This is a genomic window from Balneolales bacterium ANBcel1, assembly GCA_029688905.1.
In the GTDB taxonomy this organism is placed as follows: Bacteria; Bacteroidota; Rhodothermia; order Balneolales; family Natronogracilivirgulaceae; genus SLLW01.
Genome location: JARULB010000001.1, coordinates 288,358 through 346,028 on the forward strand (window position 1 = coordinate 288,358; position 57,671 = coordinate 346,028).

A 57,671-nucleotide genomic window follows, 5' to 3' on the forward strand; every position below is an offset into this window, starting at 1 on the left:
CCAGGGCCGTCCGGGTATACCAGTCGCCCAGAAAACCTTTGTCATTGATCAGCTTTCCGTAATTGATGTCGATGGCATCCATGATTAAACGGTTGTGGGCGTCCACTGACTGAACGATAAAACCGGCATACCACGGTTTGGGCCGCCACCAGAACGGCCTCAGCCAACCGAACGTCGGGTCGGCTTCATTGTTCCAAAAACTGACATCACGGAACCCGGGGTGATGTTCACGAATATAGTCGATCGCCTCCATTTCGCTTTCGACCATGTCGTAAGGCAGGTTTTTATTGTGAACCGATATAAAATCCAGTACGGATCCCTGTTCGCCGGTAATCGCGTTGGTCCCACGGTCGGCGTGTTCTATCACGGCTTTGAATTCATCAGAGAGAATCAGGGCGGTTCCGGGCCCGCCGAACAGGTAGTTTTCATTCACCGCCTTAATAGCTTCGCTGGTGGCATCCCAGTAATTCAACAAAGCGGGAATTCCCAGATCCCAGAACCACTCGGGCATGTCCGGCTCGTTGGTGCTTTCAAAATACCAGCTCTCCAGCTCTTCCCTGCCGTAACGATCCTCGAGTTCCGAGATCATTTCAACCACAAAGTCATACCACAGCATAAGCTCGTCCTGCTGCTCAAAATCGGGCACCCACTGATTATCGGCATCTTGCTGACCCTGAGCGAACTCATCGTACTTCATTTCGGCCGTTTCACCCTCGGAGTCGACAATCATGGGAAAGCCCATGATCTCAAATACGGGCTTCATCCCTCTGGAAACAAACTCGTCCAGCGCCTCAAAAAGGCGGTCAAAATGGTATATGGCCTCTTCGGTTCCGGGATTTTGGACCGTCACCAGATTCAGCAGCCAGTGAGGCCTGACATACCTCATCCCCTGGTTTGGCACGGCCGCCTGATAATCGAGCGTGAGCTGCATGTCTTTGCGAAACAGCAGGCTGCCCGGTGTAAAGCCGGTGCCGTTCCAGTAATTGACAAACTCCGTTCCTTCACCAGAAAAATCGATGTGATAATCGTGCGTTTGGTACTGAACCTGCGAAAAGGCAGAACTATTTAACAGCAACAGAAGTTTAAAGATCAGAAAAAGAAATCTACTCATGGACAGGTGATTTAGTCGGTTGGTAGCAGTACCGGTTGTCAGTACTGGTCAGGAAATATTGTGATTTGGAGCCGTTTCGGCCGGTGACTGTACCGGTTTGGAAATATCCTCGAAAATAATATTTGCGGCAACATGTCTTTACAATACAAACTAAAACACTCTTTTTCAAAAATATCGGCAATAAAAACAACAAAATAGCCCATACGAATACGTTACATAGACCGCAGCAGGCAGTTGACGACTCCGGGACTTTCGCAGGTTTAAGTAACCTGCATATACCCGAGGCCGGCGAGCTTGTCAGGGCTGTTGCCGGCGTCCGTTCGATGCAAGACTATGCACCTGCCCGGTGTCCTGTTCACCCGTCTATCCGCAAGCTCATTACGGGCAACATGCACGAACACCTTGCAAACCGTACTTAATAGCGTTTTAATATCGTAAGTGGCTCATAATGCTTGATCACAAATGAACATCAATCCGTTTACCTACTTTGACCACATCGACCGGACCGTCACACGCTGGATGGCGCAAAACGGAATCTTCCTACTGCGCATCAGCATCGGGTTCATCTTTATCTGGTTCGGTGCATTGAAACTTTTCCCGGGCATGAGTCCGGCCGAGGAGATGGCCGGCACAACCATTGAAATTCTCACATTCGGACTGATTGGCGCCGGCACCGGACTGCCGATACTTGCCGTTTGGGAGTGTCTGATCGGGGTGGGAATGTTCGTGCGCCGCTACATGCGATTTACCATCCTGATGTTGTATCTGCAGATGATCGGTACTTTTTCACCCATAGTGCTGCTTCCGGGCATTGTGTTTGAGTCGGCTCCGTTCGCTCTCGCCCTGGAGGGGCAGTACATCTTCAAAAATGTAGTGGTGATTGCGGCGGCGCTGGTGATCGGCGCCACCGTGCGGGGCGGGAGGCTGAAAGCCGAGCCGTGAACTTCCCGCCTTTCGCCCCTTAGTTTTCAGTCCGCTCCATTTTAATTCACTTAAAGTTTGAGACATATGACCATAGGAGGTATTATCCTTGTGTGGTCATATGAAACTATTTTACAAGGGTCATCATCCGTGAGTACGTCGTTCCATCGGCGCGAAGCTGATAGATGTAGACCCCGCTGGAAAGGTGAGCCGCGTCAAACGAAACGGTATGCACCCCCTGGCCGTATCGGCCGCTCGCAAGCTCGGAAACCAGTCTGCCGGTAATATCATATACCCTCAGTGAAACATCTGCTCTCTGATCCAACTCAAATGTAATATTGGTCGCCGGATTGAACGGATTGGGGTAGTTTTGCCGCAAGCCGATTCCCTCAGGAACGGTTCGCTCTTCGACGATTGCCGATGTCGGGATTGATTTTGCATCCGTATTCCGAAGTACGGCTCCATCACGGCCGGCAGCCCAACCTTCGCCGGACTCGGTGATAAACAGAGTGTAGAGCGCACCATCTGACCGGGTTGGCGCCCATCGCCAGCTATCGGCCAGATCATCGGTATAGAGGATACGGCCATCCGCGTCAACGGCCCATGCCCTTTGATCGTCAATCAGCTGCAGGTCATGGAAAATGCGCACATTGGGATTTCTTCGATTGACCCAGCTTGAACCTCCGTCCGATGTTCTGAGAACGATTCCGCTTCTGCCAACAGCCAGGCCATTGCTCTCATCGATGAAATCAACCGCATTCAAATCCAGTCCGGTATCGGAATTTGAAAACTCCCATGTTTCGCCTCCGTCGGTCGTTTTTCTGATAATTCCGTCATCTCCAACCAGCCAACCGGTTTGATCGGAGACAAACGTGATATCGTTCAAATCATCGGTATCTCCGGCCGACTGTTCCTCCCATGTGCCGCCACCATCCCGGGTGTGAAGCACGATGCTGTTATCTCCTACAGCCCAGCCGGTTTGCGTATCATGGAAGTAGATCGCATTCAAATGCTCCTCGGTGCCGCTGTCCTGTTCCTGCCAGGTTTCGCCGCCATCGCCGGTGTGCAAAATGCCTCCGTTCCTGCCGGCGATCCAGCCATAATCAACCGTGGCAAAGCTTATGCTGTTGATCCTGAAATCCAGCTCCAGTTCCAGTTCCTGCCAGGTCTCACCGCCATCGTTTGTTGAAAAAAAATGATGGGACGGGCTCCATGATGATCCACTATCGGAACTCATCCACCCGGTATGTTCACCTGAAAAATGGATCGCGAACACATTGGATGGAGGAATGACATCATAAGACGCATAATTACTCCAGGATTCACCGCCATCTCCCGAGTGCATGAGGTGCCCCAGGCCGCCGCCGGTCCAGACCCGGTCGCTGTCCAGTGCAAAAACAGCACGATTGGTTTCCCGGTTGTCATCCGGTCGTTGATCGGTCCAGGTCTCCCCTCCGTCGGTCGTCTTCATAACGTTTCCACTGGATCCGGTCACCCAGCCGGTCTGTTCATCGATGAAGTGCAAATCCCAAAGTGTCGGTGTCTCTTCCAGACTCCGGGTTGTCCAGTTTTCACCGGCATCGGTCGTTTTACGAACCAGACCGTCAACGCCGGCAATATAGGCGGTTTCTTCAGCTACAAATTGCACACCGTAGTACGTATCTATACTAAAGGAATCCACCCAGGTATCACCACCGTCATGGGTATGGAATATGAGGTTGTTATTTCCACTGATACGTGCAACCATAATGCCGTTGCCGGCTCCGTCAAAACTGACCGAGAGATAGGAAACTCGCGCAAAACCACTCACATCAACATCAATTCCTTCAAAGGCCGTCCATGTCTGGCCCGCGTCGCCGGTGGTATAAATGCTGTTATTGCTTCCCACGGCCCAGCCTGTCTGTTCGTCGATAAAATGGAAGTCTCTCACCCCGCCATTGGCCATGGATGCCTGATGCTCCCATGTGACGCCGCCGTCGGTGGTATGCAGGATTTCTCCGGCAAGGCCACCGGCCCAGCCCGTCTGCTCATCCACAAAAATAATGGCGTTTACCGGGTTGGTCGAACCGGTATGGTATACTTCCCAGGTGGTACCTCCGTCTTCGGTTCTCATGATGATGCCGCCATCGGTGGCGGCCCACCCGAGGTCGTTGTTATAAAAGGTGATGGCGTTGATCTGGTTTCCGTGTGGAGATGGATTCTGCCATTCCCAGGAGCCTGGCAATTGCGCATGGACATCCGGTAATAAGTTGATGAAAAAGAAGATAACGATACCTGTGCATGTGTATTTGTTTTTCATAGCGATAGCTTGGGGTTTGCATTCAGAAAGGTCAGTTGGAGACCATAAGTTGAGCACACTCTGCCACGGTCACAATACTTACAAGTAAGTATATTTTATATACTTGAGGCGAGCCCCGGACTATGCCTGCACGCGGGTTTGAGGATGTACGGGAACGGTAATCATCATTTCGGTGCCGGTTCCCGGAACCGATGTAACCATGATCTCCCCTTTCATGTAGCTGACGCGCTTCCGGATATTATCCAGCCCGATCCCGTTGGTTGATGAGTTTTCGAGGTCAAATCCCTTGCCGTTATCGTCGATGGTGAGGACCAGCTGGTCGCTGTGGCATATCAGCTGGATTTCCGCTTTATCCGCCTGACTGTGCTTTTCTATGTTTTGAAGCCCCTCCTGCACAATACGGAAAAGCTGAATGGTGATATCTTCCGGCAAATCATCCGGCACATCCACGGATTGAAAGGTATAGCTGATCGTGCTGCTTTGGTTGACTTCCAGCACCAACCGCTCGATTTGAGGTGCCAGTCCGACCAGCTTTAGTCCGGGCGGCGCAAGTTTCTGCGAAATAACCCGTACATCCTGAACAATTTCCTGAACATCACGGGTGATTCGCCGCATGTTGTTTTGGCCGGATTCGATCGTTCTGCGCAGCTGTCCGAGTTTGCTTCCGATGTTGTCATGCAGTTCCGCGGCCACCCGGCTGCGCTCTTTCTCCGTCCCCTGGATGTAGGCGCTCAGCTTTTCATTTTCCAGGCGATGGACTTTATCGGCCAGCGCAATTTGCCTTTTTTCAACAAAACGGACCTGCCAGGCCAGTCCGAAACTTAGAAAAACAATTTCCATCACGGATCCGATTTGAATCGGGGTAAAGAGAAGGTCAGGTGTCTGAATCAGTCCGAATTCACTCATGATAAAGATAGTGCCCGCGACAAAAATAAAGGAGAAGGCCAGGATAAAGAGGATTGCCGTGTTTCGTTCGATCGTCAAATATTTGAACGCGACCCAGAGCGCGAGGCTGATGGAAGCAAGGATATCAAAATAGAGCAGGTAGAGGATATAGGTTACATGCTGCTGGGCAAAGCTGGTAAAAAAAGCGTGCGTAAAGGCAATTCCAATAATTATGGCGCATAGTATCCAGAACAGCCGGTGTACAAGCGGATAGTTGTCGCGTGTCCTGAAATAGGACATGGTGAACATGTTGAAAGTAAAAACCAGAAGATAGCTCAGGCCAATGCGCGACGCCCCGCCGATGGTGGATGATTCGGGGTATAAGTATTGATGTGCCAATCCGATATCCACAAATACAAACAGGCCGACGCTCATCACATAGCAAAGGTACCAGAAATAGATACGTTGCAGAGTGAAAAGAAAAGCAACCAGGGTGGTCAGTACCACGATGCCGAAGATGCCGAAATAGAGCCCGAAATATGCGTAGTGGCGTTGCTGAACAGAGTTAAAGTCGGTCATCGTCCACATGCGAACGGGGTAGTTAATGGAAGAGCGCCGTTTGTCGAGCAGCAGCACGAAATCCGAACTGGTTTGCTGCGCAAGGTCCAAATCGAAAACAAAGTTGAAATGGGGCACCGGCCTGGTTGAAAAGGGACTGGTTCGGCCCGTATAAGCAATTTCAAACCAGTCGGACAGGCCGGATGGGGAATGCACGCGGGAGTACAGGCGAATGTGATTGATGTGGTTATTGGCAACTTCCAGATACCAGGTATTCGCATCCGACTTGTTTGCCAGGGTAAAGCCCATCCAGACAAAATGCTGGGCAAATCCGTAATAGTGATCGCCATATGTCTCGCTTTGCTGCAAACGCGCCCAGGCCTCCCCGGGAGTGAGCAGGGTGGCGGAAGTGTCCACTGCCGCATCCCCGGTAATCAGGGACCCGCTTAACGCCCGTTGCAACGGAGTGGCTGGTATCACATTGGCCGACAAAGGCGATGCCGGTTCCCTCCTGCTCATTTCCGAATCCGGCATTGGCAGCCTCTCATGCATATCCGTAGACTCCGAAACAGGTAGCACCTCCCCCGCTCTCATTGACTCAGATGCCGGTATCTCACTCCTCGTGTTAGCCGAAGCGTGATTTTCGGCCACTTCCGGAGTAAGTACGGCAATCGCAGAACAAGGCAAACCATGCATCCAAAAAAGGAGATTGCAGAAGATATATATCGTGTAGCATGCCATGCGTCAGGTCAGGCCATTGGAATGAGCGTAGGTAATCAGCTCCTTGATGTTGGATATTTTGAGTTTTTTGTAAATGTTCCGGCGGTGGGTATTGACCGTATGCGGACTCAGAAATAGTTTTTTTGCTATTTCGGCGGAGGTTTGTCCGGTTACAGTGAGGTGGATGATCTCCTTTTCTCTGGCGGTCAGAAAAAGGGCGTTCGCATCCTGATTACTCTCTTGCTGGAGGTACGGGAGGTTTTTGAACCAGGGCCTGCCGCGATTGATACAATCCATGGCATCCAGAAGCTCTTTCTCGCCAAAATCCTTCAGCAGATATCCGTCGGCGCCCATCTGCCTGACCTTTCTGATGAGGATGGGGTCGCGGTGCATGGTGAGAATAAGAATATATGTATCGGGATAGCGGGAACGGATATCGGGAATCAGATCGATGCCGTTGACATCCGGCAGGTTCAAGTCCAGCAGCAGGATATCCGGAGAGTGGTAACTCAATGCGGCCGTCAGCGCTTTCGCCGACTTGAAGAACTGCACCGGCTCGTATTTGCCGGAATTGGAGAGAATTCGCAGAATGCCATCAATAACGATCTGATGGTCTTCGCATATGTACACGGAGCAGGACATGTCTAGACCGGTGTCTGATTTGGACAAGGGCGATTGAACAGCACGGCTGCAACAAGCGACGGAGTCGGGACTGAAACTCTACCTCTGGATGCCGTGAAACGGGATGTAAGGTGCTGCTAAGCTCAGGATATCAATGCTCTCAATGATCCGTAAATAAATAATAATTAACAAGATAAAAATCACCCGGGGCGGGATCGCAGCTATCCGGATACCCCATGGGTAGACATGTGAGGGTCCGGTATGCTTCCCGGATGTATCCGAAAGAACCCTTTTTGGATTGGCCCGGTTTTATGGGAGGGGCCGGCCAGCATAATGCGTTTGAGTTACGCGGGCAGAACGCCGGGAGCGTGATATCAGTGGTCCGTGCCGGAGTGGGCTTCAAGCAGAGTTGCTGCCAGCCGCGTGCCCAGGTGGGTTTCCATGATCTCTCTGTATAGTCGGGTGGACACGATGCCGCCGTTATGTTCAAAAAACTCGCTGATAACGGGTTGCCAGGTTGTATTTAGTGGCATAATGTAACCGAATTGTTCGGCTGCTTCGTCACCGGACGTATGCCGCTGGAGGGCGGCCCCCTGGTCCACTGCCCGCCAATAGTTGTACAGATCGATATAGGCAAAGTACCGGTCGCCGGAACCGACCAGCTCGATGATTTCATCGTTGGAGCCGGCCATGCGGAATCGCGCGTCGGGATAGTAGCGGGAGGTGAGCGTGCGAAGGCGCTCCTCGTGCAGGGTTCCCTCGAAGGCCAGTGCGGAGCGTCCGCCCAGCACCGATTCAAGATCCTTCAGGCGTGTGAGGGTGGGCGCGTCGCGATGGGTGATGAGCGATGCGATGTTGGTCATGTAAGGCGGACTGAAGGCCAGCTCCTCCCGACGCTCTTCGGTGATGGTTACATTGCCCATGCCGATGACTCCGTCGTCGGCATCAACGATATCGGAATAGAACGTGCGCCAGTCCTCTTCACGGACGAAATCGAGGGTGAGCTCCACATTGTGATAATCCGCGACATACCCGGCGAAAGCGCGCATCAACTCCACGGTGACGCCGGAGAGGTGCCCCTCATCGTCGTGATAGGCAAAACCCGGAGCCGGGACGTAGACGGCCGTCAGGGTGCCGGAGCCGCGTGCTTTGGCCTGCGGCCAGGAGTCGCCCGAGAGGGCGCCATCGTACGAGGCGTAATCATCGCCGGTCCCCCCGATGTCGCCGGAATCGGTATCACCGGTTCCGCTGCAGCTGCTTATGGCCAGTGAAAAAATCAGAATTGCTGTTGCTGCCAGGTTGTGCATGCTTGGATACAGAGGGTGGTTTCACCCAACCCGCGGTTTATGAACAGGGTTCGAGGCATGTCCCCTTCGATCAATGGCATGACCGAAGGGGACCGCTCGGAAAACGATCAATTGGCGATCATATTTCTGAACGCCGATCCAAAGAACAAGTAGCTGGTATTTCCACCAATGGTACCCTCATTTTGTCCCCAGAGGAAAGGCCAGTCATCGTAGTTCTCAAAATGATCCGGCTGACGGAACAGGATACCAGGGGCAAGGTTACCGGGAATAAAGGAGAAATCGGCCCGGTTGTTGCCGTAAAACACCTCCTTCGGACGTGTTGCGCCTACCGTTGCCACCAGTGAGTAGTTGTGGTAAGGATGGCATCCATACAGCCAGTTGGTTGTCTTGAATGCATGGTCGGCATCGATGATATCCGGAAAGTGCTTGTTGGCGAATATGATGGTGGTACCGAAATTCACGATGGTTCCGCTTCCCGCCCAGTTGCCGAGTCCGATGGGCACGCCGTACGGATTATCCTCTTCCAGTGCGAGGATATACTCCCTGTACTGCTCAACATAGGGACGAAGCCTCTCTTTGAATGACGCGTCCATATGCGGAATGCCATGCAGTCCAAGAGAAACGACGAATGTGACATTGCGGTCGAGTGCAGGCCACAGCAGTTCCTCGTACATATCCGCATACTGTTGCTCTCCGGTTGAGATATAGAGCTGAAGATTGGTGGCAATATCGCCGATCCCTCTCCACCATGACCGTTGTTCTCTCTCCTCCTCCGGCTGGTCGGCAAGCAGTTCCGTAGCCTCTGCAAGCAGTCTCTTCGACTGATAGAGGGCTCTGTCGGCAAGGTCGTCATTGTATCCCCTCAGTGCCCGGCTTGCGGAGGCGAACATGGCGGCAGCCCGGAGATCGAGATCCGGATTACGGCTGGTAAAGGCCCACATGTCGTCCATGAGTCCGCTGGAAAGGCCGTCGGGCGCTATTTCATAACGATCCAGTTCCGGGTTGTATGGAAGTCCGTCGGTCAGTGACGCGGCGTCCCCGAGGTGATGGTAGTTCCAGAGAACGGAATTGGATAGCGCCTGTGCCATGTGGCCGATGATCTCTGCCTGGGCGACCAGCTGCAATGTTCCATGCTCGATAAACTGCAATATGTCGGGAACACCGTCCGGGCGGTGAAGCAGCACATAGCGCTGATCCTGATCCACAAACGTCTGGTCACGTTGCGGCTGGAAATACTCCCAAATCTGAACAAAATTTTGCACAACACTGATATTCGAGCCGGTCTCGATATCAAAGTCACCGGCATCAAAAAAGCCGCCTACATTCAGGCCCGGGATATGTTCCAGGGCTTCGTACTCGGTATCGGTTGTGGGCCCCTGCCAGTGGAGATCGAAGTGGTCGGTATCGGGCGGCGCCTGGAGGTATCCCTCTTTAAACGGCTCGCCGTGCCACACCCTGTACGCTTCCTTCACATAGATGTGATTCATATGGATGGGGATCCAGATATCGCTGGTGGCATCGGTGATATTATCATAGACATCGTCGGCGATGAGGAAGTTATTGGTTTTGAAATCACCATACTGGATATAATAGATTCCGGGAGTGTCTACCGAAGAAAAATCAAAGCGCACATAGTGGTACTTGAAATAATCACCCCAGGGCTCGATGTCACCGGTAAACGCTCTGGTTCTGCTTCCATCTTCGTTGATTCTGTAGAGGGATGCTTCGGACAGCGGGGTGTCCTTCTTGTCGAGTTCAATCACGGACACCTTGGGTTGCTCAGGGAGGTATCCCACTTGCGAGAGCCCGATATTGGGTTCGCGGATCCAGCCGTCGATGGCGTTGACATCGATCGTCCAGGTCAGCACTTTCCCGGTTTTCCCGGCCGGGAGCAGGCTCCGGACCACGTACCAACCATTTTGTGCGAGGATCCGGCCGTCAAAGAGCATCAGGTCGGCGTCATGCGAGGTGATTTTGACCATTCGCTCGGGGTCATCGGGGGCAAGAACGATGGTTCCGCCGGTTTCGAGTGGCAACGGATCAATAAAGGTGCCGGTGCCTCTGTCGTCTGCGGTCACATATCCTTTATACTGTTTGATCTTTTCGCTGTTGGGCCGTGTGATGGTTTCGCCAACCGCATAGCGGGGGAAGCGATTAAGGCGCCCATCCATCAGATAGGCTTTTCCCCAGTACTGTGACGGCAGAAATTCGAGATTAAACCCTGCATCCCCTTCAAGCTCTTCGGGGATGGGTTCATCCAGATAGACAGAGATTTCAACACTTTTTCCTTTAGCCGTGGCCACAACCCGCGAGCTGAAATCATAATGGTCGTAGACCAGGTCGGCTTCAATCGTTTTCGAATCCTGATGAACCGTACGGGATGGGATATCGGGAACAAGATCCCACTGTTCGGGGGTATTTGAGAGCCTGACGGCTCCGCCCTGTGCTGTCCGGACGCCGTGGTGGATGATTTCGATGCCGGCGGTTTTCTCATCGTTAAACCCACCGGTGAAAAGATTGCTATAGATAAGAACATTGACCCCCTGCCTTTCAAAATATTCCAGGTCATTCAGGGTCAGGTCCTGGCATGAACCGTCTTTAAATGGCACCGCTAATAACAACGCAAGAAGGGGAATAGAAAGAATTTTTTTCATAGATATAAACATATAGATGTGCACGTGGATGGTATAAACCATTCATACCCTGTCAAATTAAGCGTCAAGACTGCATAACAATCCCTGTACTATGGTCAATATACCCTTTTATCCCTTTTGGCGCGCAACATTATCCTGTTGTAAAAGCCCTTTTCCCGCATAAATTGGCACATGTTGCCTTTGCGGTGCCATACGAAGCACAAAAACGGTCGCACCCTTACATCTTTTAACCTATGTTAATGATGTGGAGTGCAGGATGAGAATTTGTATACCTGGGTATAGAAAAGACCCGCTCAAACTGTTCCTGCCCGGGGCCGAACGCAGGCTGTTTCCAAAATGAAAAGTGGTCTTACCGCACAATTTGCCAATCCTTTCTGGATCAAACTATTGAATCGATTCTTATGTATGGTATTGAAAATTATTTTGGATTTATACTGGCAGGAGTACTTTTGAATCTGACTCCCGGAGCTGACACAATGTATGTTTTGACTCGTTCTGTTTCGCAAGGTCGAAGTGCTGGTGTTTACTCAGTCTTTGGGATTACGACAGGGGGGCTGATTCATACAACATTAGCAGCATTCGGATTGTCAGTGATTTTGGCTTAGTCAGCATTTGCATTCAGTTTGATCAAATACACTGGAGTTGCTTACCTGGTTTACCTGGGTATAAGAATGACAATTGAGAAAAATAATTTTGTTGATAATAAGTCTCAGCGGATTGAGACAACAGGTTTACTCAAAATTTATCAACAAGGATTATTAACAAATCTATTGAACCCCAAAGTCACCTTGTTTTTCATGTCGCTTTTACCTCAATTCATTGATCCTCATTATGCAAATGGGCCAATCCCGTTTTTGATCTTGGGTGTAACTTTCATGACAACAGGAACGATTTGGTGTTTGATTCTCGCGTGTTCCGCATCATTCATGACACAAACGTTGCGAGAAAATGATATGATTGGGAAGTTTTTGCAAAAGATTGGTGGATTAATATTAATTGGACTTGGGATCAAAATATTAACAAATCAATAAGCCAAAAACTGCCCGACTCCAACAAGGGGTACAACCCATCCAGGCTGAGACCGATCGTCCCGACCCTGTCGGAGGCATTAACAGAAGTCAAAAACGATTCGCACGGATGCTTTTTCGGATGAAGGATATCATTACGCAAAACCTGCAGATAATCACAATGTCTGACCAAGTACACTTCTCCCCTACCGAACCATGGCCGCTCCTCCCCGATACGTTCCTGAAGTTGCGCTGCCACCCTATGCCTATGTGCCTTGGCATCGGCCCCATCCAAACCGGGATCCGAACGGGCACGGACAGGGCCGATAAAGATCCTGATATATCAAAATCACATCGTTTCAGTGAACCGGACAGTTTTCCCCGATCATTTTTATTGCACTGGTAACCGAAAGGCGCGCAAAGATGTTATTCTCAGGCTCCCTGTTGATTGGTCTGAAGCAAATGGCAGCTTCGGCCAGAGGAAATAGTCAATGGCAAGCAGATCATAATCATCAATGCGACCATGGTCGAGGGATTTAAAGCTCGTAATTTGATGCCGGATGCGGACGCGGACATTAAAAAGCGAAGTATTTAATGTTTGTTTAATCGGAAAGTCTTATTTTGAGGTCGGATTTGAATTCGGACATTAAAAAAACGGATTTTTAATGCCAAAAGAGCAACAATACACCGTCAACCCGGATCGTACACAGCCGTGGAATTCATTACCTGATTTGCCGGTTGCACCGGATCTCTACAGGGATGTAGATATCTACGAGCAGCTCGGCCGGGCAAAGGAAGCACTGGCGTTGCTGGCAGGGCGAAGTATAGCCATTCCAAATCCAGGGATGCTTATTAACTCCATAACCCTTCAGGAAGCCAGGGTATCAAGCGCCATCGAAAACGTGTTCACCACCGATGACGACCTCTACAGGGCGCTGAGTGATTCGAAAACAGATGGAGAAGCTGCAGGTCCGGCCAAAGAGGTGCTTCGATACCGGGAGGCCCTTTGGGAGGGATATCACTACCTGAAAAAGAAGGGTGCATTCGACCGCGACTATTTTATCAGGCTGTATCAGACCATCAAGGAGAGCGGAGATGGCATTCGTCCGCCGTTTGCCAGGACATTGATCCGGATGGGGGGAAGCGGTCCGAATGCGGGAAAACCCGTCTATACCCCGCCTCGCGGCAAGGGAGTAGTGGAAGCCAAACTCGACAATCTGATTGACTTTCTGAACGATGAGCAGTCGCAACCGGATGATGTACTGCTTAAAATGTGCATTGCCCACTATCAGTTTGAAGTGATCCATCCGTTCCGGGATGGTAATGGACGGGTGGGACGCATCATGAATTTGCACATCATCACACGGAACCATCAGCTGGAACTACCTATTCTTTACCTTAGCCGGTACATTCTTGAGCATAAGCAGGATTATTATGAACACCTCGCGGGCGTATCCCAGCGCGGCGACTGGAAGAGCTGGTTGCTCTACATGCTGAAAGCTGTGGAATGGACCTCACAGCTTACCCTGCGGAAGGTCAATGACATCATTGGAACAAGGGAGGATATACTTGATGTGCTGCGGGAACAGACAGACATTCGCCGGCCCGGGGATCTCGCCGAAGCGATTTTCACCCAACCTTATGTCAAGGTGCAGCATCTGGTGGATCGCGGAATCTATGCCGAAAACACGGCCCGCAACTACCTGAATGAGCTGGCGAAAATACAAATCCTGGAGAAAAGAGAGATCAGGGGCCGGCACTACTACATCAACCCGGCCCTGGTCGAGATTTTGTCGTATTGAACATATGCCGTGCAGAACCGCATTCTATTCGATCCATGATATTGCAGGTGGCGCAGGTACAACTTGCTGCACGACTATGACCATATGATGAACATGACTTAGCGTTCATGTGACAGCCGGAACCGAAAAGGCATCACTCTGATTTCAACTCATCACCGGGAGGTCTTTTCCAGCCGTTCGCGAAAATACTGCTCCAGCGGCTTGTCAGAGATATACACACAGCAACCTTTCATGCCGCGGGTGAGCAGGATGCGGTAGATGTTGCGGATCATCCGGCACATCTCTGCGGGTTGGCCCTTGAGGCCGGACTTGCCCTTGGCATCGCGGTATTCTTTCCAGTTGCTGTAGAATGATCCGCGGCGGGCGGTGTGTGCCTTGTATGATAATCTGTCATCAGAAGCATGAGAGATCTCGTTTAATCCGGCATCCGTCCGCTCAAATACTTCCTCATCAAACAACAGTCCCGACTCCCCGGCCTGCTGCCCGTCCAAAAACCGGAACCGGAGATCACTTCCGATCAGCACGCCGACATAATCAAACTCAAGCCCCTGAGCGGTGTGTACGCATCCCACCTGATCCAGCCCTGCTTCCTTAATCGCCCAGGTCGATCCCAGCTTCCGTGAGTTCCAGGGCATCGCAAAGTCAAATTCCGGGATGGCCACATCCGCCACTTCGGCATCCGGATTCCCGTCCTTCGCGGCGGTCCACTTCCACGCATATCCTGCCAGCATACGTGCACGAAATCCTTCATCGGCGCGCTGCCGGACCCAGTCGCGCACTTCGTTGGGCGATTCCGCAATCCGAAACTCAAAATCGTTCTTGTCCCATCCGTCGAAATTGCCGGTATCCCGGATGTCGAGCACATCATTGACCCAATTGACGTACCCATCCGCCCCGGAACAGCGGAACTGAGTGGCCAGCTCCAGATCGATGATTTCAGCCTGATGTTGTCCCGCGACTCGCCGGACCTCAGAAACGGCACCGATGTCTTCCGGACGAATCACCTGATCGTCATCAATAAAGAAGATGCTGACTTTGGCCGCATTGACTATGTCATCCACCTGATTCTCCCCCTGGTACATGAAGGCCGACTCGTTTTTGAGCCGGTGCGCTTCATCGACTACGATGACATCAAACGTATCCTTTGGTGTGTCCAGATACTTGCCGGATCCCGTAAGCAGATGTTTGGCCCGGGCTCCGTCCCCGCCTGATGCCAGTTTGTCCAGCATCACCTGGCGAAACGCCGCATTCGGCGCGACAAAAAAGACATTTTTCCGCTTTTTCAAGAATCCGCCTAACAAGCTCATCGAGACGACCGACTTGCCGGTGCCGGGTCCGCCGTTGACCAGAATCACCGTCTTGCGGTCGGCGTTGAGTCCGCGCTCCAGCGCCATTTCGTAGGTGACCTTCTGCTCGTCAATCAGGCGGAATTCCCTGTTGCCCCGGAACAGTCCCACGACATGATCCACCAGCTGCTTGCTCGGCCGGATGTTGCCGGATTCGATATCGTACATGATATCCATACCACGGCCGCGGCCCACATGATCGCGGAGGAACTGCTCCAGCTTTTCGTAATCATCCCTGAAATAGATCGGGGCATCGGCGATCGACTCTTCGTAGACCGGATCGGTAAGCGGCTCGGGGTTGCTGCGGCTGTAATTATGCAGATAGGCGCAGGCTACAGGGGTGATTTTTTTCGTGTAGACGTTTTCGTTGAAATCCGACAAAAAGCCTTTGTAGGATGAGGCCTGGTAGGACGGGTGCGTGACGTAGTGTCTGTAATAGGGTGTCTGCACGAGGTCCTTCTGATCGGTACTTTGCGCCTCGGTCCACTGCTTCAGTTCAACAATGACGAACTTTTTGCTGCCGTCCTGGTCGCGACCGGATATGATAAAATCGACCCGTTTGGATGTGGACGGGAGTTTGTACTCGATGAGCACGCCGCAGTCATCGGGGATGCCGGACCGCTGCAGCACCCGGTCCATGTACATCAGTGAATTTTGCCAGGACATGTCCTCGGCGGGATGAAAGCGGACCTTGCCGGTCTTCTCGAAAAACGCCTCCTTGATGCGATCCACGATTCGGAAAGTATCCACATCCTTCCGGAACCCTTCGGCCGAGTTCTTGTAGATTATCATGCTGATGTAATTGGTTGACGTGTTTGGAAGACTCCCGGAATTGCGTGAAAATGGCTTGCTGGTGGTTCGCCCACTTCAGGTACCGGGCCGGTTGATTCAGAGATGCAATGTGCCTTACTGATGTTTTTTTGCAGCCTGGGGACAATAGCTCACCGTACTCTCACAGCTCGGTATACTTTCGCGCTGTGCCCTTCGCCTTATCCACCGGGTACTTCTTGTCGTTGGATTTGATCTTCTCCAGGACGATTTCCTTAACGTCGAAATCGTACTTTTCGGCCAGCAGGAAAGCGTAGGCAAAAATGTCAGCCAGCTCCTCTCTGACCTTTTCCTTGGATGCATCCTCCGGCTGTTTCCACAAAAACTGTTCGAGCAGTTCGCCGGCTTCGACGTTCAGGGCGACTGCGAGGTCCTTGGGATTGTGGAACTGCTCCCAGTCGCGCCGATTCCGGAATGTGATCAGGGCATCGATAATCTCTTGCATGGGCGATGAGTGTGATGGGGGATTACGGATACGGGGAATATCCGATATGTTTTGTTTTTTTACAATTGGTTGATAAGTGAATACCCTGTAATGGTTTATTTATTGACTTCCATATGCTTTTTGATAAATTTCAGCTTCCATTCGATAAATCCTGACATGCAATTCTTCATCGGAGTAACCGACGATACCTGGTACAACTATCTGGCACATCATCAACCAGACGAGGTTAACTTTTGGCGTCCCCGAAGTAAAAGTACGTTCAGGGCGATTCCTGAAGGTGCTCCATTTCTATTCAAGTTGCACAGTCCGAATAACTTCATTACTGGAGGCGGTTTTTTTGTTCGACATTCTTTGCTTCCATTGACCCTGGCCTGGGACGCATTCGGGGAAAAAAATGGGGCGGCCACGTTCGATGAATTTCGTCGCATTTTGATGAAGCATAACCAATCTGGAGAACCGAATCCAACAATTGGCTGTACTATACTCACTGACCCTTATTACGCATGGCACGGCCAACCTCTAACGCAGCTGCCGGAATCTCCTCGGGATCAGCCAGCTGTACCATTTCTAAACTGGCATCAGCAAAATGTGTATAGAGGGTAGCCCATTTTTTAAGGCCATATTAATCCAAACTTTTATATGTACTACGGTCCTTAAGCCGTATCCATATTCATCATGACATTAACCGCCGGACTGTACGAACAACTCATCAGCCAAACTCTACGACGCAAGCTTGAGAGTCAAGATGAACACCGATACCATATCGCAAAGGAGCCTCTCGATCCGGAAGAGGCTGCCCTCTACCTGAGCCATTATCTTTCCCGAGTTATGAAATCGGTCCTGGGCGAGTTTCGGTCCGACCGAGAAGGACTCAAGCGTCAGATCCAATTGTGCAATGATCTCATCGAGCGACTGGAGCAATCCACAAAAGGGCTGGATCTATCCGAAGATCTTATCGAGGCTGGTGGTCAGGTTCTAACGGCAGTTTTTCACCGGAACAATTCGTCGGTTTCGAACCTAAAAGAACATCTGAAACGCATCACTCCGGTTACCCGCCTTACGCAAAGCGAGCTTTTCACTGGTAGTCGCGCAGGAATCACCATGGAGAGCGAGCTCAAAAAGGAGATTCTGTCATCAAACCGTATCGACTTTCTGATTTCGTTTATTAAATGGACCGGTATCCGCATTTTTGAGCAGGAATTGCGAGAGTTTACCAGTCGCGGCGGACGCCTGCGTGTTATTACCACATCATATCTGGGTGCTACAGACGAAAAAGCCATCCGCTTTCTGGATGAACTACCGAATACTGAAATCAGGGTCTCCTACAACACGGGCAGTGAACGGTTGCACGCCAAGTCGTATCTATTTCGGCGCAATACCGGTTTTCATACTGCCTACATCGGCTCATCCAACATCTCGCAATCCGCTCTCACCAGCGGGTTGGAGTGGAACTTGAAGGTCACAAACAGCGAAATCAGCCACATTATTGACAAGTTCATCAAGACTTTCGAAACATACTGGAATGATTACGATTTCGAGCCTTATGAAGCCAAACGGCTTTCCAGTGCACTGCGAGATGCGCGTCGGTCTTATGATGCCACACCATCTGTCGTTTATTTCGATCTGAGACCTTACCCGTTTCAGCAGCGGATTCTGGAAACACTCAGCGCTCGTCGGTCGGTTCATGACAGCTGGCGTAACCTGATTGTTGCTGCAACTGGTACAGGAAAAACGGTGATCTCTGGTTTCGATTATCGCAGGTTTTGCAAAAATCAGGAAGAGGAACAAGAAAATTTGCAAAGGCAAGCGAAAACTACCAAACGTCCAAAGTTGCTATTCATAGCACACCGCGAGGAGATCCTCAAACAGGCAATGGCCACGTTCCGCGGTATTCTCCGTGATCAGAATTTTGGTGAATTATGGACTGGTCGCTACGAACCTGCCCATCTTGATTATGTATTCGCGTCCGTCCAGACTCTCAATAGCCGATGGGATCAACTTTCGCTAAGCGAGGATTATTACGACTACATTGTGGTTGATGAAGTGCATCATATTGCTGCGTCCAGTTACCGTCCCATAATCGACTATTTCAAACCAAAGGTGCTGCTTGGCCTCACGGCCACGCCTGAACGCATGGACGGTGAAGACATCCTGCGTGATTTTGACAATCGGATAGCCGCGGAAATCCGTCTGCCTGAGGCACTCAACCGAAAACTACTTTGTCCATTTCAGTACTTCGGCATCACCGATAGTGTCGATCTTTCAGGCGTGACCTGGCGACGCGGAGGTTACGCGACCGAAGAATTGTCCCATGTCTACACCGCATCTGATGCACGTGTCGGTGAGGTTATTGATAGCATTCGTAAATACACCGTCGATGAGCACAAAGTGCGTGCCTTAGGTTTTTGCGTGGATATGCGACATGCTGAGTTTATGGCGGAACGCTTTGCCTCTGCGGGTTTCCGGGCCGCTGTACTTACCAGCAAGAATGACATCCGGAGAGAAGAGTTGCGTCTGAAGTTGGCACGAGGTGATATAAACTACCTTTTTGTGGTGGATATGTTTAATGAAGGTCTCGACATTCCTGAGGTGGACACGGTGCTGTTTTTACGTCCCACGGAGAGTTTGACCGTCTTTCTGCAGCAACTTGGACGTGGATTGCGCAATGCGGATGGTAAGGAGTGTTTAACAGTGTTGGATTATGTCGCAAATGCCCGCAAGGAGTACGATTACGAACATAAGTTCCGAGCATTGGTAGGCAAGACGGACACATCTACACGACGCGAAATCGAACGTGATTTTCCGAATCTGCCACTGGGGTGTTCCATTACACTTGAGCGAGTGGCCCGAGATCGAATCGTCGATAATATCCGCCGAAACACACGGCGCACCCATGCTCATCTGCGCCATCTGATCCGGCAGTTTCGCCATCAGTCGACACTGCCGCTTGCACTTGAAAACTTTCTGGAGTTTTACCATTTGGATCCGGAAGTAATATACAAGAGGGATACAAATTTTCACCGATTGTGCGCCGATGCCGGCTTGAAACCGGGATTCTCCGAATCTCTCGAAAAGAATGTCACTAAAGCTATTTTCCAGAAATGGTTGCCCAATCGATGTGTGGGATACTTCCGGTTTATAAGGCAGCTGTTGACGAAATTCGCACAAAACAAGGTATCTAGCCTGGACGATTCTGATTTTAAAGAACCAGAACACGCGTTGATGGCTATGATGCTCTGTTACGATATATGGAGCGTCCCGCCGGCTAAAGCAGGATTTAGCTCCTTGACGCGGGCTGTAGAACATATCGGGTCACATCCTGTGATGTGTACTGAAATTGTGCAGGTACTGGATTGGATGATCGCCCGAATCGAATTAGAAGAAAAAATATTTCGACCGGGGTACCCTTGTCCCCTTAGAGTTCATGCGCGTTACCATCGTGATCAGATTTTGACAGCTTTCGGATTCAATGATTTTAGAAAATCAAAGTCAGTTAAAGAGGGGGTAGCACGCATTGGTGAAACCAATACCGAGCTACTTTTTGTCACGCTGGAAAAAAGTGAAAAAGAGTACTCACCAACCACCATGTACCACGATTATGCCATCAACGAAGAACTCTTCCACTGGCAATCACAAAATTCAGCCCGACCCGATCGTGGTCGAGGTCAGGAATATGTACAACAACGTGATAAAGGCAAGAACGTGTTGCTTTTCGTACGTGAGCGGAAAAAGTCGAAATGGGGTAATACTGTGGGGTATGTTTTTCTGGGATCTGTGCGGTATGTGACGCATGAAGGGGCGCAACCAATGAACATAACCTGGCGACTTGAGGAACCGATGCCGGCTTCTTTATTGGAAAGTGGAAGAAAGCTGATTGCGGGATAATTACCTATTGGGATGGCGTTTTGCGACATCACCTGGTGAGTTTTTTCTATCTCTTGGGAAAGAGGCGACTTTCTGGCATAGTGGAGTAAAATTCCCGCATCAAAAATATACTTTTCCATCAATCAAGACCTTTGAGCATCTCCTCAAATTCTTCATCGGTCTCATCACCAGGCCATTTGCCAGAGAGTTCAGACAATCTATGTCAGTTATCCTTCCCTCACAGGTTTCGATCAACGCTTAATCATCACCTCCGGAAAGAATACATGGTGACCAACGATATCCTGCATAGCTGGTTCCCTTGAAAAACGAAAACATTGTCCAATTTAGTAAAATTATTGTGATGTTACTTAACCGCACTAGCACCGATATTCATCATATCTAACCCTCGTATTTTCCCCAGAATGACGTCTTTCGGCCATGGCGCTCCCGTAACTCCCGAACATATGCCTGATGGTCGTGCACTTTCTTCCAGTCATCAACTTCGGTGGCCAGCCGATCCAGCTTTTTGAGATAGCGAACGCCATGATGATAAATGGTGGATTTGCCGCGTCGCAGAATGGAATCGAGCAGTGATCGGTAGACAACTGTGGCCGGAAGCGGATAACCGGCTTGTTCCAGGGCTTTTGCCAACGGTAACAGGTTGGAGTAAAAATCCCCGTTGAGTTGTTCCGCCCGCTCAAGGATATAGTCTCCGGCTTCCTCCATAAGGCCCAGATCAACAAGGAAAGCGGCATGGGTCGGCGACAGTTCGCTATCCGCAAGGATCTTCGGCAACTCTTCCTGCAGGACCGCATCATACTGGTCTTTGCCGATCACCGCCAGTAATTCCTGCAGCCCATCAAATGTACGGGAACTGCGAAAGCGTCTCCAGGCAATATCTTTCTGATTTTGTGACTTTCCGAGCTTACCGTAAACGTCAAGCAGCAACCTGTCCCGCCGGGATACTTGATTGACATCTTCGTCGCTGATCTTTTCCAGCCACCCCAGGGCGCTTTGCGCATCTCCTGATTCCAGATACACTTCGGCGATATCAAGCCAGGCATTGGCGTTCAGTGAATCCCAGGAAGCCTGGCGGGTTTTGAGGAACAGCTCGGGATCCCTGATTTGCCGGGCCAGTGACTCGATAAGAAGCAGCCAATGTCTTTTGTGATATTCGTCCGACTCCGCATCCGCCGTTTGTTGTATCCGGTGGATAAGAGACCGAATAACAGATTCCGGGAGGTATTCCGATGCGCGATGAATCAGAGCGTCACGGACGCCATAGCCGTCATGCTTGTTAAGATCAAATACCAGATCAGCCAGCCACTCTTTGTCCGAACAGCGTTGTGCATACGTCGAAAAAATCTCGGCAGCATCATAGCGGAACACGTCCCCGATATACCCGCTGGAGTCATCGCATCTTCCCAGAGTCGCTTCGTCACATTCATAAAACTTCGCCACCAGTTTCGAGCCGGTAACCGGATCATCCGCTCCCTCTTTAAGCATTTCAAGCAGCTGCTGCAGTTCGAGAGAAAACCCGTATGATTCCCCCCATCGGATGAAACGACGGGAGCGCTTGAGTCCGGCCAGTTTCGCCTTGAATTTTTTTACATTCTCCTCGGGAGTGGCAATCAAACGTTCCACAAGCTCATTAGCAATATCATTTTGTTCGGCAAGTTGCAAAAGCGCGTCCGAAAGGGCATCCGGACCCAGTTCTGCAAGGCGCTTTTTTCGGGAGTCATTCATGCTATTATGTGCTTAATTATGCATTTGTGCTATAGTCTGCAGCTTCCTGTTCCGGTTAATCCTGCCGGGTATTTTCTGATAGCTTGTCCGAAACGGAAACGCGCCAAACCAGCACATGGGTTCCAGAACAACGGTCATGTATCGGCCTCCCACTCACCTCCGACCGAACCAACGATATCTTCTTCGTATAAAACAGAGTCCTTTAGCAAGTTTTTTCCGGTATCTTCTTTTTGAGGCGATTCCATCCGGGCAATCGCTTTATTCTGCCTGGTGACTATGTACCGCCCCTGCTCATCGTGCATTACTCGAAGATTTTTTAGGCACCGGGCTTTGAACTCCGTGACTGATATGGTTGTCTTCTTCATTTATAACCACCTCTTTAATAAAAATAGTCATTAAACATAGTTATTATGCAGCCTCAATAAAAGCGATAGCGCTGAATGATGCTCACCCACATATCCTGAAGTCATTCAACGGCAGCCTCGGTAAACTCAGCTCAACATCCATCAAAAGATGGCTTCACAATCAGGCAAACATGACCTCACACCCCGGATTATCCCTTCTTCACATCCCCCCGAAAAACATCATTCGTTTGACGGATACCTGAGCAGCGGCAGCGATACGTTCCAGTACAGCGCGGCAATGCGGATTATCAGAACAGCCATAACGGCCGGAATCACCGCCCAGACTCCCGGAACCTGGAAGTAGTGGAGCACGGCAAACAGCACGGCGCCGCATAGGCTTGCCGACGCGTAAATTTCCCGGCGCAGAATCAACGGAATTTCACCTGCAAGCACATCCCGGATCATCCCGCCGACAACGCCGGTCATCATCCCCATCACAATGGCAATGCCGTAGGAGCCGGTCACTTCAAACCCGTGCCGAAAGCCGATGATTGTAAATATGGCCAGTCCCCCGGCATCGGCATATAGCAGCGTTTTCATCGGAATCCACCAGTACCGCACCAGCAGAAAGGTGCCAAGTGCGGCAAGCGCGGCAACCGGCAGGTAGACCGGGTCGGAAACCCAGAATACCGGATGATTCCCCAATATCACATCGCGCAGCGTGCCGCCCCCTACAGCGGTTACACAGCCCAGCACCACCACACCGAAAACATCCATCCGTTTCCGGCCGGCGGCAAGCGCGCCGGTCACAGCAAATGTTGCCGTGCCCAGCAGGTCAAGTATGTAGATCAATGGAATCATTCACTGCTCGCGTTCATCACGGTTCAACGTTACGAAAGGCGGAACCCCCGGTCAATTCCAAAATGAACGAACCGCGTGAAGAGCAGCCACCCCGGCAATGGCGCAGGAAGGATGGTGACTGCACGCTGTCGGTCACACCGGGACAAATTGATTCACCACCGGGACTTTTTCGAAGGAATGATGAAATAGATCATTTTTTTATGAATACATTACCGAATCCGGTGTATGATTGGTAAAAACCACAATGACGTGAAAAGCCGAATTGATATAGAACCAGGCCTGGTGCATCGGGTGCGCAGCGGTGATGCACGGGCGTATGGCGAGCTGGTGGATGTGCTGATGAAGCCGGCATATTACCATGCGCTCGCACTCACCGGCCGCCACGATGACGCCGTTGATGTGGTCCAACAGGCGTTCATCCGCGCCTGGGACGCCCGGAGCGTTACGGATCCGGCACGACCGTATTACCCATGGTTCTATACCATCCTCAAACGTTTGTGCCTGAACGTACTGCGCAGCCATAACCGAAGCAGGGAAACGGCACAGAGCATGCTGCCCGCATGGATCGAACCCGCAGGCAGCGAGGATGCCTCCACCGATATTCTGCGAGCAGAACAGAGCCGGTTGCTTCAGGAAGCACTGGCCCGCCTGGATCCCGACCGCCGGCGCGCTGGTACTGCTGCTGTACGGCGCATGGATGGCGCTGTCGGGACTGCTGACCGACCCGGAGATCGCCTGGTGGGTCCGGACAGCCATAGCCGCGGCCGTTGCCGGAACCATCATCCTTATGATCTCACTGATCCGGGAAAGAGTGTATCTCCATAAACGTGAACGCTATAAAGATATCATACGATGAAAATCACAACTTCTTCCGAAATAGCCGGACTAAAAATCGAACAGACACTCGGCCTTGTCCGGGGAAACACCATCCGTGTTCGGCACCTGGGCCGGGATATCGTCGCTGAATTCCGCAAACTGATTGGAGGGGAAATCCAGGGGTATACGAAAATGATGGCCGAAGCCCGGGAACAGGCCGTCGACCGCATGATCGATGACGCGAAATCACTGGGAGCCAACGCAATTGTAGATGTGCGTTTCTCCACGAGCTATGTGATGTCCGGTGCGGCGGAAATCCTTGCTTACGGCACGGCGGTTATCGTTCGCTGAGTTTACGGCGCGAGTCTTGGCAGTGTACCGCATCCTTAGATGTGAAAAGCGTTTCGTCGCGGAATTGATGAAAGGCGGGGTATCAGAACCGTGCGGGAGGCATTAATTCAGGAGACCTGAAAATGGCACTGCGTCAGAAGAAATACGGCAGGAATCGCGCCTGCTTCAGAATTGCTCCGTGGTAACGGTATATACCGCGGAGAATGTACCGTTGTTGTGCTCTCCGGCGTCGAGAGTCCCAAGCAGCTCGATTTCGGCGATGCCCCGATAGCTGCCATTGTCCGATTCGGTAAAGGTAACAGCCGCCGGAGTCCCGTCCGGATTGATGAGCCCCTCTTGCAGTACGTTTCTTCCAATTCTTATTTCGGGCTCGAATGCCAGTCTTCCGCCATTGCCGTCACTGAGTTGCCGGTTTCCCTGGACACTTACCAGCATCTCGCTGTGGGGCGCAGCAGGAATGGATATCCTGCCCGATCCGGGTGTTCCAGCTTCAAGCGTCATACTCCGCTCTCCATTCATTTCCACTTTCATGGGAGCAACGTGGCTGATGTTGGAAGGCTCCACGACCGTGACACTTACATTGAGACTCGCCGATGTTGCTCCGGAAGCGTTTGGCGAGTGGGCGTTCACCTGAACTCCAATGAGCGCCAGAAGGAGGATACCAGCGAGTGTTTTCATGGCTTTATGGTTTATTAAGATTTCTTAACTATATATAATTAGAAAATCTTAATGAAGCAAGTTATTTATTAATTTTTTTTAATAAATAAGCTCGCGCAAAAGCCCTAATACCCGCAAGTATCTGCTTGGCAATAATTTATATTTATTAATTATTTTTAATTTTTTTTTAGAGACGCACAGACATAGCCGCAGTTCCGGCTTCACTCCGGGTCCGGTCACCTGCCAGGTGGGGGATCAGACAGGTAATAGATGAACAGGTTTTGCGCTTTTACTCTCTATTTCGCGTACTTCCCGGCCAGGATCTTCAACAGGCGGGCAAGACGATTTTTCATCTTGTTGCGCGATACGATAAAATCAAGGAATCCGTGTTCCAGGAGGTACTCTGAGGTCTGGAAACCGTCAGGCAAATCCCGCCCGATGGTCTGCCGGATCACACGCGGACCCGCAAAGCCGATGAGCGCTCCGGGTTCGGCGATATTGAAATCCCCCAGCATGGCGAAACTGGCGGTAACACCACCCGTCGTGGGATTGGTCATTATCGAGATGTAGGGTACCTTCGCCTCGTGAAGCTGCCCCAGTTTTGCCGATGTTTTGGCCATCTGCATCAAACTGAGCACACTCTCCATCATCCGGGCGCCGCCCGACTGGGAGATGATGATCAGAGGCTTTTTTTTCTCTCTTGCATGGTCTATGGCCAGGCCGATTCGCTCACCAACCACCGACCCCATACTGCCTCCAATGAACCGGAAATCCATGCATGCCACAACAACTTCCATCCCGCGCAGCTTCCCGGTGGCAACGCGTGCCGCATCACTCAGGCCGGTCTTCTTTTGCGTTTCACTGAGCCGATCCTGGTACTTCTTGCGATCCTTGAACGTCAGCGGATCCACCGGCAGAATATCGCCGCCGATCTCCTCGAACTCCTCTCCGTCAAACAGCATCTGAAAATAATCCTGGCTCCCGATCGGAAAGTGGTAACCGCTGGCCGGATCCACCCAGCAATTCTCCTCCAGCTCACGCCGGTGTATGGTCTCGCCGGTGACCGGAACCTTGACCCAGATGCCCTCCGGCATCTCCTTGGGAGATTTTGTGACAATGTTTAAATCCTTGCGTTCAAACCAGCTCATATGTGTCTTGGCTTCCGTCCGTGTTGCTGCGGCTTGTTTGTCCGACCGCAATAGTTTCTCTTTTTCCCCGACCCCGGCATGCTTCTCACACAAGTGATGATACCGTCTGCCGGTCATATCGCCCGGTTATTTCCGGGTGTTGTAATCCCTGTAATAATAAGGCGTAAAAAGTTCTGTTGCGACATGTTCCGTCAATTTTTACAACGACCATCGAGAGTCGAACGGAGATCTGTTCACCATCACGCCTGTTTGTGCCGGCATCGCACCGAAGTTTCTTCGACTCCTTGCCGATGTTCCTTCGACCACGCACCGAAGTTGCTTCGACCACATACCGAAGTTGCTTCGACTCCGGTTCGGGATTTGTCCCACTACACGCCGAAGGTGGTGCGGATCCGGTTCGGGTCCGCATCGACTTCCATCCAAAGGCTTCCCGAACCAGTCCCGAACCAGTCCCGAAGAAACTTCCTCCGGATTCCCCCGCTCACGCCTGCGAAAAACCCGCCTTTCACAGATCGGAGTAATAGTCGGGTTCAAACAGGGCGGGATCGACTCTCCGAATCAGCTGCAGGTCATGGCGCTCCTCGCCCGCCTCCTCCCTGCCGGAATTTTCTTCATGAACACCGGCTTTATCATTATCCGCAGCATCCCCGGTTCCCGCCGCTTGATCCCCGCTACTCCCAGCCGGCTCCTCCTTTCCCCTGTGCGGATCCAACCCGGCCGACATGTCGGGATAATATCCCAGATAGGACAATATGGCGGCAGCTGAAATCTGTTCGCTTCCGGGAAAAGCCAAAAGCGAACCCGAATCGAAGCCGCGATCTGCCGCAAGTTGCATCAGGCGGTCCGTCCCGGTACCCGCCAGCATCCGCCCGGACATCCACAATTCCAGCACCTCATCGAGTTCCCTGATTTTCAACCCGGTTTCGGGTGTGATTCCGCGTTCGCCGATCCGCCATGACTGATGATACAGATGGGTGCGCCTGGCATCAATAACCGCATCCACAATTCCGGTATCACCATTCGTACCCGGCATGGGACCCGGTCCGCCCGCCTTCCCTGCCTTTCCCGCCTCCCGGCCGTAGCCCGTTGCGCCAAGCGCAATGCCCGCCAGCGTATTGCAGGCGAACAACGGAACATCGGTATCAAACAACAATCCTTTCACCGCGCTGCTCCCGACACGCAGGCCCGTATAGGAACCGGGACCGGCACTTACCAAAACCGCTCCAAGCTCGTCAACCCGCAGCCCGGCAGCACGAAGCAGCCGGTCGATGAACACAAACGTCCATTCCGAATGTCCTCCCCGTCCTTCGGCCCGCTCTTCATACAACCTGCCGTCGGGCACGCGCAGGGCCACCGAGCAAACGGGCGTGGCGGTTTCAATAGAAAGCAGGGGTTTGGCAATCAGGTTCATGCAGGGGTGGTAGCGAGGTTGTGGACAATGCCGGATATGACATGGCACCAGAATGGTAACCAACCCCGTCAATATAGGGATAATCCCCTCCCCTGTCACTCGTACCGCAATGATTCGACCGGGTTCACCATGGCGGCGCGCCGTGCGGGAAAGATCCCGGCCAGCAGGCCGATCATGGTCAATACACCGGTTGTGAGTATCATGGCATCCGTAGAAAGGGACGGACGGCCCAGAAAATCGGCCACACCGCCTTCCAGATTAAGCCCCTGAACACCCATCACCAGACTCACCGACACCAGAACTCCGATCGCCCCGCCCAGAATACATATAAACAGCGCTTCAAAAATAAACTGCGAGACAATATGTCCGTTGCGCGCCCCGATCGCCTTCTTGATGCCAATCTCTCTGGTCCGTTCCTTGACCACTACATACATGATGTTGGCAACCCCAACGCCGGCGATCAGCAGGGTCAGCACCCCCACCGAAAACAGAAAGATCTTGATGCCGATACTGACCTGATCGATAATCTGTTCGGACTCGATGAAGTCCCAGACCGGAACAGCCTGTTCATCATCGGGATGGAACTGGTACTTTCTCCCCATGATCTCCCTCACGCGCGAAATAATGACTTCCTGGTGCGCAGGGTCTGTCGGCCGGATCAATACCGAACCGAGATACCGGTGGTTATAGATCTGGCGGAAGGTGGTATGGGGGATGATGGCGCGCCGGGCATCGGGACCGTTGCTCATGGACATTTGCATTTTTTCGCCCATCACGCCGACCACCGTGAAAGAGGCCTGGTCAAGCCGCAGCTGCTGTCCCACCGCGTCGCCATTGGGGAAAAGCTGATCCGCGATTTCGTGCCCGATAAACACGACACGGCGCCGTTCGGCGACATCCCGTTCGTTGAGGAACCGGCCGCCCGCCACCGGATACATCGACCGCATCTCCTCAAAGCTTGCATCCACCCCTTCCATATAGGTATTGGTGTTGTTGAACTCCGAACGGAGTCCCACGCTTCGGCCGTACTGGGCGGAAATCAGCTTGATTTCAGGAATAGAGCGCCGCAACAAATCCACGTCACCATCGCTGAAGCGGATCCGGCGTCCGACATCCAGGCCCTCATACGAGCGGGTGGTTTGACCGCTATAGAAAATCATGACCTGATTACCGCCGCCGCGCATGCCCTGCAACATCTGGGTAGTCAGTCCCTCTCCAAATGCGAGAAGGGTGATTACGGCGATGGTGCCCCAGCAGATGGCGATTACGGTGAGCCCTGAGCGCAGTTTCTGTTTGCGCATGTCCTGGAGGAATTCTTTAATGAGGTTGATCCACATGGCTTTGTTCCAAAGGTTATGAATGAGCTATCTGAGGCACTCGACGATATTGAGCCGTGATCCGCGGAACGCCGGTGTCCATCCGGCGGCCAGGCCGACAACGGCGAGCACCACAAAGGCGATGATACCTACCGACGGGGTAAACTGCGGGGTGCCGACAAATTCGCCGATGGGAATGTAGCGCATGGCGTAGACGATCCCCCATCCGATCAGATACCCTATTGCAGCTCCGATACCGATCAGCAGGAAGGTTTCACCGAAGAAGTGGGCCAGAATGGTGCGACGTTTGGCGCCGGCCGCACGCCGGATGCCGATCTCCTTCATACGCTCCTGTACCACCACAAACATGATGTTTGCCACGCCGATGCCGCCGACCGCCAGGGTCACCGCCCCGATGGCACCCATGAACGAATTGAATCCCAGAAAGAAGTACCTCATGAAGAGGAAAAACTCACCGGTATCCCAGATCATGATGGCGTCGGTATCGGTGGGAGCGAACCGGTGCCGTTCGGAGATGACGGCCTGAATCCGGTTCCGAACATGCTCGGAGTGTTCCGGATTATCAATCTGGTAGATGAAGTTGTTGAGAATATCGGTGCCGAAAAAGGTGGAATATGTGGTTATGGGGATGAAGGCCCGGTCATGGTCACGCATGCCGTAGGAAGAGTCCTGTGACTTCGGCTGCATCACACCGATGACGAGAAACGGGGTCTGGCCTACCAGTACCTCCTGCCCTACGGCCTCCTCATCGCCAAACAGAAGCTGCTTGAGCTGATCGCCGAGAAAGATGACCCGGCGCCGGTTTTCAACATCCCGGTCGTTGATCCAGCGGCCACCTTTTTGGGGGTAAATGTTCCTCATTTCAGCATAGTTGACCGGAACTCCGGCGAACATCGGGGAGTTGCGCCGTTCGCCACGGCTGATCACCGCCGACCAGGTGACCAGTTCCGCGGCGATTTCGGATATTTCGGGGATGTTTCGGGCCAATGCATCAACATCCGATTCGCGGAAGCGGATGGGACGGCCGATTCCGTACCCTTCGTGGGGTTCGGTGGTCTGTGACCCGAACACGAGGACAATCTCATCCCCCAGTCCGCGCATGTTGAGCATGAGCTGGTCGCGAAACCCCATGCCGAAAGCCAGCAGAATAATGAGGGTGGCGGTTCCCCACACGATACCGAAAAGCGTGAGGAAGGTCCGCAGCCGCTGTGTGTTGATGGTCTGGAAAAAATCCTTGAGGAAGTTCATGGTCGGTATTCCGGATAGGTGATAGCTTGTTAGAGGCAGGTCCGGTCAGTTGGCCGATACGGTGCGGACCGGTTTTTCGAGCACCTTGTCGCCTTCGCCGAGTCCGTCGACCACTTCCACGTTGATGGCATCGCTCAGGCCCACTTTCACGGGGATCTCAACCCGTCCGTTTTCACCCGATCCCGGGATTTCCACGGTAGTAAGGGTGTCGCTGTAGGTAACCACCCTCTCCGGGATCATCAGCACGTTCTCCCGGTTTTCCACAATGATGTTGGCGTTGGCCGAATAGCCTGCCCGAAGGGTGTGACCGCCGGCTTCGAGGATGCGGATTTCAACGGGAAACACGATGCTGTTATCGCGGGTAGTGGACTTCAGCGAGATCCTGGTCACTTCGCCACTGACCTTCGCGTTAGGCAGTGCGCCGATGCGGATGTTGGCCTGCATCCCTTCCTCAATCTTGCCCACATCGATTTCGTCGACGGTACCCTTGAACAACAGGTCATCCATGCGAGCCAGGGTCATAAGAGGCGTACCGGCCTGATAGGATGTCAGCGGAACAATCGGGTCGCCGATATCCACCATCTTTTCGAGGATGTAGCCTTCGGTCGGCGCTTTCACCACACTTTCGATGAGCGTTTCGCCGATCATGATACGGCCCGATTCAAACAGCTCCAGCCGTTCCCGGTTGAGCTGCAGGTTGATTTCAGAGTCCCGCTTGCGCCGCTGCAGATCCTGGTAATCATGATCCGACACCATGTCGCGCTCGCGGAGCTGCTCCATGCGGAACATTTCGCGTTGCAGATTTTCCAGGGCGATTTCGGCGCGTTCGACGTTACGCTTGGCCTCGGCCAGTTCGAGCGGTGTGGGATCGGGACGGATCTCGAACAGCGGATCCCCCTCCCTCACATAGTCGCCCGCCTCGGCATATACCTTGCTGACCACCCCGGAGATTTTGGATTTTACTTCAATTTCGTTTCGGGGTTCGACCTGACCGACCGCCAGGGCGTATTCCACCAGGTTTCCTCGTTCCACGGTAACCAGGTTTTGCGTAATACCTGTGTTTCCGCCGTTCCCGGTCCGGAGCATCCAGGCTGCAGCAGATCCGGCGATAGCAATAATTATGATAAAAATGACAAATCGTTTCATCTTTCTGGGGATTTTTTTGTTGATGGACTGATGATGCATCCGGTGGATGGTTTTGCAGATATTGCCACCTGCTGTTGATCGATACGGCAGCTCCCTGAAAAGGTTACCCTCCTTCATGAATCCGTATTTGTTTCATCTTTTTTACATTCGCCGGCAACGTCCCCCTCACCCCTTATTTCCACTTTCCGCCCAACCGGTGCCACAACGGGCAGGCCTGTTTCCCGATCCCCCTTTTTTTCCTGTTCGACCCCCATTTTACCACGCTCGCCGCACATCCGTTGCCACCACAACCCAAAGAAATATCACAAAACGGCACTTTATTAGAAAAACTTCAATTTTATTTCATTTGGAAATTGGGCAGTTTAATCGGGGGGGCGGGAACAAATAATATCTTATCAAGTGAATCTTGAGAGTTCCCTTTCCGTATACCTGATTTTTTTCGGGCTTTTTTTAGCCGAAACCCGAGTGTTATTTCCAACACAACACCATCGACATTCAACATCAAAAACAATCACAATATGAATGATATCAACTGCTATTTCGCCCGAAGGGCTCTGCTGACGCTGGTGATGCTGCTCATCACAGTACCTGCGGGTCTGCTTCAGGCGCAAAATCTGGAGACGATCGAGCAAAACGTTACCGAGTTCACCCTGGACAACGGCCTGCATGTCATCGTCATCGAGCGGGATGTCGCCCCCGTTGCAACGTTTGTGACCCATGTGGGCGTCGGCTCGGTCAACGAGCAAATGGGCCAGACCGGCCTCACCCACGTATTCGAGCACATGGCCTTCCAGGGCACCAACACCATCGGCACCACCAACTGGGAAAAAGAGCGTGTCGCGATGGAAAAGATGGATGACGCCTACCGGGAGTGGCTGTACGAATCCAGAAGCTACCGACCCGACCAGGACAGGCTGGACGAGCTCTGGGCCCGCTTTCAAGAACTCCAGGACAAAGCCGGAGAATATATCGTCAACAACGAATTCAGTGAAATTGTTGAGCGTGAAGGAGCTGCCGGACTGAATGCCTACGTCTCCGCCGATGAGACCGCCTTTTTTTACAGTCTTCCCGAAAACAAGGCCGAGCTTTGGTTTGCGCTGGAAGCCGACCGGTTCATGAATCCGGCCATGCGCGAGTTTTACACCGAGAAGAATGTAATCATGGAAGAGCGGCGCGACCGTATCGACAATTCCCCGTTCGGCCGGCTGATTGAGGAGTTGATTTCCACAGCTTTCTCGGCATTTCCCTACAAGCATCATCCCATCGGATGGCCCTCCGATATTGAGGCGGTCACCATTCGCGACGCCATGGATTTTTACGAGGAACACTACGTACCCTCCAACATGACCGTAGTTGTAGCCGGTGATGTGGATCCGGAGCGCATCCGCGGATATGCCGAGACGTACTTCGGTCCGATGCCGGCAGGGCCGCCGCCGCCCAAAGTGCTCACCATCGAGCCCGAGCAGCGTGGCGAACGGCGCCTGGTCATCGAGGAAGACAGCCAGCCCATTCTGCTCATCGGCTACCACAGTGTGGATATGAACCACCCCGATGCCATAGCAATGGATATTTTGAGCGGCATCCTGTTCCAGGGCCGTACTTCCCGCCTCCACCAGCGCCTGGTCATCGACGAACAGATGGCGCTTGAAGTCGGAGGTTTCAACGGGTTTCCGGGTGAACGATACCCCGGCCTGTACATCATTTACGCCGTTCCCAACCAGGGAGTCTCCCTGGCCGACATCGAAGAGGTGATCTACGAGGAGCTGGACCGCATTCGCGAGGGCGACCTTACCGATCAGGACATCGACCGGGTCCGGACCAACGCACGGGCTTCAGCCATTCGGGGCCTCGCCTCCAACCAGGGCATGGCGATCAGCTTTGCCCAGAGCCACGCCTTCCGAGGCGGCTGGCGGACGCTCTTCGAAGATCTGGATACCATGATGGAGGTAACCGTCGATGACCTCCAGCGTGTTGTTGAAACCTGGTTCCGGAAACAGACGCGAACCGTCGGTATGATTCAAACCAGGGACGAGGCCACCGCTTCCCGCTAACCCGGACTTTTAAATTACCCCATACGATGAGAAAAACAATTTTTTATATCCTGCTGACGGCGCTCCTGGCCGCATGCAGCGCCACTGAAACGGCCCAGCGAAAACCGCATGAACATATCGTTTTCCCTGAGCTTAAAGAGTATGAAATTCCGGAACCTGAGCAGTTTACCTATAACGGAATAACCTTCTTTCTGCTCCATGATGACGAACTGCCCCTGGTGGACGTACGGGTGATCGCCAACGGCGGCTCCTGGATGGATCCCGCCGAAAAAGCTGGCCTGGCCTCGGTAACCGGCCAGGTATTGCGCTCCGGAGGTTCGGTACAATTCCCCGAAGAGCAGCTTGACGAGCTTCTGGAAAACAGGGCTGCCAGTATGGAAACCGGCTTCGGCCTTACCACCGGCTTTGCCCGCATGAATGTTCTGAAGGAAGATTTCGATGAATTGCTGCCGGTGTTCACCGACCTTCTTAAAAATCCGACATTCCCCGAAAGCCGGATCGATCTGGCCATGACCCAGCGCCGTACCGCCATTTCACGGCGAAACGAGGAAGCCTCCCAGGTTGCGGCGAGAGAGTTCCGCAAACTGATCTACGGACCGGAGTCCGTGTACGCCCGGACAACCGAGTACGCCACGCTTGAAAGCATTACCCGGGATGATCTTGTCGCCTTCCACAGTCGCGTCTATCAGGGCAGCAACATGCTGGTAGGCCTGGTCGGTGACTTCAATCCGGCCGATGTACGCAGCCGGCTGGAAGAAGCTTTCGGAATATTTGACGAGGGAGAGCCGGCTCCAACCGACCTGCCCGATGTCGATTATGAGTTTGAAGATGCCATCTACTTCGCTCACAAGAGCGATATGAACCAGAGCCAGATCCGCATGGGACACATTGGCGGCTTCCGCGACAACCCCGACTACGCGGCCCTGCAGGTAATGAACCAGATTCTGAGCGGCGGGTTCTCCGGCAGATTGATGCAGGAGGTTCGCACGGCGCAGGGACTGGCGTACGGAGTCTACGGCTCCTACACCAGCAATGTCCGCTACCCCGGCGCGTTTTTTGCCGGATTGAGCACCTCGTCCGAAACCACCCGGGAAGCCCTGGAAGCCACCATCTACCAGATTGAGCGCCTCCAGAACGAACGGGTGACACAGCAGGAACTGGACGAAACCAAAGAACGCATTTTCAACAGCATCATTTTCCGATACGACAGCAATTCACGCATTCTCTCGGAGCGCATGAACAACTACAACCTCGGGCTGCCCGATGATACCTTCGAACAGTACATCGAACAGGTGCGCACTGTAACGGTTGACGATATCTATCGCGTTGCCAACGAGTATATTCGCCCCGGTAAAATGAAAGTGCTAATTGTCGGCAATCGCGATCTGATCGAAGACCAGCTTGCGGAACTGGGCCCCTATCACGAAGTGGACATCACCATACCCCGGGCCGGTGCCGAACGAGAACTCGTGGAAGGAGATGCCGAGGCAGGCAGTGAATGGATCCGGAAAATGGCATCGGCCCTGATCGCGGATGATGCCGGTCTCGGGACCGTTCTGCTGGAAGGAACCCAAACCGTACAAACTCCCCAGGGAGAGATGTCGATGGGGATTACTGCCGAAATGAGCTTTCCCGCCACGCTGCTCATGGAGATCTCCACACCTATGGGAAGCCAGGTTATCGATATTTCGGAAGGCAGCGGAGTTATACGTATGGGCGGACAGGAGCATCCCCTGCCGGGTAACGCAGTGGAATCCATTCTCAACGAGCTTAAACGGGACCCGCTGAATATCGCACGTAACGCCGAAAGTATTGAAGCGCTGTTGACCGGTGACGGCGACACCGTGGATTTGTACCTCGGCGGCGACTATGACATGACGATTTCACTTGACCCGGAGACCCACCTCCCCGTGGAGATGAAATACATGCAATTCGACCCCAATTACGGCCGGGATATCGAAAACCGAACCGTACTCTCCAACTGGAACCTGAACGATGGCATTCGGGTCGCTTATGAGCAGACCCAGTACAGCGGCGGAGAGCTTTCCAGCAGCACCGTCTATACCTCTCACGGACAAAAATAGTCAGCACTACCGGCACCGGCGGCGGGCGCAAATGCCTGCCGCCGTCTTTTTATCCTGCCTCCCTTCTCTCGCACCCTTTCCGCCCGTTTCGCCCTTTCCACCCGGCGCGAAAATACTTTTCACCAACAATAATGTCATGCTATTTCAGTTTTTATAGCACGAGCATGTCGGATTTCAAGAAGTTCAAAAAAGATATCAACAATCCAACATTTGTTGTATATTAACAACAACTTGCGCATAGCCCAACAGGGTGTCGCCTGAAGGGCTGATTAGGGATTTTCAGACTTTTGCGTATATTGTTTGTCTGAAAAACAAAAGAATGACTTTCTCGGCCGTTCACTGACAGTCCCCCGGCCGGCGTAACAAAAGAATAATCCCGAAAGTCATGCCAGGCACATACGGCTGGCCCTGCAGATGACCAACGTGTCATAGCTAAACATCTGGAAGCAACCCATTCAGGGCCCGGGACAAAGCCATTTTTTTACGAATCAGGAAAAGGAGGTCACATTGCCGTACTTCGAATTTCAACCCAATGAAGCTTTTTTTGTTGATGGGAAAGCCCCGAAGTATAAATCTTATAATCTCAGAAACTTTGAGAAAATCCCCCAGGTAAAAAACCTGCCGGAAGAGATCCGCTTTAATATTAAAGTGGTTGGAAACGTGCTTCCGTTCAAGGTGAACAATTATGTAATTGAAGAGCTGATCAATTGGGACAATATCCCGGATGATCCCATGTTCCACCTGACATTTCCCCAGAAGACGATGCTCAAGCCGCATCACTTCGATAAAATGGCGGAAGTACTGAAAAGGGGCGGATCCAATGATGAAATCGCCAAAACGGCCAATGAGATTCGGATGGAGCTGAATCCCCATCCGGCCGGACAAAAAGACGAAAATACGCCTCAGCTCGGCTGCGAGTCCCTTCAGGGCATGCAGCACAAGTACCAGGAAACCGCCCTGTTCTTTCCCAGCCAGGGGCAAACCTGTCACGCCTACTGTACTTTCTGTTTTCGCTGGCCCCAGTTTGTCGGCATTGATGAGCTGAAGTTTGCCATGAAAGAGGCGGAGCTTCTTGTGGAGTATCTGAAAGAGCATCCCGAAGTTACCGACGTGCTGTTTACCGGCGGTGATCCGATGATCATGAAGCCTCGTGTTCTGGCATCCTATATTGACCCTCTGCTGGAAGCGGATCTTCCGAACCTCCGAAATATTCGTATAGGCACCAAAGGTCTGGCCTACTGGCCTTACAAATTTGTGACCGACAAGGATGCCGACGAAATGCTATCGCTGTTCCGGAAAGTGACCGAGTCCGGGCTGCATCTCGCTCTGATGGGTCACTATTCCCACCCGGTTGAACTGCAAACCGAAATAAGCAAGGAAGCGGCCCGCAGGATACGCTCCACAGGAGCACAGATCCGCACCCAGTCCCCCCTTCTTCGCCATATCAACGACAGCTCCGACTGCTGGGCCGAAATGTGGAGGGAACAGGTAAAACAGGGCATGATTCCCTACTATATGTTCGTAGTTCGCGATACCGGGGCGCGTCATCACTTTGACATCCCGCTGGAAGAGGCTTGGAACATCTTCCGCGAAGCGTTCAATCAGGTGAGCGGTATAGCACGAACCGTCCGCGGACCCAGCATGTCTGCCGGGCCCGGAAAGGTTCATGTGCTTGGTGTGAGTGACGTGGCGGGTGAAAAGGTGTTTACCCTCCAATTCCTTCAGGGACGCAATCCGGAGTGGACCGGCCGGCCGTTTTTCGCCAAGTACAACAAGGACGCCGTCTGGCTGGATGACCTGGAACCCGCATTCGGTGAAGAACAGTTTTTCTTCGAAAAAGAGCAGGAAAACGAGTCAATTGAAAGCCATACCAACGGCAACGGAAATGGACATTCCAACGGAAATGGACATTCCAACGGAAATGGACACTCTAACCGGAAAAGCCGCCGCAACGGCCATACCGAAAAGCTGGAGATATCCGACATCCTCCGGGAAGTAAACAATTGACGATCCGGATTCACACATCGATGTGAATCCACCCTATACATTACGATCTCAATCAACGGGCGGTTTTCACGAACTGCCCGTTGTTGTATATGGCCAGGGCGCGGCCGGTCAGGGTTTCGCCAAGATAGGGAGTGTTGGATGACCGGGATCGGATTTCATCCCTGCTGCAAATCCATTCATGCATTGTGGAAAACAGGGTGAGGTTGGCCTCTGTGCCCGCTTCGAGTTTGGGAACCGGCAGGTTAAGTATGTTTCTGGGGTTGACCGCAAGCTTTTCGACGGCCTGCCCAAGCGTCAACACACCGGGACCAACAAGACGCTTGCAGATGATACTCCATGCGGTCTCGAGTCCGATGATCCCGTTCGGGGCGTAAATAAACTCGACCTCTTTCTCATCGACCGAATGGGGAGCGTGATCGGTGCAGATGGCATCGATGGTGCCGTCGGCCAGCCCCTCGATCATCGCCTGCACATCATCGGCGGTACGCAGCGGCGGATGCATCTTCCAGTTGGTGTCGAACCCCCGGCGCTCAATCTCCTCGTCCGTCAGGTCGAAATGATGCGGGCACACCTCGGTAGTCACCCGAATCCCCTTCTTCCTGGCCTCCCTGACCAGCTCCACCCCCTTCCGGGTGCTAATGTGGGCCACATGCACATGACCGCCTGTCAGCTCCGCCAGCATGATATCGCGGGCGATCATCACCTCTTCGGCGATGGACGGCGAACCGGCCAGCCCCAGGCGTGTGGAAACCCGCCCCTCGTGCATGTGTCCGGGACGGGATAGCGGGAGATCCTCCTCATGATTGATCACCGGCATGCCCAGCATTGCCGAATACTCCAGGGCGGTACGCATCAGGCGGCTGTCCTGGACGGGGTCCCCGTCGTCGCTGAACGCCACTGCCCCACCCTGTTTCATGTCGGCCATTTCGGCCAGGGATTTGCCGGCCCGTTCTTTGGTGACGGTACCAATCGGATAGACATCCACCGGAAGTCCCGCCGCCTGTTTTTTGACGTACGAGACCACATCGCGCGTATGGATGGGCGGATTGGTGTTCGGCATGCACGCCACTGCCGTAAAACCGCCGGCTGCAGCGGCCTCGCATCCGGTGACGATGGTCTCTTTGTGCTCGAAGCCCGGCTCGCGGAGGTGGACATGCATATCCATCCACCCCGGGGAAACGTACGCGCCGTCGGCGTCATAGACCTCCCCGGCGGACTCCCTCGCAAGGCCGGTCCCGATTTCAGCTATCATACCGTTCGAAATACGCATATCGACACGCGTACCGCCGTCATTCCGGCCGTCGACCGGATGCACATTCGTGATCAGCAACTCCTTTTTATTACTCATGCCGTCTTTTTATTATTAGGGTTCGAAGCCAAATATAAGCCATTCAACAGAAAATACACATCAGCCGCAGCAGGAATCCCGAATCATGTCCATACTCGCAGATCGACCGCCGCCGGTCTTAACTGTAACGGCACTCACCGAAGAGATCAAATTTGTCCTGGAAGATCATTTCAGCACGGTTGAAGTGCGCGGCGAGATCAGCAGTCCGCAGGCCAGCCGCAACGGCCATCTCTATTTTACACTGAAGGATGCCGGTGCCCAGCTCTCCTGTGTGATGTGGCGGTCGCAGCGGGAGATGCTGGATCAAGAGCCGCAGCACGGCGATGAAGTGGTGGTAAGCGGACCGGTACAGGTTTATCCGCCGCACGGCCGTTACCAGCTGATTGTTCGCTCAGTACGCCCCGCCGGAGCCGGAGCGCTTCAACAGGCCTTTGAACGGCTGAAGCGCAAACTGGAGGCGGAAGGCCTGTTCGACCCCGCACGAAAAAAGGAACTGCCGCGGTTCCCCCGGATCATAGGTATCATCACATCGGCCACCGGCGCGGCCTTCCAGGATATGCGCGACACGCTGGAAAAACGGTATCCGATGTGCGAGGTATGGCTCTACCACGCGTCGGTGCAGGGCGGCCAGGCGGTGCCGGAAATCGTGCAGGGCATCCGGTGGTTCTCGGAACGGCAAGAGGCGGACCTGCTGATCGTCGGCCGGGGCGGCGGCTCGCTCGAAGACCTCTGGGCCTTTAACGAGGAACCGGTGGCGCGTGCCATCGCCGATTGCCCCATTCCGGTGGTCAGCGCAGTGGGGCACGAAACCGACTTCAGCATATCGGACTTTGTGGCGGATGCGCGGGCGGCGACCCCCACCCAGGCGATTGTCATGGCTGTGCCGGACATAAACGACCTGCGGATGTATACCGATGACACCCGGATGCAGCTGGAGCGCATTGTTCGTCAGCGTATCGACAGGCACAAGGACGCAGTCTCCCGGTTTCTGGATAATTACGCTCTGCACGGTGTTCGCCGGCGCATCGAAAGCCGCAAGGAGCAACTGGCCCGGCAGCAGGAAGAGCTGGGACGCGGACTCAGGCGGCGGCTCGAACGACACCGGGATTTACTGGCCTGGCGACACGAGCAGCTGAGACCCGGACTTCTCAACCGCCTCGGCCGGTCGCGTGACGAAATCCGCAGAATGCAGGAGAACATGGCCCACGCCGTTCGGCAAACCCTGCTGCAAAAGCAATCGGCCTGGAGCGGTATGGCCCACCGATTGGCCGCGTCCGATCCCAACGCGCCGCTCAAGAAAGGGTACACGCGCATCTATCAGAACGGGCAGTGGATGCGGCGGTCCGACCGGTTCCGCTCCGGCGGCGATTTCGAAATTCAATGGTCCGACGGCCGCACCGAAATCAGGCGTTCTGAAAGCGGACCACGGTCATAGCAGATACGACATGACGCCGACGCCGATAAATACGGTTGCTCCGGCACACCCGCTCAGTTCAGAATAACCATCTTGACGGTTTCAATCCGCGACTGTGTCGCCTTGCTGATGATGAACTTGTGGCTTCCGATCACAATCTCCTCATTGACCTTGGGGATGCGTCCCACCTCGTTGATGATATACCCGGCGATGGTCTCGTAGTTCTGTTTCTTCACCGGCCAGGCCACAGACGGGTACTTCTCGGAAAGCAGCGCAAGCGGCACATCCCCATTCATGATGAATGTATTGGATGACACCCGTTTTATCAGCGTATCCTCCATATCGTACTCGTCCTGAATATCACCCACCACCTCTTCAAGCAGGTCCTCGGTGGTGATGAGGCCGGCCGTGCCTCCATATTCGTCAATTACAATGGCCAGGGAGATATTGAGTTTTTGAAACTCGGAAAGCAGGTCCTTGGATTTCTGGCTGGAAGGGATGTGCTTCACCGGGCGGATAATATCGCTGAGCTGCTTCGGGTTCTTGAAAAGGTCGTACGCGAATACCACACCGATCACATTATCGATGCTTTCGTCATATACCGGCAGTTTGGAAAAGCCGGATGAAACGAATTTCTGCAGGACCTCCTGGAGTTCGGCATTCTTCTCGCAAGCCACGATTTCGGTGCGCGGTATCATGGACTCCCGGACCCGCTTATTGGAAAGCTGCAGGACATTGGTCAGGAGTTCCGAATCGTCCCGGTCGATATCCGACTCATCGCTGTCGCCAAGTTCCCGCAGCAGCATCTCAATATCCTGGCGGCGATACACCTGTTCCGATGTTTCGGATTGCGGGATGGCCAGGGCGATCAGCTTGCCGGCAACTCCGTTTGCAAAATAGATGAACGGAAGGAATACGGCGTGGAGTACACGGTGAAATATCGCCAGATTAAAGATGAGTGCTTCGGAATTGATCCGGAAGATCACTTTCGGCACGATCTCGCCGAAAAACATGATCACTATGGAGGCGATGACTGTTTGGATGAACAGCACCGCAAAGTCCGAGGGGAACGTGTCGAACAGTGCGACATAGGCGGCGGAAACCGGCTGGACGAGAAATATTGCCATCAGCGTGGCGTAGATCACGTTGACAATATTATTGCCGATGAGGGTGGTGGAAAGGAAAGCCTCCCGATCTCTCAGGAAAAAAGCCATTACCCGGGAGCGAAGAGACGTTTTTCGTGCCCTGATCTCCAGTTTCAGCCGGTTGGCGGAAACATAGCCGATCTCCGAGCCTGCAAAAAATGCGCTCAGCAGGATAACCAGGGCAATCAGAAGCCACTCGTTCATAAAGCAGCCTCCGGTTCAGGTGGCGGTTCCTGTTCCTGCGAAGATGAAGGTGTATCCAAGGCGAATTTTACCGTTTGTTTGCAGAGATGCAGCAAAAGATACAATTTTATTTATTATTAAACCCGGGTTTTCGCTTCTCCAGGAAGGCGGAAGTGCCCTCCCTGAAGTCGTCCGTCCCGCACAACAAGCCGAACAGCCGCGCCTCTTCCTGGAACCCCTGCGCCCGATTGGGATAAGCGGCATGCACCGACTCTATCGCTTTTTTGATGGCGATTGGAGCCTTTTTTGTGATCTGCTGAAGCCAGAGCCGCGACGCCGCAACGGTGCGCCCGTTTTCAACGATGCGATTGACCAGGCCGAAGTCCAGCGCGGTTTGCGCGTCGATCGGCCGGCCGTCCAGGATCATCTCCAGTGCCCGGCCCTTGCCGATCAGCCTCGGCAGGCGCTGTGTGCCCCCGTAACCGGGTATAAGTCCCAGGCCGAGCTCGGGCAGGCCGAACTGCGCCCCGCGTGAGGCAACCCTGAGATGGCAGGCCAGGGCAAGCTCACATCCACCCCCAAGCGCATACCCCTCAATGGCGGCGATGACCGGCTTGCCGGTAGATTCGATGATGGAAAAGACAACCTGCCCTTTTCTTGAAGCCCGTTCACCGCTCTTCACTTTCAGCTTCTGCAGTTCGGCAATGTCGGCGCCGGCTGCAAACGCCTTCTCCCCGCTTCCGGTCACCACAATGCCCGTAACCTCCGGATCTTCTTCAAGTTGCCCGAAAAGCTCCTGAAGCTCATCCAGCATCCGGTTGCCGAGCACGTTGAGTTTGTCCGGACGGTTGATGGTCACCGTCGCGATTCCTTCCTCATATGCCACTTTCAGCGTTTCATGCCGATCGTTCATGCGCACCTGATAATTTTTGTTATGGCATATAGTATAAGCCGGAGCAGCCATTTGGTCAACATCTATCGACAGCATGCCTGATTACGCGATCAATGGCTGAATATTACCCGCGGTGAAAAAAAATTTGACACGGAGCTATATACTATTATATTAGTACTATGATGATAGAACATCAGAAAAACTGCCACCTAACCAGCATCCGATTAACCTGTCGAGCAATATCATGAAACGATCCCTGACACCGCTTGGTGAAACCGAAATGGAAGTTCTGCAACACGTATGGGACCTGGGGGAAGCCACCGGCAACGATGTCCGGAAACGGATACATCAGACCCGTGACCTGGCCTACACCACCATCATAACCGTACTCAAAAACCTGGTTCAAAAGGGGTATCTGAAGTACCGCAAAGAGGGTGTTACCCATGTTTACAGTGCAGCGCGAGAGCCGGAGTCGGTTCGCTACAATCTGGTGAATCATCTTGTGGAAAAAGTATTCAGAGGCTCCAGAGCCGATCTTATCCAGACTCTGGTGGAAAAGGAAAAACTGACTGCGGAACAGCTTAAGGAAATCCGAAGAATGATCGACCAGCTGGACGAGCAGTAACAGTCGCGCTTCAATGGAAACGCGATGAACCGGTTGGGCCGGCTTGCCTGCCGAATCCCGGGCGATAGCAGCCATGCGTCAACGGCTTGCTATCTGCTGTACCCTCAACTCATTACACACTGCCGGGCGCGGACTGTCATTTCCCGGCGACAACCCGCCGCAAGGCCACATCAAACGCAATTGTCATGGAGACATCGCAACTGATCCCTTTCATCACCTCGTTCCTGGAATCGGCCGGAACCGCCAGCATCAGCTATCTGTGGATACCGGCTGCCGTATGGCTGATAGCCGTGCTGACCGTCCTCGGACTGCTTCGCCTGGCCGCGAACATGGACGCCCTGTACCACTATCATATCCGGACGGCGCTCATCCTCAGCCTTCCGGCCCCGTCCCCCTGAGCCTGTCCAACCGTACGCTACTCGACTCGATGCGCTTCAAGCCGCGCCTGATACTTGGTGGCCGAACCCCGGTACCCTGCACTTTCGGCACATTTCGTCCGGTCATAATCATCCCGGAGAAGCTGAGGGAGTCACCGCAAAAACTGAATATGGCCGTGCGCCATGAGCTGATTCACATCCGACGGGGGGATTCCCTGCTGAACATGCTGATGATGCTCACCATCACGCTTTTCTGGTTCATCCCGCTGCTGCATCTGCTGTTCTCGCGGGTAAAAATGTACCGTGAGCTATCCTGTGACCGGGATGTGCTCAGTGAAAACGGATTTTCCAGAAAAGAATACGCCGAGCTGTTGTTTGAGATGGCCATGCATACCGGCCGTCACCATTCATCATTGCTGGGTATGTCCATTGAACCATCCATCCTAAAGAAGAGGATTGAGAATATGAATACAAAAGAACAACACCAGCGATCATTCAGGAAGAGTCTTGGCTTTTTGTTTGTCACCCTTTTAGCCATCACGGTGGTTATTTCGTGCTCGGATATACAGAGCAGCGGACAAGGCGCGGAGCCGGCCTCTTCGGTTTCGTCATCCGCTGAGGGTGCTGCCACCTCAACCGCCGCCCTGGATGAGGAAACTGTGTACACCGAAGTGGAGATCATGCCGGAAATGGAGGGCGGAATCATCTCATTGTACGAGTACCTGACCTATCCTGATGATGCGCGCGCCGCCGGTATCGAAGGGCAGGTTGTGGTGCAGTTTGTCGTCGATGAAGAGGGCCGGGTCACACAACCGCAGGTTGTGCGAAGCGCGGGCGGTGGCCTGGACGAAGCGGCGCTTGATGCCATTGAGCAGGTCGCCTTCACACCCGGAAGAAAAGACGGAACTCCCGTGAAAGTGGAAATTGCGATGCCGATCTCCTTCCGGCTGAGTCAATAGGAGAAGTATGCGCCGCCGTGGGGCCCCGGATCCGGATTCATTTGACCTCACCGGGTTCGGGGCGGCCACTGCCGGCCGGCAGCTGTTCATGAAGCGGACGCAGGCCGTATCTGACAAGCAGGTTGATGCTTCCAGCCTGCGCGCTGGTTGTCGTCAACTGTTCATGTAGCGGTCGTATCGGGAAAGCATGGCCGCGTCTTCCTCCAGCTGACGGATGTAGGCCGAGGTATCTTCCAGCTCCGCCATCATTTCATCAAGCTGGCTGCCGAAATCGTCGGGATGGTAGATCGTCATTGTCTTTTCATAGACGTACCGCACCGCGTCTTCGATGGTCTCCTGCCGGGTCGTGCAGATATCTACCCGTTCCTCGGCGGACTTCAGCTTCTCGAGGCGTTTTTTAAGAATCTCCAGGCGCCGTGTCCGTACCTCCCTGAGCTGGCCCGAGTATTCGGCTTTCAGCTCCAGCTCAAGTGAGCGGATCTCAAGAATGAGCGCGCCGGTGGAGGATTGCCGCAGAAGCTCGCTGAACCGCTCATGGAAAACAAGTTGCCGCAGGTACTCCGACATCAGCGATTCGATTCGCGAGACCAGCGGTTCCGCCAGCAGGCGGGCCGAGCCCGGCATCGACCGGAAGTTGGCATCGATTTTGTCGCACAGGCGCTTGAGGATCAGAAACTTTTTCTGGCTGTGCACCTGGAGTTCGTCGAACATGCGTTTCTCTGTGCCGGCACCGTCCTGATCCCTGGCGTCGAGGCGTTCGATGATGTACCTGCGAAACCATGGCTGATGCGGTACCGTCCCGAGATAGAGCAATTCCACTCCAATGCCGATGGTCAGTACCAGGGTCGGCATCCAGGGGGTTCCGGACACCATCAGGGCACCCAGGCTCACCAGCAGCAGATACCCCAGGTTAAGCGGATGAAGAAACGCTTCTCTGGCCAGGTTCAAGGAGTGATATTCGGGACGATGGTCAGGCATGGTCGTTGTTATTCACATGTGTTTTGGTGTGGGAGAGAATTCCCGGTTCCGATTTGTTAATGAACACCTCTCCCTGTTTCTTGCCGGCTTCAAGCGAACGCGGGGTTTCCATCTGTTTTTTGAACTGCCGGACGATCTCACCGGCCTTCAGCCTTTCGGCATCGTACTCCAACTCGATGGATTCGCTGTCGACGCTGTCGAGCGCCATCTCCATGCGGGCTTCGTTCCTGGCGGTCTCTTCGCGTATCCGGGCGATCATCTCGTCGTGGGTCGCATCCACTCCGCTCACTTCAAACTGCTCGAGCGTATCCGCCACACGGGCCTGCCAGGCCGAGCGTTCGCTCTCTCTCATGGCCTCTTTCGCCTCGCGGATTTTGCGGTCCTTCTCGGTCATGAATGTCTTCTTGACCTGCAGGGCCTTGTCGTACGCTTTCCGGGCGTTTTCGAGTTGATTTCTGGAAGCGGTGAGCGCATCCCGGCCCCGCTGAAGCTGCAGGGCGTAGTTTTCGGCGATATCGTCCCGTTCGGCTTTGATGGCCGTTTTAATGCGCAGGGAAAGCTCGCTGACCTGATCCTCATAGCGCTGCACTTCTTTTTGCAGCAGCATCACGTTGGCTTTCACCGTGGCGATGTTCTCGTTCATCCGGGGAACCTGGTCGTTCAGTTCCCGGATGTTCATCTCAAGGATCCGCTTGGGATCCTCAATGGCGCTTACTGCTCCGCCAAATATCGATCTGATGGCACGTACAAATCTTCTCCACATAACTGCTCCGGTTTACGGTTCCAGGTGAACCGGACCGGGTCAGGCTGTGCTCCATGGAGTTACGCCATCGCGTGTTACCTTGTCGGTGATCAGGGCGGGGGTTTCCGGCCTTGTCGAACCAACGGTAACGGCATCCTGCAGCATCTGCCGGACCCTGTCCGTTGTTTCTTCCTTATTCGTGCGGCACCTGGCGATTGTTTCACCCTGTTTGACGGGATCGCCGATCTTTTTGTCCAGAATAATGCCCGCCACCGGGTCGATGGTATCCTCCTTGGATGCGCGTCCCGCCCCCAACTCCACTCCGGCCATGCCGATAGCGTAGGCGTCCATCTGTGTGACATAGCCTGCGGACGCGGCCTGAACCTCAAAAGAATGTTTTGCCGCCGGATAGCCCTCCGGCCGATCCAGGTATTCGGTGGATCCGTCCTGGGCGGTTACAATATCCCGGAACTTCTGCATGGCGGAACCGTCCTGTACCGATTTTCTGCTCTTTTCAACTCCCTCCTCAATGGATCCGGCCTTGCCGCCCAGCCAGATCATGGTGCCCGCGAGCAGGTGCGACACCTCCAGCAGGTCAGCGGGACCGCCACCGTTCAGACATTCGATGCTCTCCTCAACCTCCAGCCAGTTGCCGATTTTGTGGCCCAGCGGTTGCTCCATGGCGGTGAGCCAGGCAATGGTGCGCTTGCCGAACTCCTCGCCGATCGACACCAGCCGCTGCGCAAGCTCCAGCGCCTGATCGCGTGTCTTCATGAAAGCGCCGGAACCGAATTTCACATCCAGCACCAGGGCATCGATGCCCTCGGCCAGCTTCTTGCTCATGATGCTGCCGGCGATCAGGGGGATGGACTCGACGGTGGCCGTAACATCCCGCAGGGCGTACATACGCTTGTCGGCCGGAGCGATCTCTTCGGTCTGCCCGATGAGGACCACATTGTGCTCCCTGAGTACCTCGACATATCGTTTTAGGTCCAGGTTGACATTAAACCCCGGGATGGATTCCAGCTTGTCGAGAGTACCGCCCGAATGTCCGAGTCCGCGGCCCGATATCATCGGTACGGGCACGCCGCAGGCGGCAACGATCGGAGCGAGGATCAGCGACGTCTTGTCGCCTACACCACCGGTGGAGTGTTTGTCGACTTTGATTCCCGGCACATCCGAAAGATCCATTACGGTGCCGGAGTGGAGCATTTCGCGGGTGAGGGCCGCCGCCTCGTCGTCATCCAGCCCGTTCAGAAAGGCGGCCATCAAAAAGGCGCTCATCTGGTAGTCGGGCACGGCATCGCGGCTGTACTGCTGGATCAGGTACCTGATCTCCTCTGATGAAAGGGAACGTTTGTCGCGCTTCTTCCGGATGAGCGAGGCGATATTATAGCTGTTCATTGACGGATACTGTTTGAAATTCGGACTTCCATGTTTAAGAGTCGGCAAAATTTTGATATCTTGCGTGACGATCGGTACCGTTTGCCGGTAAATACCGGAATCCGAAGATGTTTCGACCATTTCGCAGAAATTTGCCTCTCTGCTGTATTGTGGTGACATAATCGGGCAGAATCTTAACAATGGCAACTACCGCATGGAGATCTCGCCGTTTCAATTACTGCTTTTGCTCATCCTGATTATCCCGCTGATCCGGCGGGTATGGGACAATCTGAAGAAGGGTGACGACACCGGCCACGAAGGGGAAAACCTGCCAGAGGATCCCTGGAGTGTAGATCAGGATACCGAAAGCCGCTATCCGCAGGAGGCGGCCGGCCGGCACCGGCCCGGTGAATCGCGCTCACAGGAGAACGGATACGGCGCATCCCCACAGCATACCGCGGAACAGCCGCGCGGGGAACAGAGCTGGGAGGATTTCTTTGAAGGCCTGGAAAAGGTGCTGTCCAGCGATGAGTCCGAGCAGAACAGGCAGCGTGAAAGCCAGCGCGAGCCCGCGTCAGCGTCATACGGCCGCGAGACGGCCGGAACGGTCTCGCAGCGAACACGCGACGCTTCGTCCCGTCATCCCCTGGAAGGCCCTGTATACTCCGAAAGCGGCCATGGCGCGCGCGGTGCCTCTGCCTCAGCCGGTGGACATTCGGCTTCCGGCGGCTCTTACGGCAGTGCCACTTCTTCCGCTTCCGGCCAATCCCGGAGAGGTACCGGTGACAGCCGTGGTTCCCGTCCCTCGTCCGACCCGTTCCGCCATAAAGAGCACCGCTGGTCCGATACCGGAGAGGAGATCGAACAGGAGCTGGCCGACAAGGAGAATCCCATCTACGCCACGCTCGACGACGAGCCCACCGTCACCCGCCTCGGGATGAGCGGCAGGAAAAACGTCAAACGGATTCTTGGGGATCCCGAAAGAGTCCGTGACGGCATCATGCTGAAAGTGATCCTGGAACCGCCGAGATCGCGTCGCGGGCGACCTGACCGTTTTTGAGATGGATGATGTGATTACGGTACTGGGCGATCAAAACCACTATCTACTCGAGCGTTACCTCCACCCTTCCCTGAAGCTGGAAACCTACGACCCCATCGCCGGATGGACGGACGATCAGATTCGACGGGCAGACGCCCTGCTGGTGCGTACGGTCAACCCGGTGAACGCGAATACCATCCCCACCGGCCACCGGCTCCGTTTTGTCGGCACCGCATCCGCCGGCCGCGACCATCTGGATGAATCCTGGCTACGCGGGCAGGGCATCGCTACCGACGACGCCAAGGGCTCCAACGCCCGCTGCGTGGGCGAGTATGTTGCGGTTGCAACCCTGCTCTACTGTGATGCGAACGGAGTTGATCCCGAAACCCTCACCGCCGGCATCGTTGGAGCCGGTTTCACCGGTTCGGCCGTATCGGAGCTGCTGGAGGCGATCGGCATCCGGTGTCTGCGCCACGATCCGCCCCGCGCCGAACGTGACCCCTCCTTTGTTTCGGCACCCGTGGCGGATGTACTGGAATGTGACATCATCAGCTTTCATGTGCCATTGGAGACCGGCGGAGCGCACCCAACCCGTTACTGGTTTGATGAAGAGAAGATCCGGGCACACCCCCGCCGACTGGCCATCAACGCGTCACGCGGTGGCGTAGTGGACGAGCAGGCCCTGCGCAGGGCATTGACGGACGGCCATATACAGGCCTGCATCCTGGATGTCTGGGAAAACGAACCCCGCTTCAACGACTCCAGTTTGGAGGCGGCCTTTCTGGCGACGCCCCACATCGCGGGGTATTCGATCGAAGCGAAGGCCAAAGCCTCCGAGATGATCTGCCGGAGCCTCCACAAGGAGTTGGGCCTGCCGGATCCCGGGCCGGTGACCGACACCCTCTACCCGGCCTCCCTTCCCGGCGGCGACGCCTCGCTCTCCGAAATTCTGAACGCCCTCCACCCCGCCCGCAGCTACGACCACGGGCTCAGGGGGCTGGCCGGGAACCCTGATGCCGAAAAGGGGCCCGCCTTCCTGCGACTGCGCCAAAACACCCCGTTGCGCAACGAGTTCCGCCATATCGAAATCCCGGAGTCCGTCACGCTGCGGTATCCGGCACTTGCCGCCCTCGGTCTCCGGACGCTTGCACCGCCCCGACCAAACGCTGAACGCCCGAAATGAGACACATCCCATCCAGCAGCCTTCCGAAAAAGAATGTGAGTCCGGGCCGGCGTGTGACCTCGCTAATGCCGGGATTCATGCTGTTGCTTGCACTCGGCTGGATGGGCCACGACCTGCCCCTGGAGGAGCGGATTGTGCTGTTCCGCTACCTGGCGATGGCGTTCGCCGGTGTGATGGCGTTTATCACCCCGCACCTGCTTTTTCCGGATGCCGACAAAACGCTCATCCTGCAGCTCAACCTCTCCCCGCGAAAGCTTTTCCTCCATCATTGCGTGAAACTGCGCCCCTTGTGGGGCTTCGCCATGGCTGCGCTGCTGCTCACCGCCTTCGGGGATGCGGTCAGTCCGGCCGCGGACACGGCCCGGAAGCTGCAGCTGCTCGGCACCGGAGCGTTGGCGCTGAGCGCCATCATGCTCTACGCCCTGTACCGGTTTGTGACGATCGGCGGACTCTCACAGCGCTGGCACGAAGGCAAGATTGGCCGCCGCGCCTTCGACTCGATGGAAAAAATCGGCAAGGGGAGTCCCGTTAGCGCCGGCATGTATCCCACATTCATCAGCACCATTTTGGTTACCTTCGCCGGCATGATGATCGTGGTCATCGCCTCTGCCATCCCCCACCCGCTCCTTGCCATCCTGCCCTACGCGGCTTTTGCCGGATATGCCGGTACACAGCTGTACCGGGCGGGGCGCCGATACGACCGGCTCTACTACCAGAGCGACGCTTTTTACGACGAATTGTTCACCAACCCCTCCACCGGATTGCGCGATTCGCGGGAACCGGCACGTTACGAGGCGATCTACTGGGTTCCGGGACGGTGGCGGCCTGCGGTTTGGAGTCAGCTCATACAACTGGACCGCAAGCGGCCCATGGGCAGGATTATCGCTCTGCTCACGTTTACTTACTGGCTGCTGATCTGGCTTGGGGTGCCGGAAAGCTGGCACGCCCTGTGGCTGGTTTTCTGGGTGATGGCCAAAAACCTGCTCGCCTGGCCGGCATCCGACAGGCGCATATCGCCCCCCATGTTCCACTGGTGGATGATGCCGCCGCGCGACTGGGTGATCGTCCGCTTTTTTATGCAGGTGCGATGGACTCTGGCACTGTTTCTGACCGTCGCCGCGGCAGCGGTGATGTCCGGTGCCGTCGGCTGGACCGATGTCTGGTTCTGGACCGCTTTTGACCTGGGCGTATGCATCGCCTCGGCCTGGGTGATAACCCGCAGCAACGAATACGCTTTCCAAAGAAAATACGCATGAGTGACTATCTGAACGTCAGAAATGTTTCCAAAAGGTACGGAACGGGGCCGATGGTGATCGCCGGACTGAACCACACCTTCCGCAAAGGCGTGGCTACCGGCCTGATCGGAGCCAACGGCTCGGGAAAAACCACCTTTCTGAGGCTTCTGTCGGTGACCGCCTTCCCCACCGAAGGAGAAATCACCTTCCGGGGCAACTCCATCTACGACTCGCCTCACCGCTTTCTGAAACACATCGGGATGGTGACCGACTCCGGTGACCTGCCTCAGTATATCAGTGCCAATGAACTGCTGGAATGGACCTTGCGGGCGCGGGGGAAATGGGCCGACGAGGAGTCGCCACAGCGGATGGACCGGTTGTTTGGACGGCTTCAGTTCGACGAACGGAGAGCGAATTTGATCGGAACCTACTCAAGCGGCATGCTGCAAAAAGCCATGCTTGCCTGCAGCCTGATCAGCGATCCGGAAATCATCCTGCTGGACGAGCCGTTCCGGGCACTGGATGAGGAGAGCAAAAAAGCGTCGCTCGAGCTGCTCGAGGAGTTTAAAAACAACGGCGGGACCATCCTCGTCTCCAGCCATCTCCAGGATACGCTGGCCCATATCTGCGACGAATACATCACCTTCCCGGTGAAATGAACCGAGATGTGGCGCAGGCGACCCGGTCTGATGATCCGGCCATGTCCTGCAACACACTACCCGTTGACATGGTGCTAAACGGAGGCATCAGCAAGCCGGTCAGTCGGAGAACTCAATCAGACGGACAGCCATCTGGCCGGAAGGGTGCATGATCCAGCCCAAATGACACGTCATAATAGAACATTTCAGGGGAGCCCGAACAGGCGGCGGGCGTTTTCCGTGGTGACTCGGTCGGCCTCATCGGGGGTCCAGCCGAAGATTTCCGCCAGTTTTTCGGCCGTATACGCCAGATATGCGGGTTCATTGCGTTTGCCCCGTTTCGGTACGGGTGCCAGGTAGGGCGCATCGGTTTCCAGCAGCAGGCGGTCGGTTGGGAGTCCGGCGACCACCCGGTCAACACCGGCATTCTTAAACGTCACCACCCCGCCGATGCCGAGGTAGAGGTTGAGGTCCAGTGCGCGGCGGGCTTCGCTTTCAGTGCCGTTAAAGCAATGCCAGACACCGTTCAGATTCCCGTCCTGCTCGTCCTCGACAATATCCAGCAAATCGTCGGTGCTTTCCCGGTTATGAAGGATGACCGGTTTGCCCGTTTCCCTGGCCAGTCTGCAGTGGAAGCGAAGGCTCTCTTTCTGCTCATTTACAAAATCCGTCGACCAGTGGTAGTCAAGTCCGGTTTCACCGACAGCGATAATATCCGGGGATTCGGCAAGCCGGGGCAGGAGCTCCAGTACATCGGCGGTATCGCCGCGGACATCACAAGGATGAATACCCGCCATTTTGTGAAAACGGATACCGGGATGATGCATCTCGTCCATTTGCGCCAGGGAGTCTATATCGATGGCCGGCATCATAATATCGGTTATACCAACGCTGACGGCCCGATCAAGGACTTCGGCCAGGTCGTCACGAAACCGGGGGAGATAAATATGGGAGTGGGTATCAATCATGGGAAAAGCAGGTGCCGTAATTGCCGGTCGGCTGACCGGCCTGTGCGCCATTTACGGATAGTTTTTGACTTTTTTTATGTTCGTTTGAAGGTAACAAAAAAAGTCGGCGAACCCATGATCGGGCTTTGAAGGGTGACGACGGCAGATATCAATCAGCGTCATAAAAAACAACATTTCGGATGGATTTACCACAGGATGAATTGTAAGTTTCGATATCTGTCCGGGTCTTTTTTATTGCAGCGCGGCGCGAATTCGATTTTTGATATTCTCGGCAAAAGACATATATTCAAACATATTTTATACATATCCCCTAAATAGCAAGTACATGGCTGATAACGAACGCAGAAAAGCAATTGACCTGGCGGTAGGCCAGATTGAGAAACAGTACGGGAAAGGGACGATCATGCGGCTGGGGGATCAGCCCATTGCCAATATCCCCTGCATTTCCACCGGTTCCATGGTAGTGGATCATGCCCTGGGCGTTGGCGGGGTGCCCCGCGGGAGAATCACCGAAATCTACGGTCCCGAATCGAGCGGAAAGACCACCCTCGCGCTGCATGTTATCGCCGAAGCGCAGAAGGCCGGCGGGCACGCTGCCATCATCGATGCCGAGCACGCGTTTGATCCGAAGTACGGGAAAGCGCTCGGCATCAAGATCGATGAGCTGCTCATATCCCAGCCCGACAACGGAGAGCAGGCGCTGGAGATTGCCGAGACGCTGATCCGCTCCGCCGCGCTGGATGTGGTCGTTATCGACTCGGTGGCCGCACTGGTTCCGCGCGCCGAGCTGGACGGCGAAATGGGGGACTCGCAGGTCGGCCTGCAGGCCCGTCTGATGTCGCAGGCTCTCAGAAAACTGACCGGCATCGTCAACCGCACCCACACCTCTGTCATCTTCATCAACCAGCTCCGCGAAAAGATCGGGGTGATGTTCGGCAACCCGGAAACCACTACAGGCGGAAAGGCGCTCAAGTTCTACTCATCGGTACGGATCGACATCCGGAGGATCGGCGCCATCAAGCGCGGCGACGAAGTGACCGGCAACCGAACCAAGGTGAAGGTGGTGAAAAACAAGGTGGCCCCACCGTTCAAAACCTGCGAATTCAACATCATGTACGGCAAAGGGATTTCCCGCATTGCCGAGTTGCTTGACCTTGCGGTGCAATTCGACATCGTCCAGAAGCGGGGAAGCTGGTACCGCTATGATGGTGATCCGATCGGGCAGGGTACCGACTCGGCCATTCAGTTTCTTCAGGAGGATGAGCAACTTGCAAACAAAATCGAGGGTATTGTCCGCAACAAACTGATGCCGGACCATTACCCCGAAAACGGGAAGGAGAAGGCAGGGTCTGCCGCCGGATCCTCGTCGGAAAGCCCCTCATCGCAAACGGCCGCAGGCAAAAAAGCCGCCGGTACCCCGGGCGGCGGTGCAGCGGGTGAGACCACCGGTTCCGGCCGGGAATAACCTGCCGGGAAGCGGTGTGAGCCATGGATGACATACCGGAGAATCTGCCTGGCCCGTGCACGGAATTATCCGTTCAGAAAAACAACGGAGAACGGGTCTCCCTTTTTGTGAACGGTGAGTTCATCGGCGGATTTCACCGGGAGGTGGTGGCCGCCGCGGGAGTCCGTCGAAACAGCGTCATAACAGCTGCGCTTTTTGAGCAGCTGGTCCGTGATGACCGGCAGTACAAACTCCGCGACCAGATTTACCGCTGGCTCGCCATTCGAAACCACAGCAGCGGGGAGCTTCGGAAAAAAGCCCTGGCGAAAGGATACTCCGCCGAAGAAATATCCCGTGCCATCGAGAAGGCTGAAGAGAGGGGATACACCGATGACGCGGCATTTGCGCGTCAGTTCGCCGAAGAAAAAAAACGGAGCCGCAAATGGGGGCCGGTGAAAATTCGTGCGGCTTTGTCCCAAAAAGGGATAAAAAAGCAGTATATTGCATCGGCTCTGAAGGGCCTTTTCGATGACCCGTCCCTGCAGGATGATCTGTATGCCGCTTCCCGGAGTATCCGGAGCCGGCTGCTCAGAACCGAGAAAGGGATAAAACGCAAAAAAAAGCTTGCCGATTTTCTGATACGAAGAGGATTTCCGTCACATGTCGTCTTTGAGCAGTCGGATGATCTTCTGAACAGACTTGAGCATGAAGAACGTTAGTACCGAGTCCCTGGTCCGTTTAATCATCGGTGCAGCCGCACTGCTGCTGCTTTTGCTGCTGCTGTACCGTTTTTTTGTGCTGGTGCTGTATGCGCTGATCGCCCTGGTCATCTCCTACATCCTCGACCCGTTTGTAAACCGGATGCAGGCGGTGGGCATGAACCGGACGCTCGCCATCAGCATGGTGCTGTCCTCCCTGATCCTGTTGCTGGTTTGGTTTTCCAGTACCGTGCTCCCGGCCGTGGCAAACCAGGTGATAATTCTCGGACAGCAGCTCAATTTTGACGCCATCCTTGTGGTAACCGCCCAGATCGAGGATCAGATACTCGAGAGGGCCCCATTCCTGCCGGAAGGGTTTCTCCGCGACAATGTACCCTATGTCGCTGAAGTTCTTTTCCAGACCGACGACATCACCCGCACCATCAACAACATCCTTGGCATTTTCGCCAATATTTTCTGGGCGTTTCTTGTAATACCGTTCGCCACCTTCTTCATCCTCAAGGACGGCAGTTCCCTGCGCCGCAGCATCCTTCGCATGGTTCCCAACAAGTATTTCGAAACCACCCTCACCGGTATCGAGAAAGTGGAAAAGCGGCTGGTTACCTATTTCAAGAGTGTGGGCCTGCAGAGCGTGATCATCGCCACCACCGCCACCATCACCCTGAACATCGTGGGGCTCAACAATGCCCTCTCTGTCGGTATCGCTGCCGGTGTGGCGAACATCATTCCCTATTTTGGTCCCATTATCGGGTATATTCTCTCCATCATAGTGTCGGTGCTGGAAACAGGTGACTTTTCGCTGGTGATCTATGTGATCGGCGCGATACTAGTCACCCAGATTATCGACAACATCCTGGTGCAGCCCCTGCTTTTTTCACGATCGGCCAATCTACACCCCATTGTTGTGCTGTTCGTGGTGATGATCGGGGCGGAGATTGCCGGTATCCTCGGAATGCTGGTGGCGGTGCCGCTGACCGCTGTTACTGTAATTACCATCCAGCAGATGCGATGGAGCCTGGACAACTACCATGTATTCCGAACAGCCGACCCCAATTAATCCATGAAACTGCGCCCCCTTCCCGACAACGGTGTCATCGGCATCATAGCCCCCTCCTCTCCGGTGGATGAAAGCCGGCTGGAGCGCGGGGTTACCTATTTCGAGCAACTGGGCTACCGCACTCATGTGACGGCAAGCTGCTACAAACGGGAGCATTACCTTGCCGGAGACGCGCAGACGAGGGCAGCGGAGCTGATGGAGCTCATCCGCAATCCATCGATTGACGCTGTTTTTTTTGCCCGCGGCGGGTTCGGAAGCGCCGCCATGCTCCCCCTGCTGGATTACGATACCATCCGGGCATCTCGAAAACTGCTGGCCGGTTTCAGCGATATCACCGCACTGCAATGGGGGATCTATGCGCAATGCGGGTATCCGACCGTCTCTGCGGGGATGCCGGCCACCGATTTCGGAAAACTGTCGATAGACCCCTTTTTTGAAGAGCAGTTCTGGAAATTCATGAAAACCGGGCGGGTAAGCTGCCGCGTGGAAACCGCCGTACTGCAGGGCTATGCCGATGGACCAGGTGAGTCGGCGGATCCCGCTTATACGGCCGGGAAAGGGGCACAAAACCCGTCACAGATAATCGAAGCCGGCGAGAAAGAGCGGTACGATGCATCCCATACAAATTCCCCCCATATCCGAAAGATTACCGGTACGTTGCTGCCGGGCACCCTGTCGGTGGCTTCGAACCTGGCCGGCACCCCATGGTTTCCTTCCGTGAAGGGATCCATTCTGCTTCTGGAAGATGTCGGGGAGTCGCGGCACAAAATTGAAGGAAATCTCCTGCAGGCAAAACTTGGCGGCTGGTTTGATCAGTGCCGCGCCGTGCTCTTCGGTGATTTCGCTCCAGCGGAAAAGGAAACCTTCCCGGAGAATCCCTCCATCGACCAAATCCTGAAACGTACTGTCGGCGAAACCGGAGTGCCCTACGCATCCGGCATGCCCTACGGGCACATCGACCGGAAAATTCCCTTTCCGGTTGGTCAGGAAATATCGCTATCTTTGGGGCGGTCCGTAGAAATCTCCAGCACCGACAGCCTGTTTGATTTTTGAAAACAAAGCGCATCACCGTTTTTGCATCCGGTTCCGGTTCCAATTTCAAGGCGATCCACCAGGCCGCTTTGAATAACGACATTCCTGCCTCCATCACCGCCCTGGTATCCGACAAACCCGACTGCGGGGCCGTCACCTATGCCCGCTCCCGGAACATCCGGACACACATTACCTCCCCCGCCCTGTTTGCCGAAGACGTCGCCGGGGAAACGGTTTTTTCACTTTCCAGGAGCTCGGAATCGCCGGATCCGGTGCCGGAAGGCCACCGCCGGTACGCGGCATTTCTGCTGGATGTGCTGGAAAAAGAGATGCCGGACCTGATCGTACTGGCCGGCTATCTCAGGAAGATACCGGACGCGATCGTTGACCGGTACGCCGGGAGCATCATCAATATCCACCCGTCGCTGCTGCCGAAGTACGGTGGCAAGGGATGGTACGGCATGCGGGTGCACCGGGCGGTTATTGAGAACGGGGAGAAGGAGTCCGGCTGCACCATCCACTACGTGACCGGTATTTACGACGACGGCCCGATCATTGCGCAGAGCAAGGTTGCGGTTGCCCCGGACGATACGCCCGAATCACTGGCCGCCAAAGTCCAGAAGCAGGAGCACACGCTCTACCCGCAGGTGATAGGAAGGCTCCTCACAAAAGTGGAAAATGAGTAAATCCGGCTTGCTGCGGGAACCCTGCCTGCCGGTATTCCTGGAATCCCGG

Annotated in this window: 44 protein-coding genes and 1 pseudogene (1 of these 45 running past the window's edge); 22 read left to right on the forward strand and 23 right to left on the reverse strand. The window is 54.2% G+C overall.

The genetic code is table 11. From position 1 onward, the window contains the following. A protein-coding gene (locus tag QA596_01100) for a hypothetical protein (GenBank protein MDG5766043.1) crosses the window boundary here: on the reverse strand, positions 1-1,111 show its 5' portion. 800 nt of this gene lie to the left of the window's left edge; the window shows 1,111 of its 1,911 coding nt (coding positions 1-1,111); it begins with the start codon at positions 1,109-1,111; its stop codon lies beyond the left edge, outside the window. A 462-nt stretch (positions 1,112-1,573) separates the two neighbouring features. On the opposite strand from QA596_01100, the gene QA596_01105 reads away from it, so the two are divergent. Continuing rightward, the gene (locus QA596_01105) at positions 1,574-2,053 is read left to right on the forward strand and encodes a hypothetical protein (GenBank protein ID MDG5766044.1); all 480 of its coding nucleotides are present in this window, start codon (positions 1,574-1,576) and stop codon (positions 2,051-2,053) included. A 106-nt stretch (positions 2,054-2,159) separates the two neighbouring features. Here the strand turns inward: QA596_01105 and QA596_01110 are convergent, their stop codons facing one another. The 5 genes from QA596_01110 to QA596_01130 form a co-directional block, all read right to left on the reverse strand. After that, entirely contained in the window at positions 2,160-4,331 is a 2,172-nt protein-coding gene (locus QA596_01110; protein MDG5766045.1) for a YCF48-related protein, read from the reverse strand. Positions 4,332-4,451: 120 nt separating this feature from the next. Beyond that, positions 4,452-6,293: a 7TM diverse intracellular signaling domain-containing protein gene (locus QA596_01115; GenBank protein ID MDG5766046.1), complete on the reverse strand. Its 1,842-nt coding sequence runs from the start codon at positions 6,291-6,293 to the stop codon at positions 4,452-4,454. Positions 6,294-6,518: 225 nt separating this feature from the next. Then, positions 6,519-7,136: a response regulator transcription factor gene (locus QA596_01120; GenBank protein MDG5766047.1), complete on the reverse strand. Its 618-nt coding sequence runs from the start codon at positions 7,134-7,136 to the stop codon at positions 6,519-6,521. Positions 7,137-7,489: 353 nt separating this feature from the next. Beyond that, positions 7,490-8,422 carry a transporter substrate-binding domain-containing protein gene (locus QA596_01125; protein ID MDG5766048.1) on the reverse strand — a complete coding sequence of 311 codons (933 nt, stop codon included), beginning with the start codon at positions 8,420-8,422 and terminating at the stop codon, positions 7,490-7,492. A 107-nt stretch (positions 8,423-8,529) separates the two neighbouring features. After that, on the reverse strand, positions 8,530-11,076 hold the full coding sequence (locus QA596_01130; protein ID MDG5766049.1) for a cellulase N-terminal Ig-like domain-containing protein: 2,547 nt from the start codon (positions 11,074-11,076) through the stop codon (positions 8,530-8,532). A gap of 401 nt (positions 11,077-11,477) precedes the next feature. Between QA596_01130 and QA596_01135 the strand changes: the two are divergent. Next, a pseudogene (locus tag QA596_01135) lies at positions 11,478-12,107 on the forward strand (LysE family translocator). Positions 12,108-12,748: 641 nt separating this feature from the next. Beyond that, positions 12,749-13,885, forward strand: a complete 1,137-nt coding sequence (locus tag QA596_01140) for a Fic family protein (protein MDG5766050.1) — start codon at positions 12,749-12,751, stop codon at positions 13,883-13,885. A gap of 152 nt (positions 13,886-14,037) precedes the next feature. Here QA596_01140 and QA596_01145 read toward each other — a convergent pair whose 3' ends face one another. Beyond that, positions 14,038-16,023 (reverse strand): DUF2075 domain-containing protein, encoded by a 1,986-nt coding sequence (locus QA596_01145; GenBank protein MDG5766051.1) that lies wholly within the window; start codon positions 16,021-16,023, stop codon positions 14,038-14,040. Between the two features lie 160 nt (positions 16,024-16,183). Beyond that, positions 16,184-16,504, reverse strand: coding sequence for a nucleotide pyrophosphohydrolase (locus QA596_01150; protein ID MDG5766052.1), 321 nt, complete (start codon positions 16,502-16,504; stop codon positions 16,184-16,186). A gap of 675 nt (positions 16,505-17,179) precedes the next feature. Here QA596_01150 and QA596_01155 point away from each other — a divergent pair. Next, a complete protein-coding gene (locus QA596_01155; protein ID MDG5766053.1) occupies positions 17,180-20,389 on the forward strand; it encodes a DUF3427 domain-containing protein in 3,210 nt (1,069 codons plus the stop codon). Between the two features lie 378 nt (positions 20,390-20,767). Here QA596_01155 and QA596_01160 read toward each other — a convergent pair whose 3' ends face one another. Next, complete coding sequence (locus QA596_01160; GenBank protein ID MDG5766054.1) at positions 20,768-22,114, reverse strand: hypothetical protein; 1,347 nt, start codon at positions 22,112-22,114, stop codon at positions 20,768-20,770. 584 nt (positions 22,115-22,698) lie between these two features. Next, on the reverse strand, positions 22,699-23,319 hold the full coding sequence (locus QA596_01165) for a trimeric intracellular cation channel family protein (GenBank protein MDG5766055.1): 621 nt from the start codon (positions 23,317-23,319) through the stop codon (positions 22,699-22,701). A gap of 225 nt (positions 23,320-23,544) precedes the next feature. Between QA596_01165 and QA596_01170 the strand changes: the two genes are divergently transcribed. Then, positions 23,545-24,144: an RNA polymerase sigma factor gene (locus QA596_01170; GenBank protein MDG5766056.1), complete on the forward strand. Its 600-nt coding sequence runs from the start codon at positions 23,545-23,547 to the stop codon at positions 24,142-24,144. 27 nt (positions 24,145-24,171) lie between these two features. Next, positions 24,172-24,486 carry a YbjQ family protein gene (locus QA596_01175; protein MDG5766057.1) on the forward strand — a complete coding sequence of 105 codons (315 nt, stop codon included), beginning with the start codon at positions 24,172-24,174 and terminating at the stop codon, positions 24,484-24,486. 165 nt (positions 24,487-24,651) lie between these two features. Here the strand turns inward: QA596_01175 and QA596_01180 are convergent, their stop codons facing one another. The 6 genes from QA596_01180 to QA596_01205 all read right to left on the reverse strand — a co-directional run bounded on the left by QA596_01180 (position 24,652) and on the right by QA596_01205 (position 31,550). Beyond that, positions 24,652-25,164: a hypothetical protein gene (locus tag QA596_01180; GenBank protein ID MDG5766058.1), complete on the reverse strand. Its 513-nt coding sequence runs from the start codon at positions 25,162-25,164 to the stop codon at positions 24,652-24,654. A 275-nt stretch (positions 25,165-25,439) separates the two neighbouring features. Continuing rightward, positions 25,440-26,291: an acetyl-CoA carboxylase, carboxyltransferase subunit beta gene (gene accD, locus QA596_01185; GenBank protein ID MDG5766059.1), complete on the reverse strand. Its 852-nt coding sequence runs from the start codon at positions 26,289-26,291 to the stop codon at positions 25,440-25,442. 505 nt (positions 26,292-26,796) lie between these two features. Then, positions 26,797-27,702 (reverse strand): tRNA (adenosine(37)-N6)-threonylcarbamoyltransferase complex dimerization subunit type 1 TsaB, encoded by a 906-nt coding sequence (tsaB, locus tag QA596_01190; GenBank protein ID MDG5766060.1) that lies wholly within the window; start codon positions 27,700-27,702, stop codon positions 26,797-26,799. Between the two features lie 95 nt (positions 27,703-27,797). Then, positions 27,798-29,003, reverse strand: coding sequence for an ABC transporter permease (locus tag QA596_01195; protein MDG5766061.1), 1,206 nt, complete (start codon positions 29,001-29,003; stop codon positions 27,798-27,800). A gap of 63 nt (positions 29,004-29,066) precedes the next feature. Beyond that, positions 29,067-30,287 (reverse strand): ABC transporter permease, encoded by a 1,221-nt coding sequence (locus tag QA596_01200; protein MDG5766062.1) that lies wholly within the window; start codon positions 30,285-30,287, stop codon positions 29,067-29,069. 45 nt (positions 30,288-30,332) lie between these two features. After that, a complete protein-coding gene (locus QA596_01205) occupies positions 30,333-31,550 on the reverse strand; it encodes an efflux RND transporter periplasmic adaptor subunit (protein ID MDG5766063.1) in 1,218 nt (405 codons plus the stop codon). Between the two features lie 401 nt (positions 31,551-31,951). Between QA596_01205 and QA596_01210 the strand changes: the two genes are divergently transcribed. From QA596_01210 to QA596_01220, 3 genes are all read left to right on the forward strand, one after another. After that, complete coding sequence (locus QA596_01210) at positions 31,952-33,484, forward strand: pitrilysin family protein (protein MDG5766064.1); 1,533 nt, start codon at positions 31,952-31,954, stop codon at positions 33,482-33,484. Positions 33,485-33,510: 26 nt separating this feature from the next. Further along, positions 33,511-35,568 (forward strand): insulinase family protein, encoded by a 2,058-nt coding sequence (locus QA596_01215; GenBank protein MDG5766065.1) that lies wholly within the window; start codon positions 33,511-33,513, stop codon positions 35,566-35,568. 507 nt (positions 35,569-36,075) lie between these two features. Next, positions 36,076-37,575, forward strand: coding sequence for a hypothetical protein (locus tag QA596_01220; GenBank protein ID MDG5766066.1), 1,500 nt, complete (start codon positions 36,076-36,078; stop codon positions 37,573-37,575). Positions 37,576-37,627: 52 nt separating this feature from the next. On the opposite strand, the gene QA596_01225 is transcribed toward QA596_01220, so the two are convergent. Continuing rightward, the gene (locus QA596_01225) at positions 37,628-38,923 is read right to left on the reverse strand and encodes a dihydroorotase (protein ID MDG5766067.1); all 1,296 of its coding nucleotides are present in this window, start codon (positions 38,921-38,923) and stop codon (positions 37,628-37,630) included. An 85-nt stretch (positions 38,924-39,008) separates the two neighbouring features. Between QA596_01225 and xseA the strand changes: the two genes are divergently transcribed. Then, positions 39,009-40,358 carry an exodeoxyribonuclease VII large subunit gene (xseA, locus tag QA596_01230; protein MDG5766068.1) on the forward strand — a complete coding sequence of 450 codons (1,350 nt, stop codon included), beginning with the start codon at positions 39,009-39,011 and terminating at the stop codon, positions 40,356-40,358. Positions 40,359-40,411: 53 nt separating this feature from the next. On the opposite strand, the gene QA596_01235 is transcribed toward xseA, so the two are convergent. Together QA596_01235 and QA596_01240 are read right to left on the reverse strand one after the other, a co-directional pair. Further along, the gene (locus tag QA596_01235; protein MDG5766069.1) at positions 40,412-41,686 is read right to left on the reverse strand and encodes a hemolysin family protein; all 1,275 of its coding nucleotides are present in this window, start codon (positions 41,684-41,686) and stop codon (positions 40,412-40,414) included. A gap of 106 nt (positions 41,687-41,792) precedes the next feature. Further along, the gene (locus QA596_01240) at positions 41,793-42,578 is read right to left on the reverse strand and encodes an enoyl-CoA hydratase-related protein (protein ID MDG5766070.1); all 786 of its coding nucleotides are present in this window, start codon (positions 42,576-42,578) and stop codon (positions 41,793-41,795) included. Positions 42,579-42,801: 223 nt separating this feature from the next. Between QA596_01240 and QA596_01245 the strand changes: the two genes are divergently transcribed. The 3 genes from QA596_01245 to QA596_01255 all read left to right on the forward strand — a co-directional run bounded on the left by QA596_01245 (position 42,802) and on the right by QA596_01255 (position 44,518). After that, a complete protein-coding gene (locus QA596_01245; protein MDG5766071.1) occupies positions 42,802-43,182 on the forward strand; it encodes a BlaI/MecI/CopY family transcriptional regulator in 381 nt (126 codons plus the stop codon). 185 nt (positions 43,183-43,367) lie between these two features. Continuing rightward, the gene (locus QA596_01250; GenBank protein ID MDG5766072.1) at positions 43,368-43,580 is read left to right on the forward strand and encodes a hypothetical protein; all 213 of its coding nucleotides are present in this window, start codon (positions 43,368-43,370) and stop codon (positions 43,578-43,580) included. A gap of 29 nt (positions 43,581-43,609) precedes the next feature. Then, a complete protein-coding gene (locus QA596_01255; protein MDG5766073.1) occupies positions 43,610-44,518 on the forward strand; it encodes a M56 family metallopeptidase in 909 nt (302 codons plus the stop codon). A gap of 153 nt (positions 44,519-44,671) precedes the next feature. Here QA596_01255 and QA596_01260 read toward each other — a convergent pair whose 3' ends face one another. From QA596_01260 to QA596_01270, 3 genes are read right to left on the reverse strand one after another with little or no spacing between them, the layout of a single operon-like run. Then, positions 44,672-45,496 carry a hypothetical protein gene (locus QA596_01260; GenBank protein ID MDG5766074.1) on the reverse strand — a complete coding sequence of 275 codons (825 nt, stop codon included), beginning with the start codon at positions 45,494-45,496 and terminating at the stop codon, positions 44,672-44,674. Beyond that, the gene (locus QA596_01265) at positions 45,489-46,259 is read right to left on the reverse strand and encodes a PspA/IM30 family protein (GenBank protein ID MDG5766075.1); all 771 of its coding nucleotides are present in this window, start codon (positions 46,257-46,259) and stop codon (positions 45,489-45,491) included. Before QA596_01265 ends, QA596_01260 begins: the two co-directional genes overlap by 8 nt. Positions 46,260-46,298: 39 nt before the next feature. Next, positions 46,299-47,642 (reverse strand): thymidine phosphorylase, encoded by a 1,344-nt coding sequence (locus tag QA596_01270; GenBank protein MDG5766076.1) that lies wholly within the window; start codon positions 47,640-47,642, stop codon positions 46,299-46,301. A 193-nt stretch (positions 47,643-47,835) separates the two neighbouring features. Here QA596_01270 and QA596_01275 point away from each other — a divergent pair, with 193 nt between their 5' ends. The 4 genes from QA596_01275 to QA596_01290 are packed head-to-tail and all read left to right on the forward strand — an operon-like array spanning position 47,836 to position 51,737. Beyond that, positions 47,836-48,681, forward strand: a complete 846-nt coding sequence (locus QA596_01275) for a hypothetical protein (GenBank protein ID MDG5766077.1) — start codon at positions 47,836-47,838, stop codon at positions 48,679-48,681. A 1-nt stretch (position 48,682) separates the two neighbouring features. Further along, a complete protein-coding gene (locus tag QA596_01280) occupies positions 48,683-49,843 on the forward strand; it encodes a 4-phosphoerythronate dehydrogenase (GenBank protein MDG5766078.1) in 1,161 nt (386 codons plus the stop codon). Beyond that, complete coding sequence (locus tag QA596_01285; protein ID MDG5766079.1) at positions 49,840-51,099, forward strand: hypothetical protein; 1,260 nt, start codon at positions 49,840-49,842, stop codon at positions 51,097-51,099. The genes QA596_01280 and QA596_01285 overlap by 4 nt, the downstream gene beginning before the upstream one ends. Beyond that, on the forward strand, positions 51,096-51,737 hold the full coding sequence (locus QA596_01290) for an ABC transporter ATP-binding protein (GenBank protein ID MDG5766080.1): 642 nt from the start codon (positions 51,096-51,098) through the stop codon (positions 51,735-51,737). The genes QA596_01285 and QA596_01290 overlap by 4 nt, the downstream gene beginning before the upstream one ends. A 185-nt stretch (positions 51,738-51,922) precedes the next feature. On the opposite strand, the gene QA596_01295 is transcribed toward QA596_01290, so the two are convergent. Beyond that, on the reverse strand, positions 51,923-52,684 hold the full coding sequence (locus tag QA596_01295; protein MDG5766081.1) for a TatD family hydrolase: 762 nt from the start codon (positions 52,682-52,684) through the stop codon (positions 51,923-51,925). Between the two features lie 325 nt (positions 52,685-53,009). Between QA596_01295 and recA the strand changes: the two genes are divergently transcribed. From recA to purN, 5 genes are read left to right on the forward strand one after another with little or no spacing between them, the layout of a single operon-like run. Next, entirely contained in the window at positions 53,010-54,149 is a 1,140-nt protein-coding gene (recA, locus tag QA596_01300) for a recombinase RecA (GenBank protein MDG5766082.1), read from the forward strand. Positions 54,150-54,172: 23 nt separating this feature from the next. Continuing rightward, positions 54,173-54,847 (forward strand): regulatory protein RecX, encoded by a 675-nt coding sequence (locus tag QA596_01305; GenBank protein ID MDG5766083.1) that lies wholly within the window; start codon positions 54,173-54,175, stop codon positions 54,845-54,847. Beyond that, positions 54,834-55,904, forward strand: a complete 1,071-nt coding sequence (locus QA596_01310; protein ID MDG5766084.1) for an AI-2E family transporter — start codon at positions 54,834-54,836, stop codon at positions 55,902-55,904. Before QA596_01305 ends, QA596_01310 begins: the two co-directional genes overlap by 14 nt. A gap of 3 nt (positions 55,905-55,907) precedes the next feature. Then, on the forward strand, positions 55,908-56,957 hold the full coding sequence (locus QA596_01315) for an LD-carboxypeptidase (GenBank protein ID MDG5766085.1): 1,050 nt from the start codon (positions 55,908-55,910) through the stop codon (positions 56,955-56,957). Next, positions 56,954-57,622 (forward strand): phosphoribosylglycinamide formyltransferase, encoded by a 669-nt coding sequence (gene purN, locus QA596_01320; protein MDG5766086.1) that lies wholly within the window; start codon positions 56,954-56,956, stop codon positions 57,620-57,622. The genes QA596_01315 and purN overlap by 4 nt, the downstream gene beginning before the upstream one ends. The last annotated feature ends 49 nt before the right edge of the window (positions 57,623-57,671 follow it).

Coding starts and splice junctions, on each gene's coding strand:
- QA596_01265 (MDG5766075.1), bottom strand. CDS start 46,259: ATGTGGAGAAGATTTGTACGTGCCATCAGATCGATATTTGGCGGAGCA.
- QA596_01145 (MDG5766051.1), bottom strand. CDS start 16,023: ATGATAATCTACAAGAACTCGGCCGAAGGGTTCCGGAAGGATGTGGAT.
- QA596_01295 (MDG5766081.1), bottom strand. CDS start 52,684: ATGATTGATACCCACTCCCATATTTATCTCCCCCGGTTTCGTGACGAC.
- QA596_01270 (MDG5766076.1), bottom strand. CDS start 47,642: ATGAACAGCTATAATATCGCCTCGCTCATCCGGAAGAAGCGCGACAAA.
- QA596_01215 (MDG5766065.1), top strand. CDS start 33,511: ATGAGAAAAACAATTTTTTATATCCTGCTGACGGCGCTCCTGGCCGCA.
- QA596_01175 (MDG5766057.1), top strand. CDS start 24,172: ATGAAAATCACAACTTCTTCCGAAATAGCCGGACTAAAAATCGAACAG.
- QA596_01310 (MDG5766084.1), top strand. CDS start 54,834: ATGAAGAACGTTAGTACCGAGTCCCTGGTCCGTTTAATCATCGGTGCA.
- QA596_01200 (MDG5766062.1), bottom strand. CDS start 30,287: ATGAACTTCCTCAAGGATTTTTTCCAGACCATCAACACACAGCGGCTG.
- tsaB (MDG5766060.1), bottom strand. CDS start 27,702: ATGAACCTGATTGCCAAACCCCTGCTTTCTATTGAAACCGCCACGCCC.
- QA596_01285 (MDG5766079.1), top strand. CDS start 49,840: ATGAGACACATCCCATCCAGCAGCCTTCCGAAAAAGAATGTGAGTCCG.
- QA596_01140 (MDG5766050.1), top strand. CDS start 12,749: ATGCCAAAAGAGCAACAATACACCGTCAACCCGGATCGTACACAGCCG.
- QA596_01315 (MDG5766085.1), top strand. CDS start 55,908: ATGAAACTGCGCCCCCTTCCCGACAACGGTGTCATCGGCATCATAGCC.
- xseA (MDG5766068.1), top strand. CDS start 39,009: ATGTCCATACTCGCAGATCGACCGCCGCCGGTCTTAACTGTAACGGCA.
- QA596_01155 (MDG5766053.1), top strand. CDS start 17,180: ATGACATTAACCGCCGGACTGTACGAACAACTCATCAGCCAAACTCTA.
- QA596_01275 (MDG5766077.1), top strand. CDS start 47,836: ATGGAGATCTCGCCGTTTCAATTACTGCTTTTGCTCATCCTGATTATC.
- QA596_01280 (MDG5766078.1), top strand. CDS start 48,683: ATGGATGATGTGATTACGGTACTGGGCGATCAAAACCACTATCTACTC.
- QA596_01255 (MDG5766073.1), top strand. CDS start 43,610: ATGCGCTTCAAGCCGCGCCTGATACTTGGTGGCCGAACCCCGGTACCC.
- QA596_01205 (MDG5766063.1), bottom strand. CDS start 31,550: ATGAAGGAGGGTAACCTTTTCAGGGAGCTGCCGTATCGATCAACAGCA.
- QA596_01160 (MDG5766054.1), bottom strand. CDS start 22,114: ATGAATGACTCCCGAAAAAAGCGCCTTGCAGAACTGGGTCCGGATGCC.
- recA (MDG5766082.1), top strand. CDS start 53,010: ATGGCTGATAACGAACGCAGAAAAGCAATTGACCTGGCGGTAGGCCAG.
- QA596_01110 (MDG5766045.1), bottom strand. CDS start 4,331: ATGAAAAACAAATACACATGCACAGGTATCGTTATCTTCTTTTTCATC.
- QA596_01115 (MDG5766046.1), bottom strand. CDS start 6,293: ATGAGCAGGAGGGAACCGGCATCGCCTTTGTCGGCCAATGTGATACCA.
- QA596_01195 (MDG5766061.1), bottom strand. CDS start 29,003: ATGCGCAAACAGAAACTGCGCTCAGGGCTCACCGTAATCGCCATCTGC.
- QA596_01250 (MDG5766072.1), top strand. CDS start 43,368: ATGGAGACATCGCAACTGATCCCTTTCATCACCTCGTTCCTGGAATCG.
- QA596_01105 (MDG5766044.1), top strand. CDS start 1,574: ATGAACATCAATCCGTTTACCTACTTTGACCACATCGACCGGACCGTC.
- QA596_01130 (MDG5766049.1), bottom strand. CDS start 11,076: ATGAAAAAAATTCTTTCTATTCCCCTTCTTGCGTTGTTATTAGCGGTG.
- QA596_01290 (MDG5766080.1), top strand. CDS start 51,096: ATGAGTGACTATCTGAACGTCAGAAATGTTTCCAAAAGGTACGGAACG.
- QA596_01210 (MDG5766064.1), top strand. CDS start 31,952: ATGAATGATATCAACTGCTATTTCGCCCGAAGGGCTCTGCTGACGCTG.
- accD (MDG5766059.1), bottom strand. CDS start 26,291: ATGAGCTGGTTTGAACGCAAGGATTTAAACATTGTCACAAAATCTCCC.
- QA596_01225 (MDG5766067.1), bottom strand. CDS start 38,923: ATGAGTAATAAAAAGGAGTTGCTGATCACGAATGTGCATCCGGTCGAC.
- QA596_01125 (MDG5766048.1), bottom strand. CDS start 8,422: ATGCACAACCTGGCAGCAACAGCAATTCTGATTTTTTCACTGGCCATA.
- QA596_01240 (MDG5766070.1), bottom strand. CDS start 42,578: ATGAACGATCGGCATGAAACGCTGAAAGTGGCATATGAGGAAGGAATC.
- QA596_01150 (MDG5766052.1), bottom strand. CDS start 16,504: ATGCAAGAGATTATCGATGCCCTGATCACATTCCGGAATCGGCGCGAC.
- QA596_01260 (MDG5766074.1), bottom strand. CDS start 45,496: ATGCCTGACCATCGTCCCGAATATCACTCCTTGAACCTGGCCAGAGAA.
- QA596_01120 (MDG5766047.1), bottom strand. CDS start 7,136: ATGTCCTGCTCCGTGTACATATGCGAAGACCATCAGATCGTTATTGAT.
- QA596_01245 (MDG5766071.1), top strand. CDS start 42,802: ATGAAACGATCCCTGACACCGCTTGGTGAAACCGAAATGGAAGTTCTG.
- QA596_01165 (MDG5766055.1), bottom strand. CDS start 23,319: ATGATTCCATTGATCTACATACTTGACCTGCTGGGCACGGCAACATTT.
- QA596_01305 (MDG5766083.1), top strand. CDS start 54,173: ATGGATGACATACCGGAGAATCTGCCTGGCCCGTGCACGGAATTATCC.
- QA596_01235 (MDG5766069.1), bottom strand. CDS start 41,686: ATGAACGAGTGGCTTCTGATTGCCCTGGTTATCCTGCTGAGCGCATTT.
- QA596_01170 (MDG5766056.1), top strand. CDS start 23,545: ATGATTGGTAAAAACCACAATGACGTGAAAAGCCGAATTGATATAGAA.
- QA596_01180 (MDG5766058.1), bottom strand. CDS start 25,164: ATGAAAACACTCGCTGGTATCCTCCTTCTGGCGCTCATTGGAGTTCAG.